Consider the following 55,434-nt stretch of genomic DNA (forward strand, 5'->3'; position numbering starts at 1 on the left):
CCGGGTGGGCGGCGGCGCTGCTGGCGGAGGCGACGGGCGGGCGGCTGACGCCGGTCGTCCAAGAGGGCGGCCTCCCGCTCGCGCCCGCCGACGACCTCTTCCTCGTGACGTTCGGCGGCCGTCCGCGCCAGGACGACGCCACCGTCACCGGCCCGCTCGCCGCCCAGCTCGTCGTGTGGGAGTACGCCGCGGCAGTCGCCGCGTACCTGCTGAGAGCCGACCCGATGGCGCCGCGCGCGCCCGCCGCCCCGCCGACGCTCGACGACGGGACGGGCGGGCCGCTGTTCGCCGACGGCGCGCCGGACCGGGCCGTCGAGGCGCACACGACCGTCCCGGAGCTCGCGGCGGCGGACACGCTGCCCGCGCTCATGACCGCGCTCACCGCACTGGCCGCCGGGGCCGGTCCGGGCGGGCGGCTGGCGATCCTCGCCTACCTCGACCCGGACGAGGCGCGCGGGCAGGGCGCGCAGGTCCGCAGGCTGGCCGCGCTGCTCGCGGCGCGCAGCGGCCGCCCGGTGACGGTCGGCTGGGGCACGCGGCGGACCGCGATCGGGAATGATCACCCGGACGGGTGCGTATACCTGATGGTGACCGGGAACGTGGACCGCGACATGCCGGTCCCGGGACGGGGGCACCGGCTCGGGACGCTGCGGCTGGCCCGGGCGCTCGGGGACGTCCGCGACGCGCGCGCCGCCGGCCGCCCGGTGCTGCGGCTGCACCTGCGGAACCGGTGGGCGGGGCTCGCCCGCCTCCTGGACGCCGCACGCGAGCCGGGCCCCGTCCCCAACGGGGAACCGGACACGGAACCGAACACCGGATGGGGAACCGGATGGAACACGGGATGAGCGCGACGCCCCCCGGGGCGCGTACCCGTGGACGTCCCGCGCCGCCCCCGGCGGCCCGGGACCGGAGATGTGGCCACGGAAGAATGCGCAGAGAGGGCAGGATGCTTGCAGAACGAGGACGACACGGCGCCGCGCGCCCGGCCGGGGCCGGGCGCGCGGCCGGACGGCCGGACGGGCCCCGATGACCGCAGCGAAGCGAGGATCTTCGGGCCGCCGACCCGGGGGCCCGGGGGAAGCCCCGAGGAAAGGTAGAGCCACGTGACCGACCCAGCCAATCCGCTCCGCGACCCACGCGACAAGCGCCTGCCGCGGGTCGCCGGCCCGTGCGTGCTCGTGCTGTTCGGCGTCACCGGCGACCTGTCGCGCAAGAAGCTGCTCCCGGCGATCTACGACCTGGCGAACCGGGGGCTGCTCCCGCCGGGCTTCTCCCTCGTCGGCTTCGCGCGCCGCGACTGGGCGCACGAGGACTTCCGCCAGATCGCCTACGACGCCGTCAAGGCGCACGCCCGCACCCCGTTCCGCGAGGACGTCTGGACGCACCTGTCCGAGGGCATGCACTTCGTCCCCGGCGAGTTCGGCGACCCGGGCGCGTTCGACGCGCTGTCCATGGCGGTCAAGGAGCTGGACGAGAGCCGCGGCACCGGCGGCAACTACGCGTTCTACCTGTCGATCCCGCCGAAGGCGTTCCCGCTCGTCGTCGAGCAGCTGCAGCGCAGCGGGCTGGCCGAGCGCGAGGAGGGGTCCTGGCGGCGGGTCGTCATCGAGAAGCCGTTCGGCCGCGACCTGCGCACCGCCAAGGAGCTGAACGACACCGTCCACCGCGTCTTCCCCGAGGAGTCGATCTTCCGGATCGACCACTACCTCGGCAAGGAGACCGTGCAGAACATCCTGGCGCTGCGGTTCGCGAACTCGATGTTCGAGCCGATCTGGAACCGGTCGTTCGTCGACCACGTGCAGATCACCATGGCCGAGGACATCGGGATCGGCGGCCGCGCCGGGTACTACGACGGCATCGGCGCGGCCCGCGACGTCATCCAGAACCACCTGCTGCAGCTGCTGGCGCTGACCGCGATGGAGGAGCCGACGTCGTTCAGCGCGGAGGCCGTCCGCGCGGAGAAGGCGAAGATCCTCTCGGCGGTGCGGGTGCCGGGCGACCTGTCCGCGTCCACGGCGCGCGGGCAGTACGCGGCGGGCTGGCAGGGCGGCGTGAACGTCCGCGGCTACCTGGAGGAGGACGGCATCCCCGCCCACTCCCGCACCGAGACCTACGCCGCCGTGAAGCTCCAGATCGACAACCGGCGCTGGGCGGGCGTCCCGTTCTACCTGCGCACCGGCAAGCGGCTGAGCCGCCGGGTGACGGAGGTGGCGATGGTGTTCCAGCAGGCGCCGCACCTGCCGTTCTCCGAGACCGACACCGAGGAGCTCGGGCAGAACGCCCTCGTGATGCGGGTGCAGCCGGACGAGGGCATCACGGTCCGGTTCGGCTCGAAGGTGCCCGGCACCTCGATGGAGATCCGCGACGTCAACATGGACTTCGCCTACGGCGAGTCGTTCACCGAGACCTCCCCCGAGGCGTACGAGCGGCTGCTGCTGGACGTGCTGATCGGCGACCCCCCGCTGTTCCCCCGCCAGGAGGAGGTCGAGCTGTCCTGGGAGATCCTCGATCCGATCGAGGAGTTCTGGGCGAGCCGGGGCGGTCTCGACCAGTACAAGTCCGGCGGCTACGGGCCCGACAGCGCCGACGAGCTGATGGCGCGCGACGGGCGCACCTGGAGGAGGCTCTGATGAACATCGACCTCACCGGCACGACGACCCGGCAGATCCAGGACGCGCTGACGCAGTCCCGGCACCTGATGGGCGGCCCGGCCGTCGGCATGGTGCTCACGCTGATCATCGTGACCGACGAGTCGGCGCAGTACGACGCGGTGCGGGCGGCGACGGAGGCGGCGCGCGAGCACCCCTGCCGGGTGCTGACCGTCATCTCCCGCGACCCGCGCGGCGGGACGTCCCGGCTGGACGCCGAGATCCGGATGGGCGAGACCGGCCCCGGCGAGACGGTGCTGCTGCGCATGTACGGGCCGCTCGCCGAGCACGCCGACTCGGTCGTCGTCCCGCTGCTGATGCCGGACACCCCGGTCGTGACGTGGTGGCCGGGCGGCAAGGTGCCGAAGGCGCCCGCGCAGGACTCGCTCGGCCGCCTCGCGCAGCGCCGGGTGACCGACTCCTACGCGGCCCGCGACCGGCTCGGCACGCTGGCCCAGCTCGCGGACGGCTACCGGCCGGGCGACACCGACTTCACCTGGACGCGGCTGACGTCCTGGCGGTCGCTGCTCGCCGCCGCGCTCGACCAGGACCACGAGGACATCGTCTCGGGCCAGGTGGCGGCGGAGCCGGACAGCCCGAGCGCGGAACTGCTCGCGGCGTGGCTGTCGATCCGGCTCGGCGTCCCGATGTCCCGCGCGGTGTCGGAGGGGCCGGGGATCACCGGCGTGACGCTGACGACCACGGCCGGGGACATCGTCGTCCACCGCCCGGACGGGCGGGTCGCGACGCTGTGCCGTCCCGGGCAGCCCGACCGGCAGGTGGCGCTGATGCGGCGCCCGATGGCGGAGCTGCTGGCCGAGGAGCTGCGGCGGCTCGACCCGGACGAGGTGTACCGGGAGGCCGCGGCCCGCTTCGCCAAGGACCTCGCGGGCGGGACGACCCGCGAGGGCGTCGCGAGCGACCCGGTGTCGGCGACGGCGGAGGCGGCGAAGACCGGCCCCGCGAAGCGCGAGGTCGCCGACCGCGAGGCCGCCGACGACGCCAGCGCCACCGGGGACGACGGCGAGGGCGCCGCGGGCGGATCGGAGAAGGCGTGAGTCCCCCGTCCGTCCTCGTGCACCGCGACCAGGAGGTGCTCGCCGCCGCGGTGGCGGCGCGGCTGGTCACGCGGATCGCCGACGCCCAGGCCGCGCGGGGCACGGCGTCGGTCGCGCTGACCGGCGGCGGCGTCGGAACGGCGGTCCTCGCGGCGGTCGCCGCGTCCGACGCGCGCGACGCCGTCGACTGGACGCGCCTCGACGTGTGGTGGGGCGACGAGCGGTTCCTGCCCACCGGCGACCCGGAGCGCAACGAGACCGGGGCGCGGGCGGCGCTGCTCGACCACGTCCCGCTCGATCCGGCGCGGGTGCACGCGATGCCCGCGCCGGGCGGCCCGGACGGCGACGACCCCGAGGCCGCCGCCGCCCGGTACGGCGCCGAGCTGGCGGGGGCCGGGGGCCGGCTCGACGTGGTGCTGCTCGGCGTCGGCCCCGACGCGCACGTCGCCTCGCTGTTCCCGCACATGCCCGGCCTGGACGCGGACGCGGCGGCGGTGGCCGTGCACGGCGCGCCGAAGCCGCCCCCGACCCGCGTCTCGCTGACGTTCGGCACGCTCAACTCCGCCGACGAGGTGTGGGTGCTCGCGGCCGGGGAGTCGAAGGCGGAGGCGGTCCGGCTCGGCCTGTCGGGCGCGGACGTCGCCGAGGCTCCCGTCGCCGGGGTGCGCGGCCGGAACCGCACGCTGTTCCTGCTGGACCGGTCCGCCGCCGCGAGGCTCGCGCCGGGGCCCGACACGTCCGGACGGCCCTGACCAGCGAGAAGCAGAACGAAGCCCGCGCTTTCGAATGTCTTCGGCAAAACCGTGCATACCCTGACGCAGGGAATGCCCGTCGAGCGGGAGGAGTGCCCAGTGCTCAGGCGACGGACCGGGACGGCCAGCGCGGCGATCATCGGAGCGGCGGTCGTCGCCGTCGCGGGCTGCTCGTCCGGGGGCGGCGGAGGCGGCGGCGGGGGCGGCGCGGGCAAGGCCGCGGACGCGGTCAAGCTGGCCATCACCCCCGCCACCGGCACGCAGCGGGTCGCGCCCGACCAGCCCGTCACCGTCACCGCCGACAAGGGGCGGCTGACCAGCGTGACCCTCACCTACGGCCAGAAGAACGCGAAGGCGCAGGGCCGGCTCGCCTCGGACGGCAAGTCGTGGAAGTCGTCGTGGACGCTCCGCCCGTCCACGACGTACACGGTCACCGCGAAGGGCACCGGCGACGGCAAGGAGGCCACGGCGACGTCCACGTTCACGACGCTGACCCCGCCGAAGAAGCTGGAGAGCGGCATGTCCCCGCTGGACGGCGAGAAGGTCGGCGTCGGGATGCCCGTGCAGTTGCTGCTGTCCAAGCCGGTGGGCACCAAGGCCGGGAAGGTCGCTGTCGAGAACGCGATCGAGGTCCGGATGTCCAAGCCGGTCGAGGGCGCCTGGTACTGGGTCAGCGACCGGGAGGTCGACTTCCGGCCCCGTGAGTACTGGCCGGCCGGGCAGAAGGTGGAGGTCGTCGCGCACCTGGCCGGGCTGAAGGCGGGCGAGGGCCTGTACGGGATGAAGGACCGCAGCACCAGCTTCACGGTCGGCCCCCGGCACATCACCACGATCGACGCGAAGAAGCACACCGCGACCGTCACCGACGGGGGGCGCACCGTCCGGACGATGAAGGTCAGCCTCGGCAAGCCGGGTCACGACAGCTACAGCGGCACGATGATCGCGCAGGAGAAGAACGCGCACATCGTGATGGACTCGGCGACCACCGGCGACCCGGGCGAGTACCGGATCCCGACGAAGTGGAACGTCCGGCTGACCTACAGCGGGACGTTCGTCCACTCCGCGCCGTGGTCGACCGACTCGCAGGGCAACGACAACGTCAGCCACGGATGCGTCAACGCCTCCCCCTCCGACGCCAAGTGGTTCTTCGACTTCACGAACCGCGGTGACGTCGTCACGGTGACCGGGACGACGCGGAAACTCCAGTTCGGCAACGGCCCGACCCCGTGGGCGAAGTCGTGGGACGCCTGGCTCCAGGGCAGCGCGACCGGCAGGCCCGTCACCGCCGCGCCGCTGAACTGACCCACCCCGGTGAGGCTCCGGCGGGGGCGCTGGCACACTGGGTGCCATGCAGAAGCTCTCGCTGGACGCACAGGTACGGGACCAGCTCAAGCGCGCCGCCGCCGGATCCACCGGACGCAGCGCCGAGACCGTGTACGGCGGGCACGAGCACGTCCTGCGCCAGACGCTGATCGCGCTGACCGCCGGGACGTCCCTGGCCGAGCACGAGAGCCCGGGCGAGGCGACGGTCCACGTCCTGCTGGGGCGGGTGCGGCTGCTGAGCGGCGACGACGCCTGGGACGGCATCGCGGGCGACCTGCTGATCGTCCCGGACGCGCGGCACGCCCTCGAGGCGCTGGAGGACTCGGCCGTCCTGCTGACGGTCGCCAAGCGCTGAGCCTCGACCCTCACGCCTCGACCCTCACGCCTCGGCCGTCACGCCGCGGCCGCGAGGACGCCGGCGCCGAGCGCGACCAGCAGGACGACCTTCGCGGCCTCGCACGCCACGTAGTACAGGTGCCCGCGGGAGCGGGGCAGGTCCTCTCCCGCGAGCACCCGGTCCGACCGCCGGTTGAGCCGGGGCCGGAGCACGCCGAGCTGCACGGCGAGCAGCGCCGCCGCCAGCGCGGCGAGCACGGCGACCGGCGCGGGCGGGCCCCCGGCGGCGACCGCCGCGACCACGACGACGGCGAGCCCGGTCTCGGCGGCGTTCAGCGCGCGGAACACGATCCGGCCGATGCCGAGCCCGACCGGGATCGTCACGCCGGGCGCGCGGAACTTCAGCGGCGCCTCCATGAAGGAGATCGCCAGCACCATCCCGAGCCACAGGAACGTCACCGCACCGGCCGTCGCCGCCGCCGTCGCGTTCATCGCACAACCGCCTTCCGGGGGATCATCGGCATCCGGGGATCTCGGCTTCCGGGATCTCGGCTTTCGGGGATCATCGAGGGGTGCGCCGCAGGTGGGCGACGCAGGCGCCGGGTTCGGCGAAGGGCTCCAGCCGGTCGGCGGACAGCGGCGCGTCCAGCTCCTCCAGCGCGCCCTGCATCAGGCCGAGGTGGACGTCGCAGACGAGCGGTCCGTACTCCTCCGCCAGTTCGAGGAACGGGCAGTGCCGGAGCCTGATCACGTCGTCGGCGGGCTTCGGGTCGAAGTCGAGGTCGTCGAGCAGGGCGGTGAGCCGTCCGGTGGCGTCGGCCTCGCTCGTCGGCTGGAACGGCGGCGGACGGTCGACGAGGTAGCGGCCCCATTCGCGGCCGGCGCGGGTGGCGTCCGCGCGGGCACCGGGGCCGCCGGACGCGAGCCTGCTGAGCAGGATCTGGGCGAGCAGCCGGTAGCCGCGGGCGCCGCCCCGGTCCATGCCGGGCCGCGGCGCGTACACGGTGCGCGGGCGTCCGCGCCCGGACGGCTCCTCGACGCTCCGCTCGACCGCGCCCTCGGCGGCGAGGGCGTCCAGGTGGAAGCGCGCGGTGTTGGCGTGGACGCCGAGCCGCCGCGCGACGTCGGCGACGCCGAGCGGCCCGTCCGCCGCGCGGAGCGCCTCCAGGACCTCGCGCCGCCGGGGCCGGTCCGGCTGCGGCGCGGTGCCGGTCACGCCTCCCCCGCCGGGGGCAGCGCCGCGATCAGCGGATGGTCGCGGTCGACGGCGCCGAGCTTGGCGGCGCCGCCGGGCGAGCCGAGGTCGTCGAAGAACTCGGCGTTGGCCGCCGTGTACGCCTTCCACTGGTCGGGGACGTCGTCCTCGTAGTAGATGGCCTCGACCGGGCAGACGGGCTCGCAGGCGCCGCAGTCGACGCACTCGTCCGGATGGATGTAGAGGGACCGCGCGCCCTCGTAGATGCAGTCGACGGGGCATTCGTCGACGCAGGCACGGTCCTTGACGTCCACGCACGGCTCGGCGATCACATAGGTCACGGCGCGCTCCTCCCGCATTTTCTACGAATAATACCTGTAGAAATTAATCGCGTCCCGGCGGGTCCCCGCCGCGCGCGGCCGATACCAAAGTCGACGGGCCGCCGACCTGCGGCCACTGCCGGCACGCGGACCCGCCGATAGCGTGGAGCGCGTGGAACTCAGGCGGGCGTGGCGCGACCGGCTCGGCGACGCGGGCGTCACCGCGGGCGCCGTCGTGCTCGGCCTGCTCATGCTCCAGGCGTCGCTGGAGGACCTGCAGGACGGCCAGGACCTCTCGGTCCCGCGGGACCTGGCGATCGGCGTCGTGAGCTGGACCACCGTCCTGCTGTTCCGCCGCCGGTACCCGGTCGCGCTCGCGATCGCGATGATGTTCGCGCAGCTCACCGCGTCGACGGTGCTCGGCACCGCGGCGGCGGCGGTGTTCTCGGTCGCCGTCCTGCGGCCGTGGCGGACGAGCCTGCCGATCGGCGCCGCGACCATGGGCGTGGTCGCCCTGGAGTTCTGGATCGCGCCGCTGTCGGCGCGCGACTTCCGCGAGGGCGTCGTCGTCTTCGCCCTGATGTACGCGGTGCTCGTCACGGCGGGGATGCTGGTGCGGTCGCGGCGGATGCTGGTGGAGTCGCTGCGCGAGCGGGCCCGCGCCGCCGAGACCGAGCAGCAGCTCAGGGTCGAGGAGGCGCGGCTGCTGGAGCGGGAGCGGATCGCGCGGGAGATGCACGACGTCCTCGCGCACCGCATCTCCCTGCTGGCCGTGCACGCGGGCGCGCTGGAGTTCCGCCAGGACTCGCCGCCCGAGCAGCGCGAGGCCGCCGGGATCATCCGGCGGAGCGCCTACGAGGCCATGGAGGACCTGCGCGAGGTCATCGGCGTGCTGCGGGACGACTCGCCGCGCGCCGCCGGTCCGGAGCGCCCGCAGCCGACGCTCGCGGACGTGTCCGGCCTGGTCGCCGAGTCGGAGCGCGCGGGCGGGCGCGTCACGCTGGACGACCGCGTCCCCGATCCGGGGCGCGTCCCGGCGCGGGTCGGGCGGCACGCCTACCGGATCGTCCAGGAGGGGCTGACCAACGCCCGCAAGCACGCGCCGGGGGCGCGCGTCCGCGTCACGCTGGGCGCCGGGGCCGACCTCGACATCGAGATCGTCAACGCGCTGCCGCCGGGACCGCCCGCCCGGCCGCTGCCCGGCGCGGGCGCGGGGCTCGTCGGCCTCGCCGAGCGGGTCGCGCTGCTCGGCGGGACGCTGGAGCACGGCCGCACCGGCGACGGGCGGTTCCGGCTGCGGGCCCGGCTGCCGCTCGGCGGCCCGCATGCCGGCGGGGATGCCGGGAAGGGTCTCCCCCATGGCACCGAACTCCGCTGACCAGCCACTGCTCGAAGAACTGGACCGCGCTGAATGCCTCCGGCTGGTCTCCGCCGCGGACGTCGGACGGGTCGCGTTCGACGACGGCGAGGGGCCGACGGTCGTCCCGGTGAACCACGCCGTCGACGGCGACGCCGTGATCTTCCGCACCTCGGCCGCCGGACGCCTGAACCGCAGCCTGCACCCGCTCGTGACCGGCGGCGAGGTCCGGGCCGCGTTCCAGGTCGACCAGTTCGACCGCGCGACCCACGAGGGGTGGAGCGTGCTCGTACGCGGCGGCGCGCATCCGCTGACCGACGACGAGATCCCGCACGTGGCGCAGGTCCGGCCGTGGCCGGGCGGCGAGCGCGACGCCTGGTTCCGGCTGGCCGCGCACGAGGTCAGCGGCCGCCGCCTGCGCCGCCCGTAGCGGGCGGGCCGGGCCGTTCCGAAGCCATAGGGTGACGGGATGGACTCCGCTGCCATCCGCGTCCTGATCGTGGACGACGACGCGCTCGTCCGGGCCGGCCTGTCGATGATGCTGGCGAACGCCGACGACCTCGACGTGGTGGCCGACGTCGCCGACGGCGCGGAGGTCGTGTCCGCCGTCAACCTGCACCGTCCCGACGTGGTGCTGATGGACGTCCGGATGCCGAGGCTGGACGGGCTCGCGGCGACCGAGCTGCTGCGCGCCCGCCGCGACCCGCCCGAGATCATCATCCTGACGACGTTCGACAGCGACGACCACATCGTCCGCGCGATGCGGGCGGGGGCGAGCGGGTTCCTGCTGAAGCACACGCCGCCGCCGGAGATCGTCCAGGCGATCCGGCAGGTCGCGGCGGGCGAGCCGATGATGTCGCCCGCGGTGCTGCGCCGGATGATGTCCTACGTCGCGGACGCGGGCGCGGACCCGCGGCAGGCCCGCGCCCGGGAAATGCTCGGCCGGTTGAGCGAGGGCGAGCGGGCCGTGGCGGCGCTGGTCGGGCAGGGCCGGACGAACAGTGAGATCGGCCGGGAGCTGTCGCTCAGCGTCGCGACGGTGAAGGCGTACGTGTCGCGCCTGCTGACGAAGCTCGAACTGAACAACCGGGTGCAGGTCGCGCTGCTCGTCCACGACGCCGCCCTCGACACCTAGTCGCGCGGGCCGCCGGGTCCGCGGGGTGCAAGCGGGACGTGCCGCAGCAGCAGCGCGGCGGCCAGGCCCGCGGCGAGCAGCGGCAGGGCGGCCAGGAACAGGTCGGTGAAGGCGGCGGCGAACGCTTCGGCGACGCCGTCCCGCACCGGGCCGGGCAGGGCGTCGAGCGCGCCGGGCCGGACGGCGTCGTCGAACGCGGGGACGCGGCCGTCCGGGACGCGCTGCCCGATCTCGGCGGTGAACCGGCTGGACACGATCGCGCCGAACACCGCCATCCCGGCGGCCGTGCCGAGCATCCGCGTCGCGAACACCCCCGAACTGGCCGCGCCGAGGTCGCGGGGCGGCGCCGCGTTCTGCGCGATCAGCACGACGACCTGCTGCGACAGCCCGGCCCCGAACCCGAGGACGGCCATGTAGCAGCCCGCGACGAGCAGCCCGGTATGGGCGTCCATGGTGGCGAGCAGCGCGACGCCGAGCCCGCTGACCGCCATGCTTGCTGCCGGAAGCCGGTGGTAGCGGCCGGTCCGGGCGATGCGGCGTCCGGCGCCCATCGAGGAGGCGAGGAGCCCGATCATCATCGGCAGTACGAGCAGGCCGGAGCGCGTCGCCCCGGCTCCCCCGACGACCTGGAAGAACATCGGCAGGTAGGTCGCGAGCCCGAATCCGGTGGCGCCGCCGACGGCCGCGACGACGCAGGCGACGGCGAACGACCGGTCGCGGAACAGGCGCGGCGGGATGACGGGCTCGGCCGCCGTCCGCTCCGCCAGAACCCATGCCGCGAACAGGACGGCGGATCCGGCCGCCAGCCCGAGCACGACCGGCGAGCCCCACGGGTACCGCGTCCCGGCCCAGCTCGTGAACAGCGTGAAGCAGGTGACCGCCGCGCCGAGCAGCACGATCCCGCGGTAGTCGATCCGCGGCTCGCGCTCCGGCCTCGGCAGCCGCAGCAGGAGCGCGGTCGCGGCGGTGGCGGCGAGGCCGAGCGGCAGGTTGACGTAGAAGGCCCAGCGCCAGGACGCGTGGTCGGTGAGGAACCCGCCGATCAGCGGTCCGGCGACGCTCGACACCGCGAAGACCAGCGCCGAGTACCCCTGGTACTTCGCCCGCTCGCGCGGTTCGAACAGGTCGCCGGTCAGCGCGAACATCGAGCTCATCAGGCACCCGGCCGCCGCGCCCTGCACGACCCGCAGCGCGATCAGCCAGTTCATGGACGGCGCGGCCCCGCACGCCGCCGACGCGGCCATGAACCCGACGAGACCGGTGAGCAGGACGGGACGGCGTCCGAACAGGTCGCCCAGCCGTCCCGACAGCGGGACGGTGACGCTGGTCGCCAGCACGTACGCGGTGGACACCCAGGCGAGCCGGTCGAGCCCGCCGAGGTCGCCGACGATCGCCGGGAGCGCGGTGCCGAGCACCGTCGCGTCCAGGGACGACATCAGCCCGGCGAGCATCAGCCCGCCGAACACCAGCAGCCGGTCCCGGCGGCTCATCGATGCGGCGGCTCCGGCGACGGTCGCGGAATTCATGTGCACCTCACAGTTATATGCTTAGAGCATGGAGATGCTAGACACATTTAGATGAGGTGCGCAACCTGGCTAGACTTGCGGCCATGAGCGACGAGGCACTGGACGCCGTCGAGCGGAGCATGGTCAGGCTCCGCCGCGGGATGGCGCGGCAGCGGCTCGGGAAGGCCGCCGTCCGGGACCACAACCTGCCCGTGGACGTCCAGGTCCTGCACGTCGTGGACGTCGTCGACGAGGGCCCCGACCGTCCCGGCCAGGAGATGAGCGTCGGGCTCGTCGCCGCCCGGCTCGGCGTCGACGCCTCGCGCGGCAGCCGCATCGTCGCGGAGGCCGTCAAGTCCGGGTACGTCCGCCGGGTCGCGTCCCAGGAGGACGGGCGCCGCATCCACCTGGAGCTGACCGACGCGGGCCGGGCGGTCGTGGACGCCACCCGCCGCACCCGCCAGGAGCACTTCGCCCAGGCCATGGCCGACTGGACGGACGCCGAGCGCGCCGAGTTCGCCCGCCTGCTCGGCCGGTTCGTCCACACCTACGAGGGCTGACCGGCCTACGACCCGGGTTGCGGGTGCGGCGCGTCGGGCTACGCCTCCGGTCGCGGTCCGGCGGGCCGCCCCTCGGCCGCACGGCCGATCATTCCGGCCCGGACGCCGTCTACGCTGGCCGCATGGGTGGTCGCCGGTTCCCGAGCGCTCCGCGCGGCCGCGCACGGGACGCGGCGGTCGCCGGCGGCGTGTTCGCCATCGTGGCCCTCAGCAGCGCCGACTCGCTGATCGGCGCCCGAAGGGAGCCGTGGGCGGTCACCGCGCTGGCCTGGGCGATGATCGCCGCCGCCTGCGGCGCGCTCTACTTCGGACGCCGCCGCCCCGTGCCGGTCGGCTTCGCCGTCCTGGTGCTGACCGTCGTCTTCTACCTCATGAGCGCCTACGACGGCGGGCTGATGGTCGCGCTGATCACGGCGCTGTACCTGGTCGCCGCCGAGGGGCACCTGCGCGCCGCGCTCGCCCTCGCCGCGCTGACCGTGCTCTTCACCGGCTTCGGGACGCTGGTCGGCAACGACAAGGTCAACGAGGTCGCGCTGTTCATGCTGACCGGCTGGGTGGTGGCGATGGTCGCGCTCGGCTGGGTCCGGCACAGCAGGCTCGCCTACCTGCGGGAGGCCGAGCGGCGCGCGGCGGGCGAGGAGCGGCTGCGCATCGCCCGCGAGCTGCACGACGTGGTCGGGCACCACCTGTCGCTGATCAACGTCCAGGCGGGCACGGCACTGCACCGCTACCACCGGGACCCGGCGCAGGGCGAGACCGCGCTCGCCGCGATCAAGGAGTCGAGCCGGGACGCGCTGCGCGACCTGCGCGCGACGCTCGGCGTGCTGCGGCAGGCCGACGAGGAGGCCCCGACCGCCCCGGCCCCCGGCCTGGACCGGATCGATGACCTCGTCGGCGCGGCGCGGGCGGCGGGACTCACCGTCCGCGCCCGGCTGGACGGCGCGGCCGACCCGCCGACCGAGGTCGGGCTGGCGGCGTACCGGATCGTCCAGGAGTCGCTGACGAACGTGTCGCGGCACGCGCGGGCGGCGCAGGTCGTCGTCAGCGTCGCGGACGGTCCGGGCGGCCTGCTCGTCGAGGTCGCCGACGACGGCCGGGGCGCGACCGCCGTCCCGGCGGGGCCGGGCAGCGGCGTGGACGGGATGCGCGAGCGCGCCCGCGCCCTCGGCGGCGAGCTGACCGCGGGGCCGGGGCCCGACGGCGGGTTCGTCGTCCGGGCGCGGCTCCCCTACCGGGACGGACCACCATGATCGAGGTTCTGCTGGCCGACGACCAGCGGCTCGTCCGCGCGGGCTTCCGCTCCATCCTGGACGACGAGGACGACATCACCGTCACCGGCGAGGCCGCGAACGGCGAGGAGGCCCTCGCGGCGTGCCGGGAGCTGCGCCCCGACGTGGCGCTGCTCGACGTCCGGATGCCCGGCATGGACGGCCTGGAGGCGGCCCGCCGGATCACCGGCGACCCGCGGCTCGACGGCGTCCGCGTCGTCATCCTCACCACCTTCGACCTGGACGAGTACGTCTACGGCGCGCTGCGCGCCGGGGCGACCGGGTTCCTGCTCAAGGACACCGAGCCCGCCGAGCTGATCCACGCCGTGCGGGTCGCGGCGCGCGGGGACGCGCTGATCACGCCGTCCGTCACCCGGCGGCTGATCGGGGAGTTCGCCGGGCGCGTCCAGGCGCCGCGGCCGGGACCGCGGCTGCGCTCGCTCACCGCCCGCGAGCGCGAGGTGATGCAGCTCGTCGCGACGGGGCTGACCAACGACGAGATCGCGGCGCACCTCGTGCTGAGCCCGGCGACGGCGAAGACGCACGTCAGCCGCATCATGTCCAAGCTGGACGTGCGTGACCGCGCGCAGCTCGTCATCCTCGCCTACGAGTCGGGCATGGTCAGCCCCGGCTGGATACGACCGGAGCGGTAGCCGCCCCGCCCGCCCGCGACCGGCGGCGTATCGCGGAATGACCGCCCCGGGCGGACGCGGTCCGGCGGTCCGCGCGGCGAACCTGGGCGGCATGAGCATCTCGGGCGCCATGGTCGGATTCCTGGTCGGCGGAGCGGCGGGCTTCCTGCTGACGGAGACGGTCGGCGCGTTCTTCACCTTCGTCCTGGACCGCACCCTGGACGTCGACGGCACCGGCGTCCTGCTGGCCGCCTTCGTCGCCGTCCCGATCGTCTGCGCGATCGCGGGCGCGGTGGTCGGCGCCCGCTTCCAAAGCCGCGGCTGACGGTGGACCCCGCCTACCGGAGGACGCCCGCCATCACCGTGGTCACCATCCGCTGGACGGCGGCGGCGTCCGGTGGTCCGGCGGCGCGGTCGGCGAACAGCAGGTGGCCGGCGCCGATGAGCGTCGGGGCGAGGGTCTCGACGTCGGCGCCGGCCGCGATCCGGCCGAGGTCGCGCTCGGCGGCGAGGTAGCCCTCGACCATGACCGCGGCCTCGGTCAGCACGGGGACGCCCGCGGGCCAGGCGCGGCGCAGCCGGACGCGCAGCGCGTCCCGGAACGTGACGAGCGCGACGATCGCGACGGCGACCGACCCGAACAGGGCCGACAGGGCGTCCGCGAGGTTGCCGGTGACGGTGCCCGTCCCGGCGGCGGCGCGGAGCGCGGCGGCCGCGGCGTCCATCCGGTCGACGCGGTCGAGGACGAACTCGGCGAGGAAGGCGTCGAAGTCCTCGAAGTGCCGGTGCAGGACGCCCTTGGCGCACCCCGCCTCCGTGGTCACCGCCCGGCTGGTGAGGCCGCTCGGACCGTCCCTGAGCAGGATGCGGTCGGCGGCGTCGAACAGTTGCTCCCGCACGTCGCGCAGGGCCACCCCGGTCGGCACCGTCTGTGTCTCCTTCGTTCCCGATGGACGAGTGGGCACTTGCCCACTATGGTGGGCGCATGCCCACTATAGCGCCGGAGCCAGGCCCTCCCTCTGATCCCCAGCTGCACCGCGACCGGCGGATGGCGGAGTCGTTCGGCACGGACGCCGAGCGCTACGACCGCGCCCGCCCCAGCTACCCGGACGCCGTGATCGAGCGGATCGCCGCCGCCTGCCCCGGCCCGGAGCTCCTCGACGTCGGCTGCGGCACCGGCATCGCCGCCCGGCGGTTCCAGGCCGCGGGCCGCACGGTGCTCGGCGTCGAGCCGGACGCCCGGATGGCCGAACTCGCGCGGCGGCTCGGCACCGACGTCGAGGTCGCGACGATCGAGGACTGGGACCCGGCGGGCCGGACGTTCGACGGCGTCGTCTCCGGCCAGGCGTGGCACTGGGTCGACCCGGTCGCGGGCGCGGCCAAGGCGGCGCGGGTGCTGCGTCCCGGCGGCGTGCTGGCCGCGTTCTGGAACGCGCCCCGGCCGCCGCCGGAGATCGTGGACGCGCTCGCCGAGGCCGTCCGCCGGGTCGTCCCGGACATCCCGGTCGACGTCACGGCGATGAAGCGGCCGATCGAGGAGACCTATCCGGCGCTGATCGGCAAGGTCGCGGACGGCGTCCGCGCGGCGGGCGCGTTCGGCCCCCTCGACGAGTGGCCGCACGAATGGACGCGCCCCTACACCCGCGACGAGTGGCTCGACCAGCTCCCCACGGCCGGCGTCTTCACCCGCCTCGCGCCGGACCGGCTGGCCGAGGTCGCCGAACTCACCGGGCAGGCCATCGACCGGCTCGGCGGCGGCTTCACCATGGCCTACACCACGCTCGTGGTCATGGCGTCACGGGTCGAGGGCGGCGCAGAGCGCGGCTAGCGCGGGACGGTACGCGGCCCTGGACGGCGTGCTGTACCCGACGACGAATCCCTGCGGCCGCCCGTCCGGGTCCTGCCAGTGGCCGCGGAGCGGCATCAGCGCGAGGCGAAGGGCGGCGGCGCGCGCCATGACCTCGTCCTCGGACGGGCCGCCGTCCGGGAGCAGGACGAGCGCGTGCAGCCCGGCCGCGACCCCGCGCACCCGCACCCGCGGCGCCCGCGCCCGCAGCGTCTCGACCAGCAGGTCGCGGCGCCGCCGGTAGCGGAGCCTGGACGCCCGAACGTGCCGGTCGTAGGCGTGCGTGCGGATCAGGTCGGCGAGGACGAGCTGCGCGAGCGACTGGGTGTGCGCGTCCGCGAGGCGCTTCGCCTCGGCGAACGGCTCGACCAGCCGCGCGGGCAGCGCCGTCCAGGCGAGGCGCATCGCGGGGGCGAGCGTCTTCGACGTGGTCCCCGCGTACACGACGTGGTCGGGCGCCGTGCCCTGCAGCGCGCCGACCGGCCGCCGGTCGAAGCGGAACTCGCCGTCGAAGTCGTCCTCGACGATCACGCCGCCGGTGCGCCGGGCCCATGCGGCGAAGGCGCGGCGGCGGTCCGGGCCGAGGGTCGCGCCGGACGGGTACTGGTGCGCCGGGGTGAGGACGGCCGCGCCCGCCCCGCCGAGCGCCCCGGGCAGCGCGCCGTGCTCGTCCACCGGCAGCGGCACGATCTCCGCCCCGGCCCGCCGGACGATCTCCTGGTGGAAGGGATGCCCGGGCTCCTCCATCGCGACCGCCGCCGTCCCGGCCTCGGCGAGGACCCCGGTGAGCAGGCCGAGCGACTGCGCGTACCCGGAGGTGACGACGATCCGGTCCGGAGTCGCGTGGACGCCGCGGGCGCGTCCGAGGTACACGGCGAGGGCCTCGCGCAGCTCGGGACGGCCGCGCGGGTCGCCGAGCGCGTGCGCCTCCGGCGGCGCGGCGGCGAGGACGCGCCGCGTCGAGCGCAGCCACGCCTCCGCCGGGAACACGCTGAGGTCGGGGCGGCCGGGCAGCAGGTCGTGCGCGGGTTCGGCGGGCGGCGCGAGCCGTCCGGCGGCGGGCGCCGGGGCGGGTCCGGCGGTCTCGGCGACACGGGTCCGCGAGCCGGGCGTCGCCGTGAGGTACCCCTCGGCCGCGAGCTGGTCGTAGGCGGCGCTGACCGTTCCGCGCGCAAGTCCCAGCTCGGCGGACAGAGCGCGGGTCGAGGGCAGCGCGGCGCCGGGCGCGAGGCGTCCGGTCGCGATCGCCGCGCGGAGCGCGTGTTCGAGCCCCGCCCGGCGACCGCGCGACGGATCGACGTCCAGGTGCAGGTCGACGCCCGAACCGGTCCAATCTTGCGGCATGGAACTGGATCTTATTCATGGGCCGGTCGCCGCCTAGATTCATGGGCATGCTTGTTTTCGCGCAGATCAGCGACACGCACCTCGACGGCGGCGACCACCGGGCCGAGCGCGCCGCCCGGGTCATGGCGCACCTGGACGGGCTGCCGCTCGACGCCGTCCTCGTCACCGGGGACATCGCCGACCACGGCGAGCCCGCCGAGTATGAGCAGGCCGTGAAGGCGCTCGCGTCCAGGCACCGGGTGCTGGCGTGCCCCGGCAACCACGACGCCCGGGGCCCGTACCGGACGGTCCTACTCGGCGAGCCCGCTTCCGACGACCCGATAGACCGCGCCCACACGGTGGCGGGGACGGTGTTCGCGATGTGCGACTCCACGATCCCCGGTCGGCCCGACGGGTTCCTCGCGGACGAGACCCTCGACTGGCTCGACGAGCGCCTAGCGGCCGACCCCGACGCGCCCGCGTTCGTCTGCTTCCACCACCCGCCGGTGCCGGTGGGCATTCCCTACGTGGACGAGATCCGCCAGTCCGGCGAGGAGCGGCTCGCGGCGTTGATCGAGCGGCATCCGCGGGTGGTGGCCTTCCTGTGCGGGCACGCGCACACGGCTGCGGCCACGACGTTCGCCGGGCGTCCGCTGCTCGTCGCGCCCGGCGTCGTGTCCACGCTGCGGCTGCCCGGCGAGGCCGGGGACGTGGCCGACGAGGCGGCCCCGCCCGGCTTCGCGCTCCACGTCCTGGACGACGACGGCCGCCTGACCACGCATTACCGCACCGTCTAGACGTACTCCATCAGGAACACCGCCGACGTCCCGGGCTCCAGCGCCTCGAACACGTGGGGCGCGTCGCCGGGGTAGGTCACGTAGTCGCCCGGCGCCAGCTCCGCCGGTTCGCCCGGCGGGCCGACGCGGGCGCGTCCCGAGGCGAGGACGACGTGCTCGACCGTCCCCGGCGGGTGCGGGTCCGAGGCGCGGGGCTCGCCGGGCCCGGCGGTCACGCGGTACAGGTCGCGGCGGGCGTGCGGCGGGCAGGCCGCCAGCAGCGCGGCGGCGTAGTCGGCCCGCTCGGCGCGCGCGGCCGGGCCCTCCCCCGCGCGGACCACCCGGACGGCGGTCCGCGGCGGCTCGACCAGGCGGCTGAACGGGACGTCCAGCGCCGTCCCGAGCGCCCACAGGGTCTCGACGCTCGGGTTGCCGCCGCCCGCCTCCAGCTGGGACAGCGTCGACTTGGCGAGCCCGGCCCGCCGGGCGAGGTCGGTCTGCGACAGCCCGGCGCGCTCCCGCTCCCGGCGGATGGCGGCGGCGATCCGTCCGATCAGGTCGGCGTTCCCCATGTGTTCGCTCCAGACGTCCGGCAGTTCGGTTTGACGAACAGGCGCTCGGCTGTTCATGCTAGTGGACGAATGTTCGCCACACCGAACAGGGGGACTCGGCATGGAGCATCTCGGCATCCTCGCCCACAGCATGGAGGGCGCCACGCTGTGCCTCCGGACGTTCTGCCGGGAGGGGTTCCGCGAGCTCGGCCCCGACGACCACCCGGACGTGACGCTCGACCTCATCGCGCTCGCCCGGAGCATGCCCGCCTGGGACGCGGGCGACCACGACGCGATCCGGACGACGCTCGCCGAGAGCGTCCGGCGGCTCGCGGCGGCCGGCGCGGGCTTCTTCGCCTGCCCGGACAACACCGCGCACATGGCCCTCGAACGTCCCGGCCCCGACCTGGCGCTGCCCGGCCTGCACATCGCGCGGGTCGTCGCCGACCAGGCCGCACGCGACGGCCGCGCCCGCGTCGGCGTCCTCGGCACGAGATACACCATGGACGGCCCGGTCTACCCCCGCGAGCTGGCCGCGCGCGGCATCGCCGCCGAGATCCCGGACGCGGACGACCGGGAGACCGTCCACCGGATCATCTTCGACGAGTTGGTCAACGGGATCTTCACGGCCGAGTCGCGGCGCGCGTACGTCGGCGTCATCAAGCGGCTCGCCGAACGCGGCTGCGACGCCGTCGCACTCGTCTGCACCGAGATCCCGCTGCTCGTCGCCCCGGAAGAGTCGCCGCTGCCCACGCTCGACTCCACCCGCCTGCTCGCCCGCGCCGCGTTCGAGACGGCGGTCGGCGCGCGTCCGCTCCCCGCGTGGCGCGGCGGCCCGGTCGACGCTTCGTCCGGCGCCGAAACGAACCGCGCTTAGAGTCGTGAGCGCGCCAAAAAAAGGGGGGACGACCAATGAGCTTCCACGACCTGCACCACGGTGATCGTCCGCTGCTGCTGCCGAACGCCTGGGACTTCGCGAGCGGCGCCGCGCTGGCCGACGCCGGGTTCGCCGCGATCGGCACGACCAGCCTCGGGGTCGCGGCGGCGGCCGGGAAGCCCGACGCCGCCGGGCGCACGCGGGCGGAGACGGTCGCGCTGGCCCGCGCCCTGTCCCGGCTCCCGGTGCCGGTCAGCGTCGACATCGAGGGCGGGTTCTCCACCCGGCCTTCGGACGTCGCCGATCTCGTCGCCGAACTGGCCTCGTTCGGCGTCGCCGGGGTCAACCTGGAGGACGGCCGCGCCGACGGGACGCTCGCCCCGCTCGACCACCAGACCGCCGTCATCGCCGCCGTGAAGCGGGCCGCGCCGCACGTGTTCCTCAACGCCCGCACCGACACGCTCTGGCTCGGCGAACCCGACCTCGGCGAGACGCTGCGCCGGACGCGCGCCTACGCGGAGGCGGGCGCGGACGGGGTCTTCGTCCCCGGCATCGCGGACGACGCCGACATCACCGCCGTGCTGGACGCGGCCCCGGTGCCGCTGAACGTCCTCTTCCTCCCGGGCAGGACGGAGTACGCGCGCCTGGCCCGGCTCGGCGTGCACCGGGTCAGCACGGGATCGCTGCTGTTCCGGACGGCGCTGCGGACGGCCGTGGTCACCGCGCTCGGCGTCGAAGGCGACGGCGCCGACCGTCCCGTGCCCTCGTACGCGGACGTGCAGGCGCTCCTCCAGGGCGGCGGACGCTAAGGAACGGCGTCGACGATTCGGCGGGACCCGATCCAGCGGGAGCGCTCGGCGGCGTAGTAGGCGGCGCCGTCCGGGCCGCGCGGGCCCTCCGGCCTGCGGCGCATCCCGAGCTGCAGCGCGATCTCCGCCGACGACGGGTTCGCCGTGTCGATCTCGGCGGTGACGCGGTGCACGCCGACCACCCCGAACGCGTAGTCGAGCACCGCGCGGGACGCCTCGGCTGCGAGGCCCTGCCCCCACCGGTCCGGTTCCAGGCTGTAGAGGATCTCGACGTCGGCGCCGTTGCCGAGGGGGCCGTCGTGATGGCTGAGCCCGGCGACCCCGATCAGCGGCTCGCCCGGCGCGGCCGCGTCGATCCCGCCGTCCCAGCGGACCGGGCGCAGCGCCCACAGCCCGTAGCCCTCGGTGGCGAAGTCCCGCTCGCTGGCGTCGATGATCTCCGCGACCTGGACGGCGGAGATCAGCCGGTCGTCGAACAGGTGGCGCCGGACGAGCGGGCCCGTCCAGTGCGTGAGCAGCGCGGCGCGGTCGTCCGCCGTCACCGGGTGCAGGGCGAGCCGCACCGTGCGAAGCACCTCACTCATGCCCGTCCTCCGGTACCGGTGGCCACGCGGGCGGGGCCTCGCCGTCCGGGACGCCCACCCGGAACACGCGGAGCTGCACCGCCAGCGCCTTGTAGTAGCCGACGAGCGTGACCAGCTCCACGAGCGCGGTGCGGCCGAGCGTCGCCGCCGCCTCGGTGAACACGGCGTCGGCGAGGTCGCCCTCGGCGGCGAGCTGCCGGGCCGCCTCGTGCACGACGCGCTCGCGGACGTCGCCGAGCATCGGTGCGCGGCCCTCGCGCAGCGCGTCCAATTCGGCCTGGGTGAGGCCGTGCCGGCGGCCGATCCGCTCGTGCGCGTACCACTCGTAGTCGGACCGGACGTGCGCGGCGACGACCAGCGTCGCGATCTCCCGTTCGCGCTTGGTGAACGCGGTGCGGAAGCGCAGCGCGGCGCCGAGGTCCTGCAGCGGCAGCCCCACCGACGGGCTGTACAGCATGGCGTTGAAGGGGCCGAGGAGGCGTCCGGACTCGTCGGCCAGGCCGTAGGGCGGGGGCCCGGCCGACGTGCGCGGACCGCCGGTCACCGCCTCGTACACGGCGCGCTGCTCGTCGCTGAGCGAGCCGGGGAGCAGCAGGGGGAGCCGCGCCGAGGACGGGCCGGGGACCGGACCGGGCCGGGGTCGATCGTTGACGCGCTCACCGCTCACGGGGTCGATCACTTACCGCACGCTAGGCGGTCCGCCGGGGCGGCTCAAGCCCCGTCCGGAATGTGAAACCCCGCGCGCAGGATGAGGTGGCGGTCGCGTAACCCGGCCGAACCGGCGTCCCACCGGCCCCGCGCGCTGGCAGGATGTCCCGGATGAGCGGCATCTACGACGACCCCTGGGCGTACGAGCTGGCGTGCGCGTTCCGCGACGTGCCCGCCGAAGTTGACGCGCTGCTCGGCTGGTACGCCGAGCACGCCACGGACGCCGAGCACGCCACGGACGCCGGGCACGCCACGGACGCCGGGCACGCCACGGACGCCGGGCACGCCACGGACGCCGAGCACGCCACGGACGCCGGGCACGCCACGGACGCCGGGCACGCCACCGACGCCGGGCGCGCCGCGCCGTCCGGGGCGGGTCCGGCGACGGTGCTGGAGCTCGCCGCCGGACCGGCCGAGCACGCCCGCGAGTTCGCCCGCCGGGGGGTCGCCGCGACCGCGCTCGACCTGAACCCGCGGATGTGCGCGTACGCGTCCCGCGAGGCGGCGCGCGAGGGCGTCGCGGTGGACGTCGTCGAGGGCGACATGACGCGGCTCGACCTCGGCCGCCGGTTCGACCTCGCCGTGACCATGCTGGACTCGACGTCCCACCTGATGACGCTGGACGCGCTGGTCGCGCACCTGCGCGGGGTCGCGGCGCACCTGTCCCCCGGCGGCCTCTACATCGTCGAGATGTCGCACCCGCGCGACCGGCTCACCGACGACCCGAGCGTCAGCGCCGGCTGGACGGTCGAGCGCGACGGCGTCCACGCGGGCGTGCGGTGGGGCGAGCCGGGCGACCGGCTCGACCCCGTCACGCAGGTCTCCGCCGACCACGTCACGGTGACGATCACCGCGGACGGCGGGACGCGGGTCATCCGCGACGTCGTCCCCTACCGGTTCTGGACGGCGACCGAGTTGGACGCCGCGATCCGCCTCGCGGGCGGCCTGGACGCCGTCGCCCAATACGGCGACTTCGGGGTCGGTGAGGGCGCGGTGCCCCTCACCGACCCCGGCGCCTGGCGAATGATCACCGTGCTGCGGCCGGCCGCAGCCGCCCCGGGTCAGGGCGTCGGCGCCCAGCCCGGCATCGGGTAGCCCGCGAGCAGCTCGCGGACCTGCCCGGCGACCCGCTCGACGACCGCCTCGTCCTGCTTGGCGGCGGCCTGCACGACCTCGTCGATCCACGCCGCGACCTGCGGCATCCGCGCCTCGTCCAGCCCGCGGGTGGTGATCGCGGCGGTGCCGATCCGCAGCCCCGACGGGTCGAACGGCTTGCGCGGGTCGAACGGGACGGCGTTGTAGTTCAGCTCGATCCCGGCCCGGTCGAGCGCCTGCGCGGCGGGCTTGCCCGCGACGCCCTTGTTGGTCAAGTCGATCAGGATGAGGTGGTTGTCGGTGCCGCCGGAGATCAGGTCGTAGCCGCGGTCCACCAGCGCGGCGGCGAGCACCTTCGCGTTCGCGACGATCTGCCGCGCGTACGAGGCGAACTCGGGCCGCGCCGCCTCCTTCAGCGCGACGGCGATCGCGGCCGTCGTGTGGTCGTGCGGGCCGCCCTGCAGACCCGGGAACACGGCCTTGTCGACCGCCTTGGCGTGCTCGGCGGTGGACAGGATCATCGCGCCGCGCGGGCCGCGCAGCGTCTTGTGCGTGGTCGTGGTGATCACGTCCGCGTGGCCGACCGGGGACGGGTGCGCGCCGCCCGCGATCAGGCCCGCGATGTGCGCGACGTCGGCGGTGAGCACCGCGCCCGCCTCCCGCGCGATCTCGGCGAACGCGGGGAAGTCGATCGTGCGCGGGATGGCGGTGCCGCCGCACCAGATCACCTTCGGGCGCTCCTTGAGCGCCAGGTCGCGCACCTGGTCCATGTCGACCCGCCCGGTGTCGGCGCGCACGTCGTACCGGACGGGCCGGAACCACTTCCCGGTCGCCGACACCGACCAGCCGTGCGTGAGGTGCCCGCCCATCGGCAGCGACAGGCCCAGCACCGGGTCGCCCGGTTCCAGGAACGCCATGTAGACGGCGAGGTTCGCGGGCGACCCCGAGTAGGGCTGGACGTTCGCGTGCTCGGCCCCGAACAGCGCCTTCGCGCGCTCGACGGCGAGCGTCTCGATCGGGTCGACGTTCTGCTGGCCCTCGTAGTACCGCTTCCCGGCGTAGCCCTCGGAGTACTTGTTGGTCAGCACCGTGCCGGTGGCCTCCAGCACGGCCTGCGACACGTAGTTCTCCGAGGCGATCAGCCGCAGCTTCTCGTACTGGCGGCGGGCCTCGTCCTCGACCAGCCCGGCGATCTCGGGGTCCTGGTCCTTCAGATGGGGGACGGCTGGTTCGTGCATCGGAGCCTCCGCGCTGCTCGCGCCGGGGATCGGGCGCCCCGGCGAAGGGGGCCCGTACACCCAGGCGCGCGGTGTGCGGACTACTCTCGCTCCCCGGTGGTCGTCTCCACCTTGACTGCGCCAGTCGCGTGCGAGCCATCATACCGGGCCGCTCTTCCCCTGCGCGGAGGCCGCGCCGGACGCATCGGTCCATGCCGTGGACGCTAGGGGGACGTGCTGCGCATCGCTCCGTCAACCGCCGTTCGTTCGGTCTGAGCGCCCCGGCCCGTCATCCGTTCGCCGCGGCGGTCAGGCGGCGGTCACCGATAGGACGTTCGGCGTTCGCGTCGTCCCGACGTCGAAAGTTCGGACTGCTCCCGCGTGCGAAGCACGCTTCGGCGTCCCGTCCTTCGAAGGTTATTAGGCATCCCCGCACGGGGACGGACGGCGGGCCTCAAGTCCGTCGAGGAGGCAGTCGAGCGCGAACGCGAACCGGCGCTCGCACTCGCGGTCGACGTCGATCTCCGCTCCGGCGGCGGCGGACATCCGCGCGCCGAGCAGCGGATGCTCGTCGGCGATCCGGCGCAGGTGGTCGGCGGCCTGATCGCGCCACTCCGCGCCGCCGCCCGTCCGGTCGAGGGCGGCGCGCCAGGAGGTCTCGGCCATCATCGCGCCGACGACGTGGTCGTTGACGACGGCGAGGGCGGCGTCCAGGTCGCCGTCCGCGAACCCGGCCCGGGACAGGATCGTCAGCCCGGCCTCGGCGAGGGCGAGCGCGTTCGGCCCGAGGTTGGGCTGCCCAGCGAGGCCGGACAGCACCCACGGGTGGCGCAGCAGCATCGCGCGGTGCCGCCGGGCCAGGCCGCCGAGCGCGTCGCGCCAGCGGTCGGCGGGTGCCGCCCCGTCCTCGGCGACCTCGCCCAGGACGTGGTCCAGCGCGAGTTCGAGCAGTTCGTCCTTCGTGGTCACGTACCAGTACAGCGACCCCGCCGTGACACCCAGGTCGGACGCGATCCGCCGCATGGACAGGCCCCGCGCCCCCTCCGCGTCGAGGACGGCGACCGCGCGGGCGACGATCCGGTCGCGGCTCAGCCGCCGGTCGCGGGACGGACGTTCGGGACGCAGCCAGACGGAAGGCGAAGGCGTGGGCACGCCCCCACCCTAGCCCCTTGCCATACGCCGTTCACTTTCTTATACATTGTTCAAGGAAGCTGAACGATGTTCAAGGAGGCGGAGATGTCCGGAGACGTGCACGTGACCGTCTGGGACGAGACGGGCGGGACGGGACCGCCCGCGATCCTCGTCCACGGCTCGACGGCCTGGGGCGACGACCCTGTCCTCGGGTTCGCGGCGCAGCGCCCGCTGGCGGACCGGTTCCGCGTCCTCGCCATGGACCGGCGCGGCCACGGCGGCAGCGGTGGGACGGGCTCGTCCGAGTACGCCGGCGACTACGAGGCCGACACCGCCGACATCGCGGCGCTGATGGGCGACGGCGCGCACCTCGTCGGCCACTCCTACGGCGCGGTCGGCGCCATGCTCGCGGCGGCGCGGCGTCCCGAGGCGGTCCTGTCGCTGGCGCTGATCGAACCGGGCTGCTACCAGGCGGCGGCGGACGACCCGGTCGTCGCCGCGGCGCTCCGCGCCAACCGGGAGGCGATCGCGAACGTCCCCGCGGACGTGCCCGCCGACGTCTACCTCAAGGCCGCGGCGGACGCGGCCGGGCTGCCGCCGCTGGACCCGACGCCCCGCCGCCTGCGCGCCGTCCGGACGGCGCTGCGCGAGCGGGTCTGCTGGGAGGCGCCTATCCCGGTGGCGGAACTGGCCGCCCGGACGTGGCCGAAGCTCGTCCTGTCCGGGACGTGGGAGACGGCGCCCGCCCCCTACCGGGAGCGCGGCGGGGAGCCGCTGATGGCGTGCGCGCGGGTCACCGCCGAGCGGATCGGGGCGCGGCTCGTACGCGTCCCCGGCACCGCGCACTATCCGCACGTGGACCGTCCCGAGGCCGTGAACGCGGCGCTCGCCGAACTGTGGACGTCCCAGTCCTAGCTGGCGCGCGAACGCGGGTGGCCGCGGAAACACGTATGGCCCAACCCCCTCGTGGGGTCGGGCCATGCGGTCGGTCGCGCGCGGGCGGTCAGCGCCCCGCGGACTCCAGGGCCTTCTTGACGGCGGCGCGCTTCTGGCGGAGCTTCGCGAGAGCCTCCTCCAGGATGGCCTCGCCGTCCTCGTCGCTGCGCCGCTCCTTCACGTACGCGAGGTGCGTCTTGTACGGCTCGGTCTTCGGCGGGGCCGGCGGGTTCTCCGAGTCCTGCCCGGCCGGGAAGCCGCAGCGCGGGCAGTCCCAGGTCTCGGGAACGGCGACGTCCGTCGCGAAGCTCGGGCGGGTCTCGTGCCGGTTGGCGCAATAGAAGGTCACCCATACGCGGGGGGCGGCGTCACCGCGTTCCGCCTCTCCCATCGGACCGGCCCCGACACGGCTGCCCCGAATCGCGTTGCCACTACCCACGGAGTACTCCTCGTCTGTCTTCCGCCGCCGCCCGTGACCTCCTGGGACGGCGCGGCGTTCGCTTCATTGGTCGAACGGGTGGCTCAGCCGACGCCCTTGTGCTTGAACAGCAGGGCGAGCACGGCGATCGAGGCGAACCAGACCACCCCGACGCCGATCGTCAGCCGGTCGAGGTTGCGTTCCACGACCGACGACCCGCCGAGCGACGACGAGATGCCGCCGCCGAACATGTCGGACAGTCCCCCGCCCTTGCCCTTGTGCATAAGGACGAGGACGACCATCAGCAGGCTCGCGAGAATGAGCACGATCGACGTTGCGATGATCACGGTTCTTCAGCGCCTTGTCTCGTAGGTAAGGACCGAGGGTCTGGCCGGGCGGTTTACCCGTCAGCTACGAAGGGTACGACGGATGGCCCGCTGGTTCGGCAAGAACCCCCAGTTCACGCGGAATTGATCAGTTTTGCTCAGACGGGGAGATCCCGGTACCGGCAGATCTTGACGAATTCTCCCGGATCCAGGCTGGCACCACCGACCAGTGCGCCGTCCACGTCGTCCTGCGCCATGATCGCGGCGATGTTCCCGCCCTTGACCGAACCGCCGTACAGGATACGCACCTCGTCGGCCGATCCGCCGTCGTACAGCTCGGCGAGCCGCGTCCTGATCGCGGCGCAGACCTCCTGGGCGTCCTTCGGGGTGGCGGTCTCGCCGGTGCCGATCGCCCAGACCGGCTCGTAGGCGATCACCGTGCGGCGCACCTGGTCGGCGGGGATCTTCGCCAGCCCGCCGTCGAGCTGCGCGAGGACGTGGGCCACCTGCCCGCCCGCCTTCCGGACGTCGAGCCCCTCCCCCACGCACAGGATCGGGGAGATGTCGGCGGCCAGCGCGGCCCGCGCCTTGGCGTTGACGATCTCGTCGGTCTCGGCGTGGTACTGGCGGCGCTCGGAGTGCCCGACGACCGCGTACGAGCATTTCAGCTTGGCGAGCATCGACGCGGAGATCTCGCCGGTGTAGGCGCCGGACGCGTGCTGGGAGACGTCCTGCGCGCCGTACTGGATGCCGAGGCGGTCGGCGTCCACGAGCGTCTGCACCGACCGGATCGCCGTGAACGGCGGGATCACGGCGATGTCGACGGCGTCGTAGTCGGCCTCCTTGAGCGCGAACGCCATCTTCTGGACGAGCGCGATCGCCTCGAGGTGGTTGTTGTTCATCTTCCAGTTGCCGGCCATCAGCGGCTTGCGGGAAGGGGTCGCGGGGGCCATCGGTCAGTCCTCCAGGGCCTGCAGGCCGGGCAGCGTCTTGCCTTCGAGGTATTCGAGGCTGGCGCCGCCGCCGGTCGAGATGTGCGAGAAGGCGGCCTCGTCGAAGCCGAGCCGCCGGACGGCCGCGGCCGAGTCGCCGCCGCCGACCACGGTGAACGCGCCCGAGTCGATCAGGCCCTGCGCGACGGCGCGGGTGCCGTTCGCGTAGGGCTCCATCTCGAACACGCCCATGGGGCCGTTCCAGAAGATCGTCCGCGCGTCGGCGAGGCGCGCCGCGAACAGCTTGCCGGACTCGGGGCCGATGTCGAGGCCGAGCCGGTCGGCGGGGATCGCGTCCGCGGCGACGACGCCGTGGTCGGCGTCGGCGCTGAACGCGGTGGCCGCGACGATGTCGACGGGCAGGACGAACTCGACGCCCGTCTCCTCGGCCCGCCGCAGGTAGGCGCGGACGGTGTCGAGCTGGTCCTCCTCCAGGAGGCTCTCGCCGACCTCGTGGCCCTGCGCCTTCAGGAACGTGAACACCATGCCGCCGCCGACCAGGATGCGGTCGGCCTTGCCGAGCAGGCTGTCGATCACGCCGAGCTTGTCGGACACCTTCGACCCGCCGAGCGCGACCGCGTAGGGCCGCTCGACGTCCTCGGTGAGCCGTTTCAGCACCTCGACCTCGGCGGCGATCAGCCCGCCCGCCGCGTGCGGGAGCCGCCGCGGCACGTCGTACACGGACGCGTGCCTGCGGTGCACCGCGCCGAACCCGTCCCCGACGTAGAGGTCGGCGAGGTCGGCGAGGCGGTCGGCGAGGGCGCCGCGCTCGGCGTCGTCCTTGCTGGTCTCGCCGGGCTCGAAGCGCAGGTTCTCCAGCAGCGCGACGCCGCCGTCCGGGAGCGCGGCGGCGACGGCGCGGGCGGAGTCGCCGACGACGTCGGTCGCGAACGCCACGTCGGCGCGCAGCAGCTCGCCGAGCCGCGCAGCGACGGGTGCGAGCGACAGCTCCGGCCTGACCTGCCCCTTCGGGCGGCCGAGGTGGGCGCAGACGATGACCTTGGCGCCGCGCGTCCGGAGCGCCTCGATCGTCGGGAGGCTGGCCCTGATCCGCCCGTCGTCGGTGATGCTGCCGTCCTCCAGCGGGACGTTCAGGTCCGAGCGGACGAGGACGCGCCGTCCGGCGACGTCGAGGTCGTCAATGGTGCGCATCGGGATGCGGTGTCCTTCCGTACACGGGCGCGCCGTGGCCGCGCGGCGCGTGCTGGCGCGCGGGCGCGGCCACGGCGGGACGAGGGTCGGTCAGAGCTGCGAGCCGACGAGCTTGACGAGGTCGACGAGCCGGTTGGAGTAGCCCCACTCGTTGTCGTACCAGCCGACGACCTTCACCTGGTCGCCGATGACCTTGGTGAGCCCGGAGTCGAAGATGCAGGACGCCGGGTCGGTGACGATGTCGCTGGAGACGATCGGGTCCTCGGTGTAGGTGAGGTAGCCCTTGAGCGGCCCCTCGGCGGCGGCCTTGAACGCCTCGTTGACCTCCTCGGCCGTCACCTCGCGGGACAGCGTGGCGGTGAGGTCGGTGGCGGAGCCGGTCGGCACCGGGACGCGCAGCGCGTACCCGTCGAGCTTGCCGTTCAGCTCGGGCAGCACCAGGCCGATCGCCTTCGCGGCGCCGGTCGAGGTCGGCACGACGTTGATCGCGGCGGCGCGGGCGCGGCGCAGGTCCTTGTGCGGGGCGTCCTGGAGGTTCTGGTCCTGCGTGTAGGCGTGGATCGTCGTCATCAGGCCCTTCTCGATGACGAAGCTGTCGTGCAGCACCTTCGCGAGCGGGGCCAGGCAGTTCGTGGTGCAGGACGCGTTGGAGATCACCGTGTGGTTCGCCGGGTCGTACTTGTCCTCGTTGACGCCGAGGACGACGGTGAGGTCCTCGTTCTTGGCCGGCGCGGAGATGATCACCTTCTTCGCGCCGTTGTCGGCGTGCACCTTCGCCTTCTTGGCGTCGGTGAAGAAACCGGTGGACTCGACGACGATGTCGGCGCCGACGTCGCTCCACTTCAGGTTGGCGGGGTCGCGCTCCTCGAACGCCTTGATCGACCTGCCGCCGACCACGATCTCGCTCTCGGTGGCGCGCACCTCTTCGGGGAAGCGGCCGAGGATGCTGTCGTACTTCAGCAACTGGGCGAGCGTGGCGTTGTCGGTCAGGTCGTTGACCGCCACGATCTCGATGTCGGCCCCCGACGCCTTCACGGCCCGGTAGAAGTTGCGGCCGATCCGGCCGAACCCGTTGATGCCTACTCGGATGGTCACGGAACGGCTCTCCTCGCACGTGGTGTCGCCCGGTGTCAGCCGGACTGTCGGCAACGGTCATCCGGGGTTCTCCCCCGCCTTCGACCCTATCCAATGACCCGCCGGTAGCCGGACACGGGCGGCGCGGGAAATCACGCGCGCGGCGGCGCTCGCCCCGGTCGGAGGCGTCCCGGCGGAGATCACTACACTCCCGGTCCATGCGGCGCGGATGGTCGGTTCTCGGGATATCGACGCTGATCTGCGTGATACCGTCCGCGCCCGCCGCCGCGGCGCCCGCCGACGCGCCGTCCCGCGCGGACCACCTCGCCGCCGCGCTGCGCCGCGACCCCGTCTACGTCACCGACCATTCGCCGCGGTCGGTGCCCGCCGACGCGGCGGCGCGGATCAGGGCGTCCGTCGCCCGGCTCGGCGGCCCGGTCTACGTCGCGGTCACGCCGACGACCGGCGTCGGCCCGTGGAACCCCGGCGACTCCCTGGCGGCGCTGCTGCACGACCGGATGCGCCGGGACGGCGTCTACATCGTGATCGCCCCGAGGGGCGGCGACGGGGAGGCGCGCCAGTTCGGCGCCGGACGGCGGCTCCCGCTGAAGGACGCCTGGCTGGCCGCCGAGTTCGAATCCTCGTCCGACGCGAGCGCCCCCGACGTGATCGCGCGGTTCGTGGACATCGCCCTGTCCGGTCAGGCCGAGGAGCGGCGCAGGCACCCGCGTCCCGCGCCGAGGTCGAAGACCCGCGTCGCGCTGGACGCCTACGACGCCGCCGACCGCCGCGCCGACCGCGCCGAGAAGGCCGCGTTCGGCGGCGGCGCGGCGCTCACCGGCCTCCCGATCCTCGCCCTGCTGGTCGGATTCCGCGTCCGCCGCGCGCGGAAGGCACGCCGGTGAAACGAGCCGTCCACGCGTTGATCGCCGCGTTGGTCGCTTTCCTGGTCGCGTGGCCGCCGACGCCCGCCGCCGCGGACATCCCGCCATACGCCTACCACCGCCTGGACCGCGTCGCCGCCGCCCTCGCCCACGACCCGCTGTTCGTCGACCCCGACCTCGCCGCCGCCCTCGACGAGCACGAACGCGCCGAGGTCCGCACGGCGCTGCGCGGGACGTCGACGCGCCTGGGCACGCCCGTGTACGTCGTCGTGATCCCGAACCCGATCGACTCGGAGTCGCAGGGACGCGACGACGCCTTCCTGTTCGCCCTGCACGACCGCTCGCACCGCGACGGCCTCTACCTGATGGCGGGGGCCTACGGGCACCTGGAGTCGGAGGCGTTCGGCGTTCCGCGCGACTACGACCCGTTCGACGCGGAGAACCTGGGCGGGTCGCGTCCGGCCGACCGCGACCGCCCGTTCGACGGGCTCGCGGAACGGCTGGCCAAGCGCCTGGACGGCTACGCGGCCGCGCCCTCGGCGTCCCCGACCATGCCGAGGCTGTACTCCAGCCCGGACCCGTTCGGCCAGGAGGACACGCTCAGACCGCGTGAGGCCGACCGCGCGGCGCCGTTCATCACCGGCCTGATCCTCGTCGGACCGATCACCGCCGGAACGCTCTACTGTGCCGTGCTCGGCGTCCTGGCCCTGGTCCGCCGCCGGAGACGGGCCGCGGAGCGCCTCTGGGCGCCGACCGAACCCGGCATGCGCGACCTGCGCCGCCACGCGGCCGCGGAACTCGCCCGCCTGCGCGACCGGCTCACCGAAGCCGAAACCGATCAAGGACGGGCCTACGCCGTGTCCGCCTTCGACGCGGCGCAGATCCTCTACGACGACGCCGAGGACGACGAGGAGCGCGCCGTCGACCTGGTCGGCGTGATCGTCCTGGCCCGTCAGGGACGAGCCGCGCTCGCCGGGCGCTTCACGACCCCGCCGCCACCGTGCCTGGTCAACCCTCTGCACGGGGACTCGGTCGTCCTACGGAAGGCGAAGGCCCTGGACGTCGACCGCGTCCTGCCCGCCCGATGCCCCCTCTGCGGCCCGTGCCGCGACCTCCACCAGCAGAACAGGCTGAGGGAGCGGCACCTTCTCCGGGTCCCCGGCCCGGACGGCCCGCGCCGCCACACCGCGGTTCCCGGCGTCTGGCGGGACACGGCGTGGGGCGCCCGCGACAGGAACGTCCTCCCCCGTGTGATGAGGTACCTCGGTGTCGACTGAACCCTCCCCCGGCGAACGGCTCGCCGCGGCCCTGCGGCGCTTCCCGATCTACGTCGACCCGTCCCTGGCATCGGCACTCCCCACGGCCGAGCAGCGCAGACTCGCCGCCAAGTTCCGGACGGCCCCCGCGCCCATCTACGTGGTGCTCGTCCCACTGGTGAAGGGCGGCACCTGGACGGACGCCGACCAACTGGCCACGGTCGTCCACGACCGCCTGGGCCGGGACGGCATCTTCATCACCTTCCACGACGCCACCGAGGACCTCACGGCCCGCGAGTGGGGCGGCGACCACCAGGCCCGCAAGGCCGCCTGGGCCGTCACCCTGGACCGCGCGATGGACGACCAGCCGCTCACAGCCCGCCTGTCCCGCGTCGTCGACCTGATCGTCTCGGGCACCGCCGTACGCGAGTACGACCGCGTCAGCGCCGAGATCGACAAACGCGCCGCCCGCCGCGAGCCCCACTCCTCGGACGACGGCGACCTGACGGTCCCCCTCACCGCGGCACTGGCGGGGGCCGCCATCGCGGGCGCCGCCGGTTTCATGGTCTGGCGACACCACCGAATGAGGTCCGTCCACCGGGAGGGCAACGGCCTCCTCCTACCCCGCACGGTGTTCACGACGGCGAACCGCGCGAACGAGGACCAACTCCGCGAGCAGGCGTCCCGCGAGGTGGTCGCGTTCGGCGAACTCCTGGACGAGACGACCGTCCCGACAAAGGACGAGCGCACCCGAACCCTGATGACCAGAGCACTCGACGCCTACCAGGCCGCAGGCAAGACCCTGGACGCCGCCCAGGGCGTCCCCGACCTGGCAGGCGTCCTGGTTCTCCTGGACCAGGGCCGCGACGCGCTCGCCTCCGCCGAGTCCGTCGCGAAGGGCGGCCCGGAGATCCCGCCGGTCCCCCTCTGCTTCTTCAACCCGCTCCACGGCGACGCCACGGCAAGGATCGACTGGCGCCCCCTGGGCTCCCGCGACCGCCTCCGCGTCCGCACCTGCCGCCCCTGCGCCCAGAAGACCCGCGACAAAAAACTCCCCGACGTCCTAATGGACACCGAAAACGGCCGCGAAGCCCCCTACTACGAAATAGACCCGGAAAAAAGCGTCTGGTCCCAAACGGGTTACGGCCAACTACGCGAGGACCTGATCGAAAGAATCCAAAGAGGCGACTAACCCCTCGAACTCCCTCGACGAGACCTCAGCGGGAGACCACGGGCAGGGCCGCGGAGCGAGCGCCAGCGAGCGCAGCGGCCATGCCCGCCGACGCAGGCGACCACAGCGACGCCACACAAACCGCAACAGGCACAAAAACCAGAAACGGCGCCGCGAGGATCGCCTGCGTCGCAACGGGGGGATTGGGGGGTCGGCCCCCCAGTAGATTACGGCGCCAGCATGTCCGCCGTCAGGTTCGCCTCTGTTCCCGGAATTCCCTGGTCTCCCGCGCGTTTGTCGGCCATGGCGAGGAGGCGGCGGATTCGTCCGGCGATGGCGTCCTTGGTGAGGGGCGGGTCGGCGAGCTGGCCGAGTTCCTCCAGGGACGCCTGCTTGTGCTCCAGGCGGAGCCGTCCGGCGTTGACGAGGTGCTCGGGGGCGTCGTCGCCGAGGATCTCCAGGGCGCGGGCGACGCGGGCTCCGGCGGCGACGGCGGCGCGGGCGGAGCGGCGGAGGTTGGCGTCGTCGAAGTTGGCGAGCCGGTTGGCGGTGGCGCGGACCTCGCGGCGCATCCGGCGCTCCTCCCAGGCGAGGACGCTGTCGTGGGCGCCGAGCCGGGTGAGGAGTGCGCTGATGGCGTCGCCGTCCCGGACGACGACGCGGTCGACGCCGCGGACCTCGCGGGCCTTGGCGTGGATCTTGAGGCGGCGGGCGGCGCCGACGAGGGCGAGCGCCGCCTCGGGGCCGGGGCAGGTCACCTCCATCGACATGGACCGGCCGGGCTCGGTGAGGGAGCCGTGCGCGAGGAACGCGCCGCGCCACGCGGACTCGGCGTCGCAGGCGGCGCCCGCGACGACGTGCCGGGGCAGCCCGCGGACGGGCCGCCCGTTGTTGTCGATCAGGCCGGTCTGCCGGGCGAGCGACTCGCCGTCCCGGAAGACGCGGACGACGTACCGGTTGCCCTTGCGCAGTCCGCTCGGCGCGAGCACGACGACCTCGGAGGTGTGCCCGAACACCTCCGCGATGTCCTTGATCAGGCGCCGTGCCGCGACCCCGGTGTCGATCTCGGCCTCGATCACGATCCGCCCGCTGACCAGGTGCAGCCCCCCCGCGAACCGCAGCAGCGTCGAGACCTCGGCCTTGCGGCAGCACGGCTTCATGATCGTGAGCCTGCTCAGCTCGTCCTTGACCACACCGGTCATCGCCATCTGTTGACCCCTCCCCCTATCGGACTTCCAGCAGTCTGGCCGATCCCGGCCGCGCCGGACCTCACTGGCTGAAAATATGTACGAAGGCTTGGGCCAGTCGGGCCGGTTCATGACGCGGCGACCCGTCGTCGGCGGCCACGTCGGCGAGGACGAGCCGCCCGCCGAGCTCCTGGGCCGCCTTGTCGAGGGCGGCCTGGTCGTCCACGATGCCGCCGTCGGCGAGGACGACGTCCACCGTCAGGTCGGGGGCGTGGGCGCGCAGGACCTCCAGGTGGGTCTGCGGGGAGAAGTCGTCGGTCTCGCCGGGCTGCGGCGCGAGGTTCAGCGCGACGACGCGGCGGGCGCGGCAGGAGACGAGGGCGCGGGCCAGCGCCGGGACCTTCAGGTGCGGCAGGACGCTGGTGAACCAGGAGCCGGGGCCGAACACGATCCAGTCGGCGTCCTCGACGGCGGCGAGCGCCTCCGGGCAGGCGGGCGGGTCGGCCGGGACGAGCGACACCCCGAGCACACCGCCGGGCGTCTTCGCGCACGCGACCTGCCCTTTGACGTGCGTGATCTCGTCGGGGCGGCACGGGTCGGCGCCGCGCACCTCGGCGACGATGTCCATCGGGACGGCCGCCATCGGCAGGACCCGGCCGTGCGCGCCGAGCAGCCGTCCGACCCAGTCGAGTCCGGCGACGGTCGAGCCGGGCGCGTCCCCGCCGAGCAGCTCCCAGAGCGCGACGATGAGGAGGTTGCCGACGGCGTGCCCCTGCAGGTCGCCCTCGCTGCGGAACCGGTGCTGGACGACGTCGCGCCAGGTCTGGCCCCACTCGTCGTCGCCGCACAGGGCGGCGAGCGCCATGCGCAGGTCGCCGGGCGGCAGCACGCCGAGCTCGCGGCGCAGCCGGCCGCTGGAGCCGCCGTCGTCGGCGACGGTGACGACCGCGGTCAGCCGGTCGGTGACGCGGCGCAGCGCCGACAGCGAGGCGTACAGGCCGTGGCCGCCGCCGAGCGCGACGACCTTCGGTCCGCCGGTCTCCACCGTGCCGATCGCCTCCTCCTCCGGGGTCCCGCGCGGAGCCCCGCCGGGAAGGTCACTCGCGGCCGAGGTCACGGTGGGCGACCTGCACCTCGATGCCCTCGTCCCGCAGCCGCGCGGCGATCTGTTCCGCCATGGCCACACTACGGTGTTTGCCGCCGGTACATCCCACGGCGAGGGTCACGTAGTGCTTGCCCTCGCGCTCGTAGCCGTCGGCGAGGAGCCGCAGGACGTCGGTGTAGGAGTCCAGGAACTCCTTCGCGCCGCGCTGTCCGAGCACGTAGTCGCGGACGGCGGCGTCGCGGCCCGTCTTCGGGCGCAGCTCCGGCACCCAGTGCGGGTTCGGCAGGAACCGGCAGTCGACGACGAGGTCGGCATCGACGGGCAAGCCGTACTTGTATCCGAACGACACGACGGTGGCGCGCAGGCTGGACTCGCCGGTGTCGTTGCCGAAGAACCCGATGATCTTGTTGCGCAGCTCGTGCACGTTGAGCCCGCTCGTGTCGATCACCAGGTCCGCCTCGGCGCGGACCTCGCGGACGAGCTCCCGCTCCCGCGCGATGCCGTCGACGAGGCGGCCGTCGCCCTGCAGCGGATGCGGCCGCCGGACGCTCTCGAACCGGCGCACCAGGTCGGCGTCGTTCGCCTCCAGGAACACCACCCGCGGGTGGACGCCGCGCGCCTCGAGCTCGGCGATCGAGGAGTGCAGGTCCTCGGTGAACGCGCGGCTGCGCACGTCGACGACGACGGCGATGCGGGGCACCGCGTCCTTCACCCGGCCGCCGAGGTCGGCCATCGTCGCCAGCAGGCCCGGCGGCAGGTTGTCGACCACGAACCAGTCGAGGTCTTCGAGTGACTTGGCCGCGGTGCTGCGGCCGGCCCCGGACATACCGGTGACTATCACGATGTCCGGGATCTTCGTCTCGCTGGTCATGACCGTCTCCCCGTGTGCTCCCCGTCGCCGCCAGTCCCCGTGCCGCCGCCCGCGCCGCCGCGCGGCGGGGCGCCGTGCAGCGCGGCGACGATGCTCTCCGCGCTGCGCATGCCGATCCCCGGGACCTCGGCGACCTGCTCGGGCGTCGCGTCCTTCAGCCGCTTCAGCGAGCCGAAGTGCTTCAGCAGCGCCGCGCGCCGCGCCGGGCCCAGACCCGGAACGTTATCGAGTTCGCTCACCGTCATGGACCTCGACCGCCGCTGCCGGTGGAAGGTGATGGCGAACCGGTGCGCCTCGTCCCGCACCCGCTGGACGAGGAACATCCCCTCGCTGTTGCGCGGCAGGATCACCGGGTCGGCGTCGCCGGGCAGCCAGATCTCCTCCAGCCGCTTGGCGATCCCGCAGACGGCGATGTCGTCGACGCCGAGCTCGTCCAGGGCGCGCTGCGCGGCGGCGACCTGCGGCGGGCCGCCGTCGACGAGCACCAGATTGGGCGGGTAGGCGAACTTGCGCGGCCTGCCGGTCTCCGGGTCGATCGGCTGGTGCGCGCCCTCTTCGTCCGGGTCGCCCAAGTGGTCCAGCTCGCCCATCTTCTCGCTCTCGGCGAGGTAGCGCTTGAACCTGCGGGTGATGACCTCGTGGATGGAGCGGACGTCGTCCTGCCCCTGGACGGCCTTGATCGTGAACCGGCGGTACTCGCTCTTGCGGGCGAGCCCGTCCTCGAACACGACCATGGACGCGACCACGTCGCTGCCCTGCAGGTTGGACACGTCGTAGCACTCGATGCGCAGCGGCGCGTCGTCGAGTTCGAGGGCGTCCTGGATCTCCTGGAGGGCGCGGCTGCGGGTCGTCAGGTCGGAGGCGCGGCGCGTCTTGTGCTGCTTGAGCGCCTCGTGCGCGTTGCGCGCCACCGTCTCCAGCAGGGCCTTCTTGTCGCCGCGCTGCGGGACGCGCAGCCGGACCGGCCCGCCGCGCTGCTCCTCCAGCAGCTCGGTCATCGCGCCCTCCTCCGGCGGCAGGGCCGGGACGAGCACCTCCCGCGGCACCGATTCGCTCTCGCTGTAGATCTGGATGAGGAAGTTCTCGACGAGGTCGGCGGTGGTGACGTCCTCGACCTTGTCGACGACCCAGCCGCGCTGCCCGCGGATGCGCCCGGCGCGCACGTAGAAGACCTGGACGGCGGCCTCCAGCTCGTCCTCCGCGAAGGCGATCATGTCGCAGTCGGTGCGGTCGGGCAGGACGACGGCCTGCTTCTCCAGCGCCCGTTCCAGCGCGCGGACGTCGTCGCGGAGCCGAGCGGCGCGCTCGTACTCCTGCGACGCGGCGGCCTCGCGCATGTCGCGTTCGAGGCGCTTGATGAACCGGGACGTGTTGCCCGCCATGAAGTCGCAGAAGTCCTCGGCGAGGAGGCGGTGCTCGTCCGGGGAGACGCGGCCGACGCAGGGCGCCGAGCACTTGCCGATGTAGCCGAGCAGGCAGGGCCGGTCGAGCTGGTGCTGCCGCTTGAACACGCCCGCGCTGCACGTCCGGACCGGGAACACGCGCAGGAGCCGGTCGACCGTCTCGCGGATCGCCCACGCGTGGGAGTACGGCCCGAAATAGCGCACGCCCTTCCGCTTCGCGCCCCGCATCACCATCACCCTCGGGAAATCCTCGTTCAGGGTGACGGCGAGGTAGGGATACGACTTGTCGTCCCGGTAACGGACGTTGAACCGCGGGTCGAACTCCTTGATCCAGGAGTACTCCAGCTGGAGGGCCTCGACCTCGGTGGAGACGACCGTCCAGTCGACGCGGGCGGCGGTCTGCACCATCGTCTGCGTGCGGGGATGCAGCGCGGAGAAGTCGGCGAAGTAGGAGTTGAGCCGCTGCCGCAGGCTCTTGGCCTTCCCCACGTAGATGACCCGGCCGTGCTCGTCGCGGAACCGGTACACCCCTGGGGACTCGGGGATGGAGCCGGGTGCGGGTCGGTAGGTCGCCGGATCTGCCACGTTCAGAAGCCTAGTAGCCGCCACCGACACACCGCGCCGGACGACGGGCCGGACGACGGGCCGGACGACGGGCCGGGCCGTCGTGGAGGGCCCGGCCGCCGTCCCCGCGCCGCTCAGGCGAGCGTGATCTTCCCGCCCTGGACGGTGATGCGCTTCTCCTCCAGCGGCTCGTCCGCGGGCGGGTTCGCCACCGAGCCGTCCGCGATCTTGAACTTGCTGCCGTGGCAGGGGCAGTTGATCGTGCCGCCCGACACCGAGCCGACGTCGCAGCCCCGGTGCGTGCACTTGGACGAGTACGCCTTGAACTCGCCCTGCGTGGGCTGGCAGACCACGACCTTCGCGTCCTTGAACACCTTGCCCCCGCCGACCGGGATCTCGGCCGCCGACCCGAGCGCCGTGCCCCCGCCGCCCTGCCGGCCGCCGCTCGCGCCCCCGTTCCCGCCGCCGCCGGAGCCGCCCGCCTCGTCGTCCCCCGACCCGCCGCACGCGGCGGCGAGCCCGGCGATCCCCGCGAGCCCCGCTCCGACGAGAAGCCCTCTGCGCGTGCCGCCCCCGGCCGGTGCGTCCTGCGGCGCCCGCCCGGGCTCGTCAACCTGCGTCTCGGACTCCTGTGGCATTGCCGTCCTCCCGGTGACATCTCGGTTCCCGTCAGTCACCGTGAGAACGTACGACCGAAGCAGATGGTTCAATTCGGAACCACATCGGCGGGCGGGACGCTCAGGTGACGACGATCCCGCCGTCCCTGACCTGCACCGGGTACTCGGTCAGCGCCCGGTCGGCCGGACCGCGCTGCACCGACCCGTCGGCGATCTTGAACTCGCTGCCGTGGCAGGGACACTTGATCAGTCCGCCGGAGACGCTCCCGACCGTGCACCCCTGGTGCGTGCACACCGCCGTGAACGCCTTGAACGACCCCTGGGTCGGCTGCGTCACGACGACCTTCTCGGCCCCGTTGATCTTGCCGCCGCCGACCGGCACGTCCGCGACCTTGGCGACCTCCTTGCCCTTGAGGTCGCCCGCGGACTTCTCCTCGCCCCCGCCGCCGCACCCGGCGAGCACGGCGACCCCCAGGATCCCGCCCCCGCACAACAGGCCCCGCCGCCCGACTCCCCCGCCCCCGGACACCACTTCATCACTCATGCCCCCATGATCCTGGACGGGAGCCGGACCGCTGGGACGGGGGCGGGCTAGGCGAGGATTTTCTTGAGGAACTGGCCGGTGTGGCTGGCTTCGATGGCGGCGATGTCCTCCGGCGTGCCGGTGGCTACTACGGTGCCGCCGCGGGAGCCGCCTTCGGGGCCCATGTCGATGATCCAGTCGGCGGTCTTGATGACGTCGAGGTTGTGCTCGATGACGATCACCGTGTTGCCCTTGTCGACCAGGCCGTTGAGGACGCCGAGGAGCTTGTTGATGTCCTCGAAGTGGAGGCCGGTGGTCGGCTCGTCCAGGACGTAGATGGTGCGTCCGGTGGAGCGCTTCTGCAGTTCGGAGGCCAGCTTGACGCGCTGCGCCTCGCCGCCGGACAGGGTCGGCGCGGGCTGCCCCAGCCGGACGTACCCGAGCCCGACGTCGTTGAGCGTCTTCAGGTGCCGGTGGATCGCGGTGACGGGCTCGAAGAAGGTCGTGGCCTGCTCGATCGGCATGTCGAGCACCTCGGAGATCGTCTTGCCCTTGTAGTGGACCTCCAGGGTCTCCCGGTTGTAGCGGGCGCCGTGGCAGACCTCGCACGGGACGTAGACGTCCGGCAGGAAGTTCATCTCGATCTTGATGGTGCCGTCGCCGGAGCAGTTCTCGCAGCGCCCGCCCTTGACGTTGAAGGAGAACCGGCCCGGCTGGTAGCCGCGCACCTTCGCCTCGGTGGTCTGCGCGAACAGCTTGCGGATGTGGTCGAACACGCCGGTGTAGGTCGCCGGGTTGGACCGCGGGGTGCGGCCGATCGGCGACTGGTCGACGTGGACGACCTTGTCGAGCTGGTCGACGCCGTTGACCCGCTTGTGCTTGCCGGGGACGGTCCTCGCCCCGTTCAGCTTCTTCGCCAGCGAGCTGTACAGGATGTCGTTGACCAGCGTGGACTTGCCGGAGCCCGACACGCCGGTGACGGCGGTGAGCACGCCGAGCGGGAACGCCACGTCGACGTCGCGCAGGTTGTTCTGCTGGGCGCCCTTGACGGTGACCTCGCGGCCCTTGGTGCGCGGCCGCCGGATCTCCGGGACGGCGATCGCGCGCCGCCCGTCCAGGTACGCCCCGGTCAGCGACCGCTCGGACCGCTTCAGGTCGTCGACGGTGCCGGACACGACGATCTCGCCGCCGTGCTCGCCCGCCCGCGGGCCGATGTCGACGACCCAGTCGGCGGCGGCGATGGTGTCCTCGTCGTGCTCGACGACGATCAGCGTGTTGCCCATGTCGCGCAGCCGGAGCAGCGTCTCCAGCAGGCGGTGGTTGTCGCGCTGGTGCAGGCCGATGGACGGCTCGTCCAGCACGTAGAGGACGCCGACCAGCCCGGAGCCGATCTGCGTGGCGAGCCGGATGCGCTGCGCCTCGCCGCCCGCCAGCGTGGCGGACGCGCGGTCGAGCGTGAGGTAGTCGAGGCCGACGTCCAGCAGGAACCCGAGCCGGGCGTTGATCTCCTTGAGGACGCGCTCGGCGATGTGCGTCTCGCGCTCGTTCAGGTCGAGGGCGAGCAGGAACTTCGCGGCCTCGCCGATCGGCAGCGCGGCGACCTCGGCGATCGACATCCCGCCCATGGTGACGGCCAGCACGACCGGCTTGAGCCGGGCGCCCTCGCACGTCGGGCACGGGATCTCGCGCATGTAGCCCTCGAACTTCTCCCGGCTGGTGTCGCTCTCGGACTCGGCGTGCCTGCGCTGGATGTACGGGATGACGCCTTCGTAGGCGGTGTAGTACGACCTCGTCCGGCCGTAGCGGTTCTTGTAGCGGACGTGGACCTGCGTCTCGTGCCCGTTCAGGATTGCCTTGCGCGCCTTGGCGGGCAGCTTCTCCCACGGGGTGTTGAGGTCGAAGCCCATCGCGTCGCCCAGCGCGGAAAGCAGGCGCAGGAAGTAGTCGCTCACGTGCCCGTTCGACCACGGCTGGATCGCGCCCTCGCCGAGGCTGAGCTCGACGTCCGGCACGACGAGCTCCGGGTCGACCTCCATGCGCGTGCCGAGACCGGTGCAGTCGGGGCAGGCCCCGTAGGGCGAGTTGAACGAGAACGAGCGGGGCTCGAGCTCTTCGAACGACAGGTCGTCGTAGGGGCAGTAGAGGTGCTCGGAGTACATCCGGGTGCGCTGCTCGTCGCCTTCGGGCAGGTCGACGAAGTCGAGGACGATCGTGCCGCCCGCGAGGCCGAGCGCCGTCTCCACCGAGTCGGCGAGCCGCTGCCGCGCCGAGTCCTTCACGGAGAGCCGGTCGACCACGACGGAGACGTCGTGCTTCTCCTGCTTCTTGAGCTTGGGCGGGTCGTCGAGGCGGACGGTCTGCCCGTCGACCAGCGCCCGCGAGTAGCCCTTCGACTGCAGCTCGCGGAACAGCTCCAGGTACTCGCCCTTGCGCCCGCGGATGACGGGCGCGAGCACCTGGAAGCGGGTGCCCGGCTCAAGCTCCAGCACCCGGTCGACGATCTGCTGCGGCGCCTGCCTGCTGATCGGACGGCCGCACTCGGGACAGTGCGGGTGCCCGATCCGCGCGTAGAGCAGCCGCAGGTAGTCGTAGACCTCGGTGATCGTGCCGACCGTCGACCGCGGGTTCTTGCTGGTCGACTTCTGGTCGATCGACACCGCCGGGGACAGGCCCTCGATGAAGTCGACGTCGGGCTTGTCCATCTGCCCGAGGAACTGCCGGGCGTAGGCCGACAGCGACTCCACGTACCGGCGCTGCCCCTCCGCGAAGATCGTGTCGAAGGCCAGGCTCGACTTCCCGGAACCGGACAGACCGGTGAACACGATCATGGCGTCCCGCGGCAGGTCGAGCGAGACGTCCTTCAGGTTGTGCTCGCGTGCTCCACGCACGATGAGTCGGTCATGCACGGCGTTGTTCCGGTTCCTCTTCTGGCGCGACGGCGGGTGGAGACATGTCGGTCTCAAGGCTAGCCAGGGGGTACGACAGAATCCCCCGAGTGAGTAACAGCGCCGGTCCCCGGCGCATTTCACGATGCTCCCCGCCCGTCCCCGGAGGTCCGGGCGGCACTACCGCACCGTACACGTGTTCGAACAGTGCCCGCCACCGAAACCCCGCTCCGAACGGCTCCGGTCAGGAGTCCCCGCGCGGGCGGAGGGCGTCGAGGACGAGGGTCAGCGTGCGACGGCGAAGGTCGGCGGACCAACCGGCGGCCAGCGCGCCGTGGGCGGTGGCGGTGACCAGGGCCATCACCTCGTCCAGACGGGCGTCCGGGCGGGCCGTGCCGACTTCCTGGGCGGCGGCCAGGAGGGCGCCGAACGCCTGCGTGAGGGCCTTGATCTGCTCGCCGGGCTCGACGGCCGTGCCCTCCTCTGCGAGGGCGCCGACGACGGTCCCGATCTCGGCCGAGCTCTCCACCAGGTAGGTGAAGTAGTCGAAGAAGGCGGTGGCGGGGTCGCCGTCCGCGATGAGGGCCTCCGCCCGGTCGACGAGCCGCCGCCGGAGCAGCTTCATGATCGCGGCGAGCAGGTCCCGCTTGGTCGGGAAGTGGCGGAAGACCGTCCCGACGGCGACGCCCGCGCGGGACGCGACCTCCTCGGTGGACGCCGAGGCGCCGCGCTCGGCGAAGACCTCCTCGGCGGCGGCGAGGATGCGGGCGCGGTTGCGGCGGGCGTCGGCGCGCATGGGCCTGCTCGGTGTCATTCGTCCGTCCGTTGACAAGATGAGTCGCGACTCATATTTTGCAAGATGAGTCCTAGCTCATCTTAGTCGCGACCGGAGGCACGCCATGTCCACGTCCACGCCGGGTCCCCGGGAGCTGTTCGAGCGGTTCCAGCGCAACGCCCTCGAAGGGCGGGCCGGGCTGGACGAGGAGATGCTGGCCGAGGACGTCGTGGTCGAGATGCCGTTCGCGCCCGGCGGCGCCGGGCGGCGCGCGGAGGGACGCGCGGCCGTCGCGGCCCGGCTGCGCGAGGGGCGCGCGGCGCTGCCCGTCGTTTTCGAGGAGTTCCGGGACGTGGTGATCCACGAGACCGCCGACCCGGAGGTGATCGTCGCGGAGTACGAGATCGTGGCCTCGGTCCCGGCGACGGGCAGGCGGGCGTCGGCGAACTTCGTCGCGGTGGTCCGGGCCAGGGGCGGGCGGGTCGTCCGCTGGCGCGAGTACCAGGACCACGCGGCGATCGCCGCGGCCTTGGCGTGAGTCACTCGTCGTCGAGCGCGAAGGACAGGTAGCGGTCGGCGGAGCGGCGGACGGCCTCCTTGCCGTCGGTGTAGACGATCTTCCTCCACCAGCCGCCGTAGACGCGGTCGAAGTCGTAGGGCTCCAGCAGCCGCAGGGCGCGGCGCACCGTCCGCGGGCGCTCCGGGATGAAGTTCGGGTACGAGTACATGAAGCTCAGCCAGTCGCGGTCGTTGACGACCTGGAGGATGTCGCCGGAGAACACGGCGCGTCCGTCCCGCCAGTGCAGGACCTGCCCGCCCGCGAAGTGGACGCCCGCGTTGACCAGCGTGAGGCCGTCGGCCAGCTCGTGGGTGTCGCCCTCCCAGTAGACGACCGCGTCGTCGGGGCGGGCCACCCACCGCCGGTCGGCGGCGTGGATGTAGACGGGCGCGTCGAACGCGTGCGCCCACTCGATCATGCTGCCGTAGAAGTGCGGATGGCTGATCGCGATGGCGGAGATCCCGCCCAGCTCGTTCACCTCGCGGACCATGGCGTCGTCCAGGTGCGTGGTCGCGTCCCAGAGGACGTTGCCGGACGGCGCCCGCACCAGCAGGGCCCGCTGCCCGATCGCGGTGGGCGGCTCGGCGCCGATCCCGACGACGTCCGGGCCCTCCTCGGCGATGCGGCCGCGGTGGTCGGCGCGCAGGGCCGCAAGGCTCGTCCAGCGCTGGCCGTCCCAGCCGACGTACTGCCGCTCGTCCTCGCAGATCGGGCAGTCCGGACGGGCCTCGCCGTACTGGACGCCGCAGGTCACGCAGATGGGTAGCTCCATGATCGCCATTCTGTGGCATCGGGCGCGGCCGGTGCGACAGGATGGAGGCCCGTTCGATGAAGTTGGGGGCGCCATGGCCTGGGAAGAGATGATCGATCGGCTGGATGCGGGCGCGGCGCGCGTCGTCGCCACGCTGTCCGGACTCGGCGACCAGGACATGCGCGCCCCGTCCGCGCTGCCCGGCTGGAGCCGCGGCCACGTCGCGACGCACGTCGCGCGCAACGCCGACTCGCTCTGGAACCTGCTCGAATGGGCGCGGACGGGTGTCGAGGTCCCGCAGTACCCGAGCGTGGACGCCCGCAACGCCGACGTCGAGGCGGGCGCCGGACGCGACCGGGACGCGCTGGTCGAGGACGTCCGGGCGACGGCGGCGCGGCTGTCCGAGCAGGCGCGGACGCTGCCCGACGCCGCCTGGGACGCGACCGTCAAGGCGATGGCGGGCTTCGCGCATCCGGCCTGGTACACGCTGTACCGGCGGTGGAACGAGGTGGAGGCCCACCACGTCGACCTCGCCGCCGGGTACGGGCCCGCCGACTGGCCCGAGCCGTACGTCCGGTGGGCGCTCGGCGCGACGCTCGCCGACGTCGCCGCGCTGCCGCCGAAGCTGCGCGGCGAGCTGGAGGGGCACCGGATCACCGCGACCGACTACGGCGAGTCCGCCGACCTCGGCAGGCCGCCGGGCGGGCCGGAGGCGTCCGGGTCGGGGCGGGCGGTGCTCGGCTGGCTGTCCGGCCGCTCGGACGGCGCCGGGGTGAGCCTGCGCCCGGATGGCCCGCTGCCCGTCCCGCCGCCCTGGCCGCACGAGCCCGCGCGTTTCTGAACCCGCGCGGCGCGGTCAGTCGGCGTCGTGGCCCGCCAGGCGGTGCAGGGCGTCCACCGAGCGGACGACGATCGAGCCGCGCGCCACGGTGAGCCCGCCGCGGACCGGCTCGGCGGCGAGGATCTGCGCGACCTTCCGGCGGCCCATCCCGGCCCAGCGGCCGAGGTCCTGCTGGGACAGCGGGACGCGTACCTCGACGCCGTCCACCGGGGCCGGCCCCTCGGCCGCCCCGTCGGGGCGGTCCTCCTTGACGGGCGCGCCGAACCGGGCGACGAGGCGGAGCAGCCGTCCGGCGAGGCGGCGCTCCGGGGCGTCGGGGAAGTGCGCGAGGCGCAGCTCGTCGGAGTCGCGGAGCCGCCCGGCGAGGACGGCGGCGACGGCCCACACCGCGCCGGGATGCGCGTCGAGGACGCGGCGGAACCGCGGGGCGGGCAGCACCAGCGCCTCCACCCGGGTGAGCGCCTCGGCGTTGGCGTGCCGGACGCCGCCGTCCGCGGCCTCGACCTCGCCGACCAGGTCGCCGGGGCCGAGGACGTCCAGGATCGCGGTCTCGCCGTCCCGGTCCGCCCACACCTTGACCGCCCCGGCGCGCAGCACGAACACCTGGGACGCGCGGGTGTGCTCGCGGGTCAGGAACGCGCCCGGCCTGATCACCACCGGGGCGCCCGCGTCCCGCAGCGCCGCCCGTGCGCGCGGGGGCAGCGCGTCCCAGAAGGGGGTGGTCTCCATCCGGCCTCCTCCGCCGCGGGCGGGGGCACGGTCCCGCAGATCCGTTCGATGATCTCGTGCCCCATGGCCCAGTGAACGCGGCCCCGGGCCGGCGGACTACGTCTTTCGTCACATGTCGAGGGAGCCGTCCGCTTCGAGCCAGCTGTCGAGGGCGCGGACGCGGCGGACGCAGTCGGCCGCCGCCACGTGGTCGCCGAGCGCGAGGTGGGAGTCGCGCAGCAGCTCCAGCGCCTGCCGCAGGCCGCGCTGGTCGTCCATGTCGCGGCGGACGACGATCTCGGCGTTGACGTGCTCGACCGCGCGGGCGTGCTTGCCGAGCAGCCGGCACGCGCGGGCCATGGTGTGCAGCGAGTACGCCTGCTCGCGGGTGTCGCCGAGCTCGGTGGCGAGGTCGAGGGCGCGGCGCCCGGCGTCCAGGGCGTCGTCGGCGCGGCCGAGGTCGAGGTGGATCGCGGCGAGGTGGACGAGCGCCGTCCCCTCGCTGTGCCGGTCGCCGACCTCGCCGAGGTACTGGAGCGCCTCCAGTTCGCGTTCGAGGGCCTCTTCGGGACGTCCGGCGCGGCGCAGCACGGCGGCGAGGGTGTCCATGCCGACGCCGAGGCCGTACCAGTCGCCGCCCTCCCGGCGGATCTTCAGCGCCTGCCGGGCGGCGCGCTCGGCGTCCTCGGGCAGGCCGAGCCGCGAGTAGGTGCGGGCGAGGCTGCCGAGCGTCCCGGCCATGCCGCCCTGCGCGCCGAGCCGGTGCCACAGGTCGAGGGCCTCCAGGCCGAGGACGAACGCCTCCCGGTGCCGGCCGAGCCGCCGCATCGCGACCGACAGGTGCTCCAGGTCGTTGGCCTCGCCGTGCTGGTCGCCGATCTCGCGGCGGATCTCCAGGGCGCGCAGCAGGTGCTCGCGCGCCTCCCGGTAGCGGCCGAGCCGCCAGTGCACGATCCCGATCTGCGAGAGCGCCTCCGCCTCGCCGTGCCGGTCGCTGGTCTCGCGGTGCAGCCGCAGCGCCTGCCCGCAGTAGGTGAACGCCTCGGCGAACTTCGCGGCGTCGCACATCAGCATGCCGAGCGTGGTCAGCGCGCGGGCCTCGCCGTGCCGCGCGCCCACGGCGCGGTAGGTGCGCAGGGCCTGCTCGGCGTCCTGCTGGGCCATGTCGCGCAGGCCGAGCGCGGCGTTCATGCGGGCCAGCTCCGTCAGCGCCTGCGCCGCGCCGTGCATGTCGGCGAGCTCCTGCCGGATGTAGAGGGCCTCCAGCGCGTGCGACACCGCCTCGTGGACGTTCCCCTGCCGCCGGTGGACCTGCGCGACGGTGAGCAGCGTCTCGGCCACGCCCGGCTCGTCGTCGATCAGCCGCCGCGCGCCGAGCGCCTCGGCGGCGTGCGCGAGCGCGGCCTCGTAGTCGCCGAGCCCGAGGCAGGCGCGGGCGAGGGTGTCGTGGGCCCGCGCCACGCCCGCCTCGCCGCCGCCGCCTCCCCTTTGGAGTTCCCGGTGGATGGCGAGGGAGCGGCGCGCGTGCTCGATGCCCGTCAGGTAGCGGCCGAGCGCCACGTGCACGTCGGCGAGGGTGGCGAGCGCGGCGGCCTGCCCGTACCGGTTCGGCGGGGCGACGGCGCGGAACCCGCGGCGCGCGTCCTCGCCGTACCCGATGGCCTGGACGGAGTCGCCCAGCTCGAAGTGCGCGATCGCCAGGTTGTGCAGCATGACGGCGGCGGCCGCCCAGTCCTCCTCGGTGCGGGCCGCGTGCAGGCCCGCCTGGTGGACGGCGATGTTGTCCTCGCTGTAGCGGCGGAACTCCTGGAAGTCGAACAGGGCGTCGGCGAGCTCCCAGCACGTCCGGTGCAGGCCGAGCCGGGCCGCCTGGTGGACGGCGGCGACCAGGTTCCGCCGCTCGGACTCGAACCAGGCGAGCGCGGCGGCCCGCTCGTCCCCGGCGGGCGGCCGCTCCCGGCGCTCGCCCCGGTGCACGGCCGGGCGGGGTCGCCCGGCGAGCGCCGCGCCCGCCGCCCGGGCGTCGGCGAGGTAGCCCGCGAGCAGCCGCCGCTGCGCCGCCTGGAGCTCGCCGTCGGAGTCCTCGCGCAGGCCGCGCCGGCGGGCGAAGTCGCGGAGCAGGTCGTGCATCCGGTAGCGGCCGGGCCCGACGTCGTGCACCAGGTACGCCTGCCGCAGCCCCTCCAGGCACTCGCTCGCCTCGGCGACGGTGCGGTCCTGGAGGGCGGCGAGCGCGGACGCCGTGAAGTCCGGGCCCGCGACCAGGCCGAGGCGGCGGAACGCCTCCCGCTGGTCGCGGCGCAGGCTCCGGTAGGCGACGTCGAACGTCGGGCTGAGCACGGCGTCCAGGCCCGGTCCGGACGCGCCGTGCGCGGCGCTCTCGGCGAGGCCCGCCCCGGCGATGCCCTCGCCGTAGGGCGGCGCGTCGCCGCCGTCCCGCGCGGCCAGCTCCCGGACGGTCGCCGCGATCGACTCGCCCGGGTTCTCCGCCAGCCGGCCCGCCATGACGCCGAGCGCCAGCGGCAGGTGCCCGCACTCGCGGGCCAGCCGGACGACGGCGCGGTCCTCGTCGCGGACGCGGGCGTCGCCCGGCCCGAGCACGTTGGAGATCAGGTCGACGGCCTCCTGCGTCGCCATCTCGCGCAGCTCCAGCGTCCGGACGTCGGCGCCCTCCAGCAGCGCGGGCAGCCGCCGCCGGCTCGTCACCACCACCAGCCCGGACGTCGCGGCCGCGAGCAGCGGCCTGATCTGCTCCGGCCGCGCCGCGTTGTCGAGGATCAGCAGCATCCGCCGGTCGGCGAGCAGCGACCGGCACTGCGCGGCGAGCTCGGCCTCGGCGCGCGGGAGCTGGTCGCCGGGCACGCCCGCGGCGCGCAGCACCTGCCCCATCGCCTCCGCCGGGGTGACCGAGCCGCGGGCCGTGCCGCGCAGGTCGGCGAACAGGACGCCGTCCGGGAACCGGTCGACGACCCGGTGCGCCCAGTGCACCGCGAGCGTGGTCTTGCCGACCCCGGCCATCCCCTGGACGATCACCGCGCGCGGCCACTGCGACTGGCCGACCAGCAGGTCGAGCTTGCCGAGGCTGATCATCCGGCCCGCGAAGTAGGGGTTGTCGGCGGGCAGCCGCACGACCCGCGCCGGACGCTCCGCGGCCCGGCCGCCCGCGCGGCCGCCCGGCCGCCCGCCGGCCCGGCCGTCCTCGAGGCGGACCGGCTGGCGCGCGGCGATCCCCGCGTCCCCCTCCGGCTCGGGACGCGCCGGGGCCGGGGCCGCCTCCGCCTCGGCGGCGGGCCACTCGTCCCCCCACGGGCTCGCGGCGAGGCGCAGGCGCTCGACGTCGAGGACGGTCAGCGGCCGCGGCCGCCGGTCGAGGATGCCCCGCGTCCGCCACAGCCGGAACCAGCGGACGAGCGTCTCCCGCGAGATCCCCGCCCAGTTCGCGAGCTCCGCCTGGCTCAGCCGCAGCGGGATCCGGACGCCCTGCCCCGGCGCGGGCTCGCCGAACCGGTGGACGAGCTCCAGCAGGTGGTAGGCGAGCCGCTGCGGATGGTCGGCGGCCCGCACCGCGTGCCGCCGCCCGCCGAACGTCACGCTCTCCGCGAGCGCGTGCATCATCGCCTCGGCGACCTGCGGGCTCGCGGCGAGCAGGCTGCGGAACTTGCGGCGGTCCACGCGCAGCGCCGCGACGTGGTCGAGCGCGGCGACCGTGCCGCGCTGCGGATGCCCCCACGGGCCGAGGACGCCGACGAGGTCCCCCGCGCCGAACAGGTCGATGATCGACTCGTCGCCGTCGCTGGAGTCGACGAACTCCTTGGCGACCGCGTTGCTCGCCGCCCGCGGCGACGCCTTGAACACCACGTACACGGCGGGCGCGACCGACCCCTGGTGGCACAGCATGCCGCCGGGCGGGATGTCGGTGCGCCGCCCCATCGCGCGCAGCGCCTGCCGGTCGGTCGGGGCGAGCCGCGCCCAGAAGCTGCCCGGCCGGACGTCCAGGCTGAAACGCGGGGCCGCGCCGCCGTCCCGGCCGTCGTCGAGGCCGTGGTCGAGGCCGTGGTCGATCACCCGGTCATCCCTCCCGTCACGTCATCGACGCCGCCAGCGTCCAGAACAGGAACAGCACCGACGTCGCCGCCGACCACGCGACGGCCTGCCAGGACAGCTCGCCGCAGCGGTGCGCCGCCGAGAGCAGCCGGCGCAGCTCGGCGTCGCGGACGCGGGCGTCCAGCGCGGTCGCGGAGCCGAACGGCGTCCACGGCGCGGACGGGTCGAGCGGCGCGCCGGTCCGGCCGCGGACCCCGGCGAGCACGGTCAGCAGCGTCCGCCGGGACCGGACCGCGTAGCCCGCGGACACGGCGAACGAAGCGGCGAGGACCGGCAGCAGCGCCAGCGCGGCGAACCCCGGCGTCCCGGCCGCGAGCCGGGACGCGGTCCCGGCCAGCACCAGCGCGAGGAAGACCGCCGCGACGGCGGAGTCCCGGCCGCAGAGCCGGACCAGCGTGCAGGCGTGCTGGAGCAGCTCCTCCGGCCGCTCCCCGGCGGCCCGCTCCTCGCTCACGCACTCCTTGTCCGGCTTGTCCCGGTCCGGGCCGGGACGGAACGCGATCACCAAACCTTTCACCGTCCTCCCGCATGTCCTGATCTTTCCACGTCCATGGTGCGCCGGTGGGGAAAGGATTTCCGTCCCAGGGCGCACGGTTCGGTTGCGTCTGGTGACGCATCCAGGCTGAGGCACCGGGCGGCGGGCCGGGCGCGGCGGCCGATGATGGAAGATGGTCTCCGCACCAGCGACGGGGAGGACCCATGACCTACACCGGGAACGTCGAAGTCGGCGGCAGGCCCGACGTCCGGGAGCTGCCCGGCCTGCGGGTCACGAAGGTGGCGGTCGGGCCGTACGACAACAACGCCTACATCCTGCGCTGCACCGCGACCGGGGAGCAGCTGCTGATCGACGCGGCGAACGAGGCGTCCCGGCTGCTGGAGCTGATCGGCGACGGCCCGCTGGCGCGCATCGTCACCACGCACCGCCACCAGGACCACTGGCAGGCGCTGAGCGAGGTGGCGCGGGCGACCGGCGCGCCCGTCGTCGCCCACCCCCGGGACGCCGAGCCGCTGCCCGAGCCCGTCGCCGAACTCGTCGAGGACGGCGCGAAGGTCCGCGTCGGGCGGGCCACGCTCGACGTCATCCACCTGCGCGGGCACACGCCCGGCTCGATCGCGCTGCTGTACGACGCGGGCGGCGAGCTGGCCGACCGCCCGCACCTGTTCACCGGCGACAGCCTGTTCCCCGGCGGCGTCGGCAACACCTGGGGCGACCCGACGCGCTTCCGGCGGCTTCTGGCCGACGTCGAGGAGCGCGTGTTCGACCGGCTCCCGGACGGCACCTGGTTCTACCCCGGCCACGGCAAGGACTCGACGCTCGGCCGCGAGCGCCCCTCGATCCCCCAGTGGCGCGACCGGGGCTGGTGACACCGAAGGTCACCGCCCGGACCACCGGAACAATCCCACCCGGGCCACCGGAACAAGCGGACCGGGGCGTTCGTTGGCCAAAGCACTCGACACGGGGGCCGACACCGGGAGACGACCATCCGCGAACGCCACGAGCCCGCTCCGGGCCCCGCGCTGCGCTACCCCGCGGGCTCACTGGTGCTCATCGCCGGGCTTCCGGGGGCCGGCAAGAGCACGCTGCTCGACCGCCTGTACGGGATGCGCGGCGACGAGACGTCGCCGGTGCCCGACGGCGACGTCCGGGTGATCGACTCGCGCCAGTCGCGGAACTGGTGGGCGCGGTTCCTGCGTCCGCTGCCGGTCCGGCTGCGGACCCCGCTCGTCCACGCGACGCACGTCTGGCGCATCGGCCGCGCGATCCTCGCGGGGCACGGCGTCGTCGCGCACACGCGCGGCACCTGGCCGCACGTCCTGTACTTCTTCGCGTGGCTGGCGCGGCGGCGCGGCAACCGGCTGCACCTCATCCTCATCGACGTCGACCCGGAGACGGCGCGCGCGGGGCAGGTCGCACGGGGGCGGGCGGTCACGTCCGCCGCGTTCGCCCGGCACTGCCGCCGCTGGGGCCCGATCGTCGACCGGGCCCGGGACGGCGACCCGCCCCCGCCCGCGGCGGGCGTCACCGTCCTCGACCGCGACGCCGCCGACAGGCTCCGGGCCATCCACTTCACCGCAGGGTGCTGAACCACCGGACGATCCGCGCGGTGCCCGCGACGTTCGACCCGAGGTGGCGCGACCCCTCGTGGAGGGCGTCGCCCACGTCGATGACCGGGGCGCGGACGCCGCGCTCGGCGAACCAGGCGGCGCACTGGTCGGTGTTCGCGGTCACCGCCTGCTCGTCCTCGCTGATCTTGTAGAGGCGGACGGGGACGCGCGGCGTCCAGGCCGTGCAGACCTCCGCGTCCTCGCGCAGCGCCGCCGCGAACGTGCCGGACGGGTGGCGCAGCGCGTCCATGCCGTCCTCGGTGAGGAGTTCGCCGAGGGTGCGCGGCAGGTTCTCCACCGCGACCGATCCGGGCGTGGTGGAGTCGAAGAGCTTCTCGACGCGGCTCGCGTAGGGCTCGCGGAACACGTCCGAGGGCGTCCGGTACATGCCGCCGTGGACGCGGTTCCACGAGACGAACATGTAGGTCACATAGACGACGGCGTACTCCTCGGGCATGTCGCCGTCCAGGACGGCGCGCCGCTCGGCGCCGCCGAAGTCGTAGGCGCCGCTGACCGGGGCGACCGCGCGGAGCCGGAAGCGCGGGTCGGCGCCGCCCTGGAGCGCGCGGGCCAGCCCGAGGGCGGACGACGCGCCCTGCGAGAAGCCGGTGACCAGGACGTCGCCGTCCAGCGCGCGTCCCTGGCGCGGCGCGTACTGGCGGGCAGCGCGGAGCATGTCGAGCGCGGCGGACGTCTCCGACGGCACGTTCTTCCACGGGTGCGCGCCGGGCCCCTCGCCGAGGCCGAGGTAGTCGGGCGCGACGGCCGCGAACCCGGCGGCGGCGTAGGTGACGGCGGGGCCGGGGCCCCAGACGTCGTCGGACGTCGAGGGGGCGTCGCCCTTGTAGATCTCCGTCCCGTGCGTGTAGGAGACCGTGCGCAGGCGGCGTTCGCCGCTCCGGGGCAGGACGAGCAGGCCGCTGGCGGTGGTGGCGCGGCCGCGGGTGTCGATCGTCCGGTAGACGAGGCGGTAGGTGTCCACGCCGTACCGGACGGACGCGGCGTCGAACTTCTCGGACGCCAGCCATGTGCGGACCTCGTCCGCGGTCATCGTCTTCAGGTGCGTCGCGGAGACGAGGTGTCCGCGCTCGACGTGGTGGCCGACGGCGGCGGGCCGGGTCAGGGCGTTCGCGGGTGCGGCCCCGGCGGCCAGGACCGCGGCGGCGGCCACCAGCCCCGCGGTCAGGCGGGTTGCGGTGCGTGTCATGGGCTCCAGCGTTCCGCCGGACGCGCCGGACGCGCATCGCGCCGGACGGTGATCTCCGCACCGCTACCTGGGGATGGGATGCGCGGCCGGGGCCTAGTTCCTCTGTAGGGTCGTGGCAGGTCGAGCGGAGAGGCGGGGAGCATGGCGCAGCGGGTACGCGGGGTGGTCGCACCGGGCAAGGGGCAGCCGGTGCGGATCGAGACGGTCGTCGTCCCGGACCCGGGGCCGGGCGAGGCGGTCGTCCGGGTCCAGGCGTGCGGGGTCTGCCACACCGACCTCCACTACCGCGAGGGCGGCATCAACGACGAGTTCCCGTTCCTGCTCGGGCACGAGGCCGCCGGGACGGTCGAGTCCGTGGGCGACGGCGTGACCGAGGTGGAGCCCGGCGACTTCGTCGTCCTGAACTGGCGGGCGGTGTGCGGACAATGTCGCGCCTGCCTGCGCGGACGCCCCTGGTACTGCTTCAACACCCACAACGCCACGCAGAAGATGACCCTGGAGGACGGCACCGAACTCTCGCCCGCGCTCGGCATCGGCGCGTTCGCCGACAAGACGCTCGTCGCCGCCGGGCAGTGCACGAAGGTCGACCCGGCGGCGAAGGCGGAGGTCGCGGGGCTGCTCGGCTGCGGCGTGATGGCCGGGCTCGGCGCGGCGCTCAACACCGGCGGGGTCGGCCGGGGCGACTCGGTCGCGGTCATCGGCTGCGGCGGCGTCGGCGCGGCGGCGGTGCTCGGCGCGCGGCTCGCCGGAGCCGCGACGATCATCGCGGTCGACCTGGACGAGCGGAAGCTCACCACCGCGTCCGCGCTCGGCGCGACGCACGTCGTCGACGCCGGGGACCGGGACGTCGTCGCGACCGTCCGGGAGCTGACCGGCGGGTTCGGCGCGGACGTCGTGATCGACGCGGTCGGCCGCCCGGAGACCTACGAGCAGGCGTTCTACGCCCGCGACCTCGCCGGGACGGTCGTGCTCGTCGGCGTCCCCACCCCGGAGATGAGGCTGGAGCTCCCGCTGCTGGACGTGTTCGGCCGCGGCGGGTCGCTGAAGTCGTCCTGGTACGGCGACTGCCTGCCGTCCCGCGACTTCCCCATGCTCATCGACCTCTACCTGCAAGGGCGCCTCGACCTGGACGCCTTCGTGTCCGAGACGATCGGGCTGGACGACGTCGAGGCCGCGTTCGACAAGATGAACCACGGCGACGTCCTCCGCTCGGTGGTGGTGCTCTGATGGCGGCGGCGCGCGTCGACCGGGTCGTCACGTCCGGGACGTTCTCCCTCGACGGCGGGACGTGGGACGTCGACAACAACGTCTGGATCGTCGGCGACGACGCCGAGGCGATCGTCATCGACGCGGCGCACGACGCGGCGGCGATCGCGGCGGCGGTCGGCGACCGGAAGCTGCTCGCGATCGTGTCCACGCACGGGCACGACGACCACATCGACGCGGCGCCCGAACTTCGGGCCCGCACGGGCGCGCCCGTCCTGCTCCACCCGGACGACCTGATGCTGTGGAAGCAGCGCCACCCTGACATCGACCCGGACGGCGCGCTCTCCGACGGCCAGGTGATCCCGGTGGCGGGGACGGAGCTGACCGTCCTGCACACACCGGGTCACTCCCCCGGCGCGGTGTGCCTGCACGCGCCGGGGCTCGGCACGGTGTTCTCCGGCGACACGCTGTTCAACGGCGGGCCCGGCGCGACCGGCCGGTCGTTCTCCGACTTCCCGACGATCATCGCCTCGATCCGGGACCGGCTCCTGACGCTCCCGGCCGCCACCGAGGTCCGGACGGGCCACGGCGACGCGACCACCATCGGCGCCGAGGCCCCGCACCTGGACGAGTGGATCGCCCGCGGCCACTGACCCTGACGGGTTAGTCTCCCTCTGGCGGAACGGCCGTCCCGGCAGAGCCTGACAGAGCCCGGCAGAGCCTTACAGAGGGGGCGCGATGCGGCGCAGGGCACCGCTCGCGCTCTTACTGTGCGCGGCGTGCGCGGTCGCGGCGGGATGCGGACGT

General features: G+C 74.1%; 56 protein-coding genes, 1 pseudogene and 1 riboswitch (1 of these 58 only partly in view). Of the genes and pseudogenes, 28 read left to right on the forward strand and 29 right to left on the reverse strand.

All coding sequences use genetic code 11. The features are described 5' to 3' along the window. From FXF65_RS09785 to FXF65_RS09810, 6 genes and pseudogenes are all read left to right on the forward strand, one after another. Window positions 1-845: the final stretch of a glucose-6-phosphate isomerase gene (locus FXF65_RS09785; protein WP_148349370.1), read on the forward strand. It extends 886 nt beyond the left edge of the window; the window shows 845 of its 1,731 coding nt (coding positions 887-1,731); its start codon lies beyond the left edge, outside the window; its stop codon occupies window positions 843-845. Window positions 846-1,103: 258 nt separating this feature from the next. Further along, window positions 1,104-2,630, forward strand: coding sequence for a glucose-6-phosphate dehydrogenase (gene zwf, locus FXF65_RS09790; RefSeq protein WP_148349371.1), 1,527 nt, complete (start codon window positions 1,104-1,106; stop codon window positions 2,628-2,630). Next, window positions 2,630-3,541: pseudogene (locus FXF65_RS09795) on the forward strand (glucose-6-phosphate dehydrogenase assembly protein OpcA); the annotation flags it as partial. The gene zwf and the pseudogene FXF65_RS09795, both read left to right, overlap by 1 nt. 161 nt (window positions 3,542-3,702) lie before the next feature. Further along, window positions 3,703-4,458, forward strand: a complete 756-nt coding sequence (gene pgl / locus FXF65_RS09800) for a 6-phosphogluconolactonase (RefSeq protein WP_148349373.1) — start codon at window positions 3,703-3,705, stop codon at window positions 4,456-4,458. A 99-nt stretch (window positions 4,459-4,557) separates the two neighbouring features. Beyond that, window positions 4,558-5,760, forward strand: coding sequence for a L,D-transpeptidase (locus FXF65_RS09805; RefSeq protein ID WP_246198455.1), 1,203 nt, complete (start codon window positions 4,558-4,560; stop codon window positions 5,758-5,760). Between the two features lie 46 nt (window positions 5,761-5,806). Beyond that, window positions 5,807-6,136 carry a cupin domain-containing protein gene (locus tag FXF65_RS09810; protein WP_067887049.1) on the forward strand — a complete coding sequence of 110 codons (330 nt, stop codon included), beginning with the start codon at window positions 5,807-5,809 and terminating at the stop codon, window positions 6,134-6,136. A gap of 38 nt (window positions 6,137-6,174) precedes the next feature. On the opposite strand, the gene FXF65_RS09815 is transcribed toward FXF65_RS09810, so the two are convergent. The 3 genes from FXF65_RS09815 to fdxA form a co-directional block, all read right to left on the reverse strand. Then, on the reverse strand, window positions 6,175-6,609 hold the full coding sequence (locus tag FXF65_RS09815) for a hypothetical protein (RefSeq protein ID WP_148349374.1): 435 nt from the start codon (window positions 6,607-6,609) through the stop codon (window positions 6,175-6,177). 70 nt (window positions 6,610-6,679) lie between these two features. Beyond that, window positions 6,680-7,333: a helix-turn-helix transcriptional regulator gene (locus tag FXF65_RS09820; protein WP_222868454.1), complete on the reverse strand. Its 654-nt coding sequence runs from the start codon at window positions 7,331-7,333 to the stop codon at window positions 6,680-6,682. Continuing rightward, window positions 7,330-7,653 carry a ferredoxin gene (gene fdxA, locus FXF65_RS44460; RefSeq protein ID WP_222868455.1) on the reverse strand — a complete coding sequence of 108 codons (324 nt, stop codon included), beginning with the start codon at window positions 7,651-7,653 and terminating at the stop codon, window positions 7,330-7,332. Before fdxA ends, FXF65_RS09820 begins: the two co-directional genes overlap by 4 nt. Before the next feature lie 151 nt (window positions 7,654-7,804). Here fdxA and FXF65_RS09825 point away from each other — a divergent pair, with 151 nt between their 5' ends. Genes FXF65_RS09825 through FXF65_RS09835 form a run of 3 tightly spaced genes read left to right on the forward strand, consistent with a single transcriptional unit; the run spans window position 7,805 to window position 10,124 of the window. Further along, window positions 7,805-9,010, forward strand: coding sequence for a sensor histidine kinase (locus FXF65_RS09825; RefSeq protein WP_222868456.1), 1,206 nt, complete (start codon window positions 7,805-7,807; stop codon window positions 9,008-9,010). Then, entirely contained in the window at window positions 8,991-9,419 is a 429-nt protein-coding gene (locus tag FXF65_RS09830) for a pyridoxamine 5'-phosphate oxidase family protein (protein ID WP_148349376.1), read from the forward strand. The genes FXF65_RS09825 and FXF65_RS09830 overlap by 20 nt, the downstream gene beginning before the upstream one ends. 39 nt (window positions 9,420-9,458) lie before the next feature. Beyond that, window positions 9,459-10,124 carry a response regulator transcription factor gene (locus FXF65_RS09835; protein WP_148349377.1) on the forward strand — a complete coding sequence of 222 codons (666 nt, stop codon included), beginning with the start codon at window positions 9,459-9,461 and terminating at the stop codon, window positions 10,122-10,124. On the opposite strand, the gene FXF65_RS09840 is transcribed toward FXF65_RS09835, so the two are convergent. Then, window positions 10,121-11,650, reverse strand: a complete 1,530-nt coding sequence (locus FXF65_RS09840) for an MDR family MFS transporter (RefSeq protein ID WP_148349378.1) — start codon at window positions 11,648-11,650, stop codon at window positions 10,121-10,123. The two genes, FXF65_RS09835 and FXF65_RS09840, sit on opposite strands and share 4 nt — an antisense overlap. Before the next feature lie 83 nt (window positions 11,651-11,733). On the opposite strand from FXF65_RS09840, the gene FXF65_RS09845 reads away from it, so the two are divergent. The 4 genes from FXF65_RS09845 to FXF65_RS09860 all read left to right on the forward strand — a co-directional run bounded on the left by FXF65_RS09845 (window position 11,734) and on the right by FXF65_RS09860 (window position 14,414). Continuing rightward, a complete protein-coding gene (locus tag FXF65_RS09845; protein WP_148349379.1) occupies window positions 11,734-12,189 on the forward strand; it encodes a MarR family winged helix-turn-helix transcriptional regulator in 456 nt (151 codons plus the stop codon). 122 nt (window positions 12,190-12,311) lie between these two features. Beyond that, complete coding sequence (locus tag FXF65_RS09850; protein WP_148349380.1) at window positions 12,312-13,439, forward strand: sensor histidine kinase; 1,128 nt, start codon at window positions 12,312-12,314, stop codon at window positions 13,437-13,439. After that, entirely contained in the window at window positions 13,436-14,110 is a 675-nt protein-coding gene (locus tag FXF65_RS09855; RefSeq protein WP_148349381.1) for a response regulator transcription factor, read from the forward strand. Before FXF65_RS09850 ends, FXF65_RS09855 begins: the two co-directional genes overlap by 4 nt. 91 nt (window positions 14,111-14,201) lie before the next feature. Then, complete coding sequence (locus FXF65_RS09860; RefSeq protein ID WP_148349382.1) at window positions 14,202-14,414, forward strand: hypothetical protein; 213 nt, start codon at window positions 14,202-14,204, stop codon at window positions 14,412-14,414. Between the two features lie 13 nt (window positions 14,415-14,427). Here the strand turns inward: FXF65_RS09860 and FXF65_RS09865 are convergent, their stop codons facing one another. Further along, entirely contained in the window at window positions 14,428-15,015 is a 588-nt protein-coding gene (locus FXF65_RS09865) for a TetR/AcrR family transcriptional regulator (RefSeq protein ID WP_148349383.1), read from the reverse strand. Between the two features lie 59 nt (window positions 15,016-15,074). Between FXF65_RS09865 and FXF65_RS09870 the strand changes: the two genes are divergently transcribed. Then, entirely contained in the window at window positions 15,075-15,917 is an 843-nt protein-coding gene (locus tag FXF65_RS09870) for a class I SAM-dependent methyltransferase (protein WP_148349384.1), read from the forward strand. Here the strand turns inward: FXF65_RS09870 and pdxR are convergent. Beyond that, window positions 15,885-17,279, reverse strand: a complete 1,395-nt coding sequence (gene pdxR, locus FXF65_RS09875; protein ID WP_148349385.1) for a MocR-like pyridoxine biosynthesis transcription factor PdxR — start codon at window positions 17,277-17,279, stop codon at window positions 15,885-15,887. The genes FXF65_RS09870 and pdxR overlap by 33 nt on opposite strands. Before the next feature lie 47 nt (window positions 17,280-17,326). Here pdxR and FXF65_RS09880 point away from each other — a divergent pair, with 47 nt between their 5' ends. Then, entirely contained in the window at window positions 17,327-18,055 is a 729-nt protein-coding gene (locus FXF65_RS09880; protein ID WP_148349386.1) for a metallophosphoesterase, read from the forward strand. Here FXF65_RS09880 and FXF65_RS09885 read toward each other — a convergent pair. Further along, window positions 18,052-18,606 (reverse strand): helix-turn-helix domain-containing protein, encoded by a 555-nt coding sequence (locus FXF65_RS09885; RefSeq protein ID WP_187412189.1) that lies wholly within the window; start codon window positions 18,604-18,606, stop codon window positions 18,052-18,054. The genes FXF65_RS09880 and FXF65_RS09885 overlap by 4 nt on opposite strands. Window positions 18,607-18,706: 100 nt before the next feature. Between FXF65_RS09885 and FXF65_RS09890 the strand changes: the two genes are divergently transcribed. Both FXF65_RS09890 and FXF65_RS09895 read left to right on the forward strand, forming a co-directional pair. Then, entirely contained in the window at window positions 18,707-19,462 is a 756-nt protein-coding gene (locus FXF65_RS09890; protein WP_148349388.1) for an aspartate/glutamate racemase family protein, read from the forward strand. 35 nt (window positions 19,463-19,497) lie between these two features. Next, the gene (locus tag FXF65_RS09895; RefSeq protein ID WP_148349389.1) at window positions 19,498-20,271 is read left to right on the forward strand and encodes an isocitrate lyase/PEP mutase family protein; all 774 of its coding nucleotides are present in this window, start codon (window positions 19,498-19,500) and stop codon (window positions 20,269-20,271) included. Here the strand turns inward: FXF65_RS09895 and FXF65_RS09900 are convergent. Continuing rightward, the gene (locus tag FXF65_RS09900; RefSeq protein WP_148349390.1) at window positions 20,268-20,855 is read right to left on the reverse strand and encodes a GNAT family N-acetyltransferase; all 588 of its coding nucleotides are present in this window, start codon (window positions 20,853-20,855) and stop codon (window positions 20,268-20,270) included. The genes FXF65_RS09895 and FXF65_RS09900 overlap by 4 nt on opposite strands. Then, window positions 20,848-21,534 (reverse strand): carboxymuconolactone decarboxylase family protein, encoded by a 687-nt coding sequence (locus FXF65_RS09905; protein ID WP_246198456.1) that lies wholly within the window; start codon window positions 21,532-21,534, stop codon window positions 20,848-20,850. The genes FXF65_RS09900 and FXF65_RS09905 overlap by 8 nt, the downstream gene beginning before the upstream one ends. A gap of 140 nt (window positions 21,535-21,674) precedes the next feature. Here FXF65_RS09905 and FXF65_RS09920 point away from each other — a divergent pair, with 140 nt between their 5' ends. Next, entirely contained in the window at window positions 21,675-22,658 is a 984-nt protein-coding gene (locus tag FXF65_RS09920; protein WP_187412190.1) for a class I SAM-dependent methyltransferase, read from the forward strand. Here the strand turns inward: FXF65_RS09920 and FXF65_RS09925 are convergent. Further along, a complete protein-coding gene (locus FXF65_RS09925) occupies window positions 22,625-23,896 on the reverse strand; it encodes a serine hydroxymethyltransferase (protein ID WP_148349391.1) in 1,272 nt (423 codons plus the stop codon). The two genes, FXF65_RS09920 and FXF65_RS09925, sit on opposite strands and share 34 nt — an antisense overlap. Window positions 23,897-23,947: 51 nt before the next feature. Then, window positions 23,948-24,034, reverse strand: a riboswitch (ZMP/ZTP riboswitch). A 261-nt stretch (window positions 24,035-24,295) separates the two neighbouring features. Further along, a complete protein-coding gene (locus FXF65_RS09930) occupies window positions 24,296-25,027 on the reverse strand; it encodes a TetR/AcrR family transcriptional regulator (RefSeq protein WP_148349392.1) in 732 nt (243 codons plus the stop codon). An 84-nt stretch (window positions 25,028-25,111) separates the two neighbouring features. On the opposite strand from FXF65_RS09930, the gene FXF65_RS09935 reads away from it, so the two are divergent. Further along, window positions 25,112-25,921 carry an alpha/beta fold hydrolase gene (locus tag FXF65_RS09935; RefSeq protein ID WP_148349393.1) on the forward strand — a complete coding sequence of 270 codons (810 nt, stop codon included), beginning with the start codon at window positions 25,112-25,114 and terminating at the stop codon, window positions 25,919-25,921. 88 nt (window positions 25,922-26,009) lie between these two features. Here the strand turns inward: FXF65_RS09935 and FXF65_RS09940 are convergent, their stop codons facing one another. From FXF65_RS09940 to gap, 5 genes are all read right to left on the reverse strand, one after another. After that, complete coding sequence (locus tag FXF65_RS09940) at window positions 26,010-26,381, reverse strand: RNA polymerase-binding protein RbpA (protein ID WP_083980437.1); 372 nt, start codon at window positions 26,379-26,381, stop codon at window positions 26,010-26,012. Window positions 26,382-26,464: 83 nt separating this feature from the next. Beyond that, on the reverse strand, window positions 26,465-26,707 hold the full coding sequence (gene secG / locus FXF65_RS09945; protein ID WP_148349394.1) for a preprotein translocase subunit SecG: 243 nt from the start codon (window positions 26,705-26,707) through the stop codon (window positions 26,465-26,467). A gap of 137 nt (window positions 26,708-26,844) precedes the next feature. Then, window positions 26,845-27,639, reverse strand: a complete 795-nt coding sequence (tpiA, locus tag FXF65_RS44470; RefSeq protein WP_148349395.1) for a triose-phosphate isomerase — start codon at window positions 27,637-27,639, stop codon at window positions 26,845-26,847. A 3-nt stretch (window positions 27,640-27,642) separates the two neighbouring features. Beyond that, window positions 27,643-28,830, reverse strand: a complete 1,188-nt coding sequence (locus FXF65_RS44475) for a phosphoglycerate kinase (RefSeq protein WP_148349396.1) — start codon at window positions 28,828-28,830, stop codon at window positions 27,643-27,645. Between the two features lie 90 nt (window positions 28,831-28,920). Beyond that, window positions 28,921-29,925: a type I glyceraldehyde-3-phosphate dehydrogenase gene (gap, locus tag FXF65_RS09960; RefSeq protein ID WP_148349397.1), complete on the reverse strand. Its 1,005-nt coding sequence runs from the start codon at window positions 29,923-29,925 to the stop codon at window positions 28,921-28,923. 197 nt (window positions 29,926-30,122) lie between these two features. Between gap and FXF65_RS09965 the strand changes: the two genes are divergently transcribed. Genes FXF65_RS09965 through FXF65_RS09975 form a run of 3 tightly spaced genes read left to right on the forward strand, consistent with a single transcriptional unit; the run spans window position 30,123 to window position 33,236 of the window. Further along, the gene (locus tag FXF65_RS09965; protein ID WP_148349398.1) at window positions 30,123-30,809 is read left to right on the forward strand and encodes a hypothetical protein; all 687 of its coding nucleotides are present in this window, start codon (window positions 30,123-30,125) and stop codon (window positions 30,807-30,809) included. Next, on the forward strand, window positions 30,806-32,065 hold the full coding sequence (locus tag FXF65_RS09970) for a hypothetical protein (RefSeq protein WP_148349399.1): 1,260 nt from the start codon (window positions 30,806-30,808) through the stop codon (window positions 32,063-32,065). Before FXF65_RS09965 ends, FXF65_RS09970 begins: the two co-directional genes overlap by 4 nt. Beyond that, complete coding sequence (locus tag FXF65_RS09975) at window positions 32,055-33,236, forward strand: hypothetical protein (RefSeq protein WP_148349400.1); 1,182 nt, start codon at window positions 32,055-32,057, stop codon at window positions 33,234-33,236. Before FXF65_RS09970 ends, FXF65_RS09975 begins: the two co-directional genes overlap by 11 nt. Window positions 33,237-33,442: 206 nt before the next feature. Here the strand turns inward: FXF65_RS09975 and whiA are convergent, their stop codons facing one another. The 8 genes from whiA to FXF65_RS10015 all read right to left on the reverse strand — a co-directional run bounded on the left by whiA (window position 33,443) and on the right by FXF65_RS10015 (window position 43,184). After that, entirely contained in the window at window positions 33,443-34,423 is a 981-nt protein-coding gene (whiA, locus tag FXF65_RS09980) for a DNA-binding protein WhiA (RefSeq protein ID WP_148349401.1), read from the reverse strand. A gap of 61 nt (window positions 34,424-34,484) precedes the next feature. Then, entirely contained in the window at window positions 34,485-35,456 is a 972-nt protein-coding gene (locus FXF65_RS09985; RefSeq protein ID WP_187412199.1) for a gluconeogenesis factor YvcK family protein, read from the reverse strand. A gap of 43 nt (window positions 35,457-35,499) precedes the next feature. Next, window positions 35,500-36,378: an RNase adapter RapZ gene (rapZ, locus tag FXF65_RS09990; protein ID WP_067887154.1), complete on the reverse strand. Its 879-nt coding sequence runs from the start codon at window positions 36,376-36,378 to the stop codon at window positions 35,500-35,502. Continuing rightward, window positions 36,375-38,366: an excinuclease ABC subunit UvrC gene (gene uvrC, locus FXF65_RS09995; RefSeq protein WP_148349402.1), complete on the reverse strand. Its 1,992-nt coding sequence runs from the start codon at window positions 38,364-38,366 to the stop codon at window positions 36,375-36,377. Before uvrC ends, rapZ begins: the two co-directional genes overlap by 4 nt. Window positions 38,367-38,479: 113 nt before the next feature. Next, the gene (locus FXF65_RS45825) at window positions 38,480-38,983 is read right to left on the reverse strand and encodes a Rieske (2Fe-2S) protein (protein WP_148349403.1); all 504 of its coding nucleotides are present in this window, start codon (window positions 38,981-38,983) and stop codon (window positions 38,480-38,482) included. A gap of 100 nt (window positions 38,984-39,083) precedes the next feature. Beyond that, window positions 39,084-39,506: a Rieske (2Fe-2S) protein gene (locus FXF65_RS10005; RefSeq protein WP_148349404.1), complete on the reverse strand. Its 423-nt coding sequence runs from the start codon at window positions 39,504-39,506 to the stop codon at window positions 39,084-39,086. Between the two features lie 47 nt (window positions 39,507-39,553). Next, on the reverse strand, window positions 39,554-42,391 hold the full coding sequence (gene uvrA / locus FXF65_RS10010) for an excinuclease ABC subunit UvrA (RefSeq protein WP_148349405.1): 2,838 nt from the start codon (window positions 42,389-42,391) through the stop codon (window positions 39,554-39,556). Window positions 42,392-42,614: 223 nt separating this feature from the next. Then, window positions 42,615-43,184 (reverse strand): TetR/AcrR family transcriptional regulator, encoded by a 570-nt coding sequence (locus FXF65_RS10015; protein WP_148349406.1) that lies wholly within the window; start codon window positions 43,182-43,184, stop codon window positions 42,615-42,617. 85 nt (window positions 43,185-43,269) lie between these two features. Here FXF65_RS10015 and FXF65_RS10020 point away from each other — a divergent pair, with 85 nt between their 5' ends. Continuing rightward, window positions 43,270-43,683, forward strand: a complete 414-nt coding sequence (locus tag FXF65_RS10020; RefSeq protein WP_148349407.1) for a nuclear transport factor 2 family protein — start codon at window positions 43,270-43,272, stop codon at window positions 43,681-43,683. Between the two features lies 1 nt (window position 43,684). On the opposite strand, the gene FXF65_RS10025 is transcribed toward FXF65_RS10020, so the two are convergent. Beyond that, the gene (locus FXF65_RS10025) at window positions 43,685-44,476 is read right to left on the reverse strand and encodes an MBL fold metallo-hydrolase (protein WP_222868457.1); all 792 of its coding nucleotides are present in this window, start codon (window positions 44,474-44,476) and stop codon (window positions 43,685-43,687) included. 88 nt (window positions 44,477-44,564) lie between these two features. Here FXF65_RS10025 and FXF65_RS10030 point away from each other — a divergent pair, with 88 nt between their 5' ends. Next, window positions 44,565-45,296 carry a maleylpyruvate isomerase family mycothiol-dependent enzyme gene (locus FXF65_RS10030; protein ID WP_148349409.1) on the forward strand — a complete coding sequence of 244 codons (732 nt, stop codon included), beginning with the start codon at window positions 44,565-44,567 and terminating at the stop codon, window positions 45,294-45,296. Window positions 45,297-45,311: 15 nt separating this feature from the next. On the opposite strand, the gene FXF65_RS10035 is transcribed toward FXF65_RS10030, so the two are convergent. The 3 genes from FXF65_RS10035 to FXF65_RS10045 all read right to left on the reverse strand — a co-directional run bounded on the left by FXF65_RS10035 (window position 45,312) and on the right by FXF65_RS10045 (window position 50,625). Then, window positions 45,312-46,025, reverse strand: coding sequence for a Crp/Fnr family transcriptional regulator (locus FXF65_RS10035; protein WP_148349410.1), 714 nt, complete (start codon window positions 46,023-46,025; stop codon window positions 45,312-45,314). A 108-nt stretch (window positions 46,026-46,133) separates the two neighbouring features. Next, window positions 46,134-50,069: a tetratricopeptide repeat protein gene (locus FXF65_RS45830; RefSeq protein WP_148349411.1), complete on the reverse strand. Its 3,936-nt coding sequence runs from the start codon at window positions 50,067-50,069 to the stop codon at window positions 46,134-46,136. A 16-nt stretch (window positions 50,070-50,085) separates the two neighbouring features. Beyond that, complete coding sequence (locus FXF65_RS10045) at window positions 50,086-50,625, reverse strand: hypothetical protein (protein ID WP_148349412.1); 540 nt, start codon at window positions 50,623-50,625, stop codon at window positions 50,086-50,088. A gap of 182 nt (window positions 50,626-50,807) precedes the next feature. Between FXF65_RS10045 and FXF65_RS10050 the strand changes: the two genes are divergently transcribed. Further along, window positions 50,808-51,473, forward strand: a complete 666-nt coding sequence (locus FXF65_RS10050; RefSeq protein ID WP_148349413.1) for an MBL fold metallo-hydrolase — start codon at window positions 50,808-50,810, stop codon at window positions 51,471-51,473. 177 nt (window positions 51,474-51,650) lie between these two features. Continuing rightward, window positions 51,651-52,193, forward strand: a complete 543-nt coding sequence (locus FXF65_RS10055) for an ATP-binding protein (protein WP_246198457.1) — start codon at window positions 51,651-51,653, stop codon at window positions 52,191-52,193. Here the strand turns inward: FXF65_RS10055 and FXF65_RS10060 are convergent. Beyond that, window positions 52,177-53,421, reverse strand: a complete 1,245-nt coding sequence (locus FXF65_RS10060) for a hypothetical protein (RefSeq protein WP_222868459.1) — start codon at window positions 53,419-53,421, stop codon at window positions 52,177-52,179. The genes FXF65_RS10055 and FXF65_RS10060 overlap by 17 nt on opposite strands. Window positions 53,422-53,562: 141 nt before the next feature. Here FXF65_RS10060 and FXF65_RS10065 point away from each other — a divergent pair, with 141 nt between their 5' ends. Together FXF65_RS10065 and FXF65_RS10070 are read left to right on the forward strand one after the other, a co-directional pair. Beyond that, window positions 53,563-54,648 (forward strand): S-(hydroxymethyl)mycothiol dehydrogenase, encoded by a 1,086-nt coding sequence (locus FXF65_RS10065; RefSeq protein WP_148349415.1) that lies wholly within the window; start codon window positions 53,563-53,565, stop codon window positions 54,646-54,648. Further along, window positions 54,648-55,280 (forward strand): MBL fold metallo-hydrolase, encoded by a 633-nt coding sequence (locus FXF65_RS10070; RefSeq protein WP_148349416.1) that lies wholly within the window; start codon window positions 54,648-54,650, stop codon window positions 55,278-55,280. The genes FXF65_RS10065 and FXF65_RS10070 overlap by 1 nt, the downstream gene beginning before the upstream one ends. Window positions 55,281-55,434: the final 154 nt, after the last annotated feature.

The organism is Actinomadura syzygii, assembly GCF_008085905.1.
GTDB lineage: Bacteria > Actinomycetota > Actinomycetes > Streptosporangiales > Streptosporangiaceae > Spirillospora > Spirillospora syzygii.

Bases quoted from the DNA above. Each gene is read 5' to 3' on its own strand.
- FXF65_RS09810 (WP_067887049.1), top strand. From the start codon at position 5,807: ATGCAGAAGCTCTCGCTGGACGCACAGGTACGGGACCAGCTCAAGCGC.
- FXF65_RS09815 (WP_148349374.1), bottom strand. From the start codon at position 6,609: ATGAACGCGACGGCGGCGGCGACGGCCGGTGCGGTGACGTTCCTGTGG.
- FXF65_RS09830 (WP_148349376.1), top strand. From the start codon at position 8,991: ATGGCACCGAACTCCGCTGACCAGCCACTGCTCGAAGAACTGGACCGC.
- FXF65_RS09835 (WP_148349377.1), top strand. From the start codon at position 9,459: ATGGACTCCGCTGCCATCCGCGTCCTGATCGTGGACGACGACGCGCTC.
- FXF65_RS09840 (WP_148349378.1), bottom strand. From the start codon at position 11,650: ATGAATTCCGCGACCGTCGCCGGAGCCGCCGCATCGATGAGCCGCCGG.
- FXF65_RS09845 (WP_148349379.1), top strand. From the start codon at position 11,734: ATGAGCGACGAGGCACTGGACGCCGTCGAGCGGAGCATGGTCAGGCTC.
- FXF65_RS09850 (WP_148349380.1), top strand. From the start codon at position 12,312: ATGGGTGGTCGCCGGTTCCCGAGCGCTCCGCGCGGCCGCGCACGGGAC.
- FXF65_RS09855 (WP_148349381.1), top strand. From the start codon at position 13,436: ATGATCGAGGTTCTGCTGGCCGACGACCAGCGGCTCGTCCGCGCGGGC.
- FXF65_RS09860 (WP_148349382.1), top strand. From the start codon at position 14,202: ATGAGCATCTCGGGCGCCATGGTCGGATTCCTGGTCGGCGGAGCGGCG.
- FXF65_RS09870 (WP_148349384.1), top strand. From the start codon at position 15,075: ATGCCCACTATAGCGCCGGAGCCAGGCCCTCCCTCTGATCCCCAGCTG.
- pdxR (WP_148349385.1), bottom strand. From the start codon at position 17,279: ATGCCGCAAGATTGGACCGGTTCGGGCGTCGACCTGCACCTGGACGTC.
- FXF65_RS09880 (WP_148349386.1), top strand. From the start codon at position 17,327: ATGCTTGTTTTCGCGCAGATCAGCGACACGCACCTCGACGGCGGCGAC.
- FXF65_RS09885 (WP_187412189.1), bottom strand. From the start codon at position 18,606: ATGGGGAACGCCGACCTGATCGGACGGATCGCCGCCGCCATCCGCCGG.
- FXF65_RS09890 (WP_148349388.1), top strand. From the start codon at position 18,707: ATGGAGCATCTCGGCATCCTCGCCCACAGCATGGAGGGCGCCACGCTG.
- FXF65_RS09895 (WP_148349389.1), top strand. From the start codon at position 19,498: ATGAGCTTCCACGACCTGCACCACGGTGATCGTCCGCTGCTGCTGCCG.
- FXF65_RS09900 (WP_148349390.1), bottom strand. From the start codon at position 20,855: ATGAGTGAGGTGCTTCGCACGGTGCGGCTCGCCCTGCACCCGGTGACG.
- FXF65_RS09920 (WP_187412190.1), top strand. From the start codon at position 21,675: ATGAGCGGCATCTACGACGACCCCTGGGCGTACGAGCTGGCGTGCGCG.
- FXF65_RS09925 (WP_148349391.1), bottom strand. From the start codon at position 23,896: ATGCACGAACCAGCCGTCCCCCATCTGAAGGACCAGGACCCCGAGATC.
- FXF65_RS09935 (WP_148349393.1), top strand. From the start codon at position 25,112: ATGTCCGGAGACGTGCACGTGACCGTCTGGGACGAGACGGGCGGGACG.
- tpiA (WP_148349395.1), bottom strand. From the start codon at position 27,639: ATGGCCCCCGCGACCCCTTCCCGCAAGCCGCTGATGGCCGGCAACTGG.
- FXF65_RS44475 (WP_148349396.1), bottom strand. From the start codon at position 28,830: ATGCGCACCATTGACGACCTCGACGTCGCCGGACGGCGCGTCCTCGTC.
- FXF65_RS09965 (WP_148349398.1), top strand. From the start codon at position 30,123: ATGCGGCGCGGATGGTCGGTTCTCGGGATATCGACGCTGATCTGCGTG.
- whiA (WP_148349401.1), bottom strand. From the start codon at position 34,423: ATGGCGATGACCGGTGTGGTCAAGGACGAGCTGAGCAGGCTCACGATC.
- rapZ (WP_067887154.1), bottom strand. From the start codon at position 36,378: ATGACCAGCGAGACGAAGATCCCGGACATCGTGATAGTCACCGGTATG.
- FXF65_RS45825 (WP_148349403.1), bottom strand. From the start codon at position 38,983: ATGCCACAGGAGTCCGAGACGCAGGTTGACGAGCCCGGGCGGGCGCCG.
- FXF65_RS10005 (WP_148349404.1), bottom strand. From the start codon at position 39,506: ATGAGTGATGAAGTGGTGTCCGGGGGCGGGGGAGTCGGGCGGCGGGGC.
- FXF65_RS10015 (WP_148349406.1), bottom strand. From the start codon at position 43,184: ATGACACCGAGCAGGCCCATGCGCGCCGACGCCCGCCGCAACCGCGCC.
- FXF65_RS10020 (WP_148349407.1), top strand. From the start codon at position 43,270: ATGTCCACGTCCACGCCGGGTCCCCGGGAGCTGTTCGAGCGGTTCCAG.
- FXF65_RS10025 (WP_222868457.1), bottom strand. From the start codon at position 44,476: ATGGAGCTACCCATCTGCGTGACCTGCGGCGTCCAGTACGGCGAGGCC.
- FXF65_RS10030 (WP_148349409.1), top strand. From the start codon at position 44,565: ATGATCGATCGGCTGGATGCGGGCGCGGCGCGCGTCGTCGCCACGCTG.
- FXF65_RS10035 (WP_148349410.1), bottom strand. From the start codon at position 46,025: ATGGAGACCACCCCCTTCTGGGACGCGCTGCCCCCGCGCGCACGGGCG.
- FXF65_RS10050 (WP_148349413.1), top strand. From the start codon at position 50,808: ATGACCTACACCGGGAACGTCGAAGTCGGCGGCAGGCCCGACGTCCGG.
- FXF65_RS10060 (WP_222868459.1), bottom strand. From the start codon at position 53,421: ATGACACGCACCGCAACCCGCCTGACCGCGGGGCTGGTGGCCGCCGCC.
- FXF65_RS10065 (WP_148349415.1), top strand. From the start codon at position 53,563: ATGGCGCAGCGGGTACGCGGGGTGGTCGCACCGGGCAAGGGGCAGCCG.
- FXF65_RS10070 (WP_148349416.1), top strand. From the start codon at position 54,648: ATGGCGGCGGCGCGCGTCGACCGGGTCGTCACGTCCGGGACGTTCTCC.